The sequence below is a fragment of the Brevibacillus borstelensis genome, from assembly GCF_037834415.1.
GTDB classification, from domain to species: Bacteria; Bacillota; Bacilli; order Brevibacillales; family Brevibacillaceae; genus Brevibacillus; species Brevibacillus borstelensis_A.
The window spans coordinates 57,672-115,342 of the sequence record NZ_JAUMSJ010000006.1; the positions used below are offsets into that span (position 1 = coordinate 57,672).

The 57,671-nt window shown below is 53.7% G+C and carries 44 protein-coding genes and 1 pseudogene (2 of these 45 cut by a window edge); 12 read left to right on the plus strand and 33 right to left on the minus strand.

The annotated features are described in order from the left end of the window. The 4 genes from Q3F21_RS07960 to Q3F21_RS07975 all read right to left on the minus strand — a co-directional run. A protein-coding gene (locus Q3F21_RS07960) for an ABC transporter ATP-binding protein (protein ID WP_340251100.1) crosses the window boundary here: on the minus strand, positions 1-482 show its 5' portion. The gene continues 292 nt to the left of window position 1, outside the view; only the first 482 of its 774 coding nucleotides appear in the window; the start codon lies at positions 480-482; the stop codon falls past the left edge of the window. 4 nt (positions 483-486) lie between these two features. Beyond that, positions 487-1,545, minus strand: coding sequence for an ABC transporter substrate-binding protein (locus tag Q3F21_RS07965; RefSeq protein WP_340251102.1), 1,059 nt, complete (start codon positions 1,543-1,545; stop codon positions 487-489). Positions 1,546-1,631: 86 nt separating this feature from the next. Continuing rightward, positions 1,632-2,132: a DinB family protein gene (locus Q3F21_RS07970; RefSeq protein WP_340251104.1), complete on the minus strand. Its 501-nt coding sequence runs from the start codon at positions 2,130-2,132 to the stop codon at positions 1,632-1,634. A gap of 226 nt (positions 2,133-2,358) precedes the next feature. After that, complete coding sequence (locus tag Q3F21_RS07975) at positions 2,359-4,926, minus strand: TPM domain-containing protein (RefSeq protein WP_340251106.1); 2,568 nt, start codon at positions 4,924-4,926, stop codon at positions 2,359-2,361. A 196-nt stretch (positions 4,927-5,122) separates the two neighbouring features. On the opposite strand from Q3F21_RS07975, the gene Q3F21_RS07980 reads away from it, so the two are divergent. Further along, positions 5,123-5,893, plus strand: coding sequence for a glucose 1-dehydrogenase (locus Q3F21_RS07980; RefSeq protein ID WP_340251108.1), 771 nt, complete (start codon positions 5,123-5,125; stop codon positions 5,891-5,893). A 15-nt stretch (positions 5,894-5,908) separates the two neighbouring features. Then, positions 5,909-6,898: a bile acid:sodium symporter family protein gene (locus tag Q3F21_RS07985; protein ID WP_340251110.1), complete on the plus strand. Its 990-nt coding sequence runs from the start codon at positions 5,909-5,911 to the stop codon at positions 6,896-6,898. Positions 6,899-7,019: 121 nt separating this feature from the next. On the opposite strand, the gene lpdA is transcribed toward Q3F21_RS07985, so the two are convergent. From lpdA to Q3F21_RS08025, 8 genes are all read right to left on the minus strand, one after another. Next, positions 7,020-8,390: a dihydrolipoyl dehydrogenase gene (gene lpdA / locus Q3F21_RS07990; RefSeq protein ID WP_340251112.1), complete on the minus strand. Its 1,371-nt coding sequence runs from the start codon at positions 8,388-8,390 to the stop codon at positions 7,020-7,022. Between the two features lies 1 nt (position 8,391). Further along, entirely contained in the window at positions 8,392-9,759 is a 1,368-nt protein-coding gene (locus tag Q3F21_RS07995) for a dihydrolipoamide acetyltransferase family protein (RefSeq protein WP_340251114.1), read from the minus strand. A 27-nt stretch (positions 9,760-9,786) separates the two neighbouring features. Further along, positions 9,787-10,764 carry a pyruvate dehydrogenase complex E1 component subunit beta gene (locus tag Q3F21_RS08000; RefSeq protein WP_340251116.1) on the minus strand — a complete coding sequence of 326 codons (978 nt, stop codon included), beginning with the start codon at positions 10,762-10,764 and terminating at the stop codon, positions 9,787-9,789. Further along, positions 10,757-11,698: a thiamine pyrophosphate-dependent dehydrogenase E1 component subunit alpha gene (locus tag Q3F21_RS08005; protein ID WP_340251293.1), complete on the minus strand. Its 942-nt coding sequence runs from the start codon at positions 11,696-11,698 to the stop codon at positions 10,757-10,759. The genes Q3F21_RS08000 and Q3F21_RS08005 overlap by 8 nt, the downstream gene beginning before the upstream one ends. Positions 11,699-11,842: 144 nt before the next feature. Then, a complete protein-coding gene (locus Q3F21_RS08010; RefSeq protein WP_340251118.1) occupies positions 11,843-13,300 on the minus strand; it encodes a PLP-dependent aminotransferase family protein in 1,458 nt (485 codons plus the stop codon). Positions 13,301-13,312: 12 nt separating this feature from the next. Further along, positions 13,313-14,599: a TRAP transporter large permease subunit gene (locus Q3F21_RS08015; protein WP_340251120.1), complete on the minus strand. Its 1,287-nt coding sequence runs from the start codon at positions 14,597-14,599 to the stop codon at positions 13,313-13,315. Continuing rightward, positions 14,596-15,075 carry a TRAP transporter small permease gene (locus Q3F21_RS08020; RefSeq protein ID WP_340251122.1) on the minus strand — a complete coding sequence of 160 codons (480 nt, stop codon included), beginning with the start codon at positions 15,073-15,075 and terminating at the stop codon, positions 14,596-14,598. The genes Q3F21_RS08015 and Q3F21_RS08020 overlap by 4 nt, the downstream gene beginning before the upstream one ends. A gap of 82 nt (positions 15,076-15,157) precedes the next feature. Beyond that, positions 15,158-16,186, minus strand: coding sequence for a DctP family TRAP transporter solute-binding subunit (locus Q3F21_RS08025; RefSeq protein WP_340251124.1), 1,029 nt, complete (start codon positions 16,184-16,186; stop codon positions 15,158-15,160). A gap of 326 nt (positions 16,187-16,512) precedes the next feature. Between Q3F21_RS08025 and Q3F21_RS08030 the strand changes: the two genes are divergently transcribed. From Q3F21_RS08030 to Q3F21_RS08045, 4 genes are read left to right on the plus strand one after another with little or no spacing between them, the layout of a single operon-like run. Continuing rightward, positions 16,513-17,427, plus strand: a complete 915-nt coding sequence (locus Q3F21_RS08030; protein ID WP_340251126.1) for a decaprenyl-phosphate phosphoribosyltransferase — start codon at positions 16,513-16,515, stop codon at positions 17,425-17,427. A gap of 25 nt (positions 17,428-17,452) precedes the next feature. Next, positions 17,453-17,809, plus strand: coding sequence for an SMR family transporter (locus Q3F21_RS08035; RefSeq protein ID WP_340251128.1), 357 nt, complete (start codon positions 17,453-17,455; stop codon positions 17,807-17,809). Positions 17,810-17,845: 36 nt separating this feature from the next. After that, on the plus strand, positions 17,846-18,325 hold the full coding sequence (locus tag Q3F21_RS08040) for a divergent PAP2 family protein (RefSeq protein ID WP_340251130.1): 480 nt from the start codon (positions 17,846-17,848) through the stop codon (positions 18,323-18,325). Positions 18,326-18,347: 22 nt separating this feature from the next. Continuing rightward, a complete protein-coding gene (locus tag Q3F21_RS08045) occupies positions 18,348-20,039 on the plus strand; it encodes a hypothetical protein (RefSeq protein ID WP_340251132.1) in 1,692 nt (563 codons plus the stop codon). 153 nt (positions 20,040-20,192) lie between these two features. Here the strand turns inward: Q3F21_RS08045 and Q3F21_RS08050 are convergent, their stop codons facing one another. The 9 genes from Q3F21_RS08050 to Q3F21_RS08090 form a co-directional block, all read right to left on the minus strand. Continuing rightward, a complete protein-coding gene (locus Q3F21_RS08050) occupies positions 20,193-20,924 on the minus strand; it encodes an MBL fold metallo-hydrolase (protein WP_425341230.1) in 732 nt (243 codons plus the stop codon). Between the two features lie 241 nt (positions 20,925-21,165). Next, positions 21,166-21,720 (minus strand): glycerol-3-phosphate responsive antiterminator, encoded by a 555-nt coding sequence (locus tag Q3F21_RS08055; RefSeq protein ID WP_340251298.1) that lies wholly within the window; start codon positions 21,718-21,720, stop codon positions 21,166-21,168. Between the two features lie 41 nt (positions 21,721-21,761). Beyond that, positions 21,762-22,571: a sugar phosphate isomerase/epimerase family protein gene (locus Q3F21_RS08060; protein WP_340251134.1), complete on the minus strand. Its 810-nt coding sequence runs from the start codon at positions 22,569-22,571 to the stop codon at positions 21,762-21,764. Between the two features lie 15 nt (positions 22,572-22,586). Further along, positions 22,587-23,390: a carbohydrate ABC transporter permease gene (locus Q3F21_RS08065; protein WP_340251137.1), complete on the minus strand. Its 804-nt coding sequence runs from the start codon at positions 23,388-23,390 to the stop codon at positions 22,587-22,589. A gap of 11 nt (positions 23,391-23,401) precedes the next feature. Then, positions 23,402-24,292, minus strand: coding sequence for a carbohydrate ABC transporter permease (locus Q3F21_RS08070; RefSeq protein WP_340251140.1), 891 nt, complete (start codon positions 24,290-24,292; stop codon positions 23,402-23,404). A 28-nt stretch (positions 24,293-24,320) separates the two neighbouring features. Next, positions 24,321-25,676, minus strand: coding sequence for an ABC transporter substrate-binding protein (locus Q3F21_RS08075; protein WP_340251142.1), 1,356 nt, complete (start codon positions 25,674-25,676; stop codon positions 24,321-24,323). A 27-nt stretch (positions 25,677-25,703) separates the two neighbouring features. Beyond that, entirely contained in the window at positions 25,704-26,891 is a 1,188-nt protein-coding gene (locus tag Q3F21_RS08080; RefSeq protein ID WP_340251144.1) for an ABC transporter ATP-binding protein, read from the minus strand. A 113-nt stretch (positions 26,892-27,004) separates the two neighbouring features. Then, on the minus strand, positions 27,005-27,817 hold the full coding sequence (locus Q3F21_RS08085; RefSeq protein ID WP_340251300.1) for an HAD-IIA family hydrolase: 813 nt from the start codon (positions 27,815-27,817) through the stop codon (positions 27,005-27,007). 334 nt (positions 27,818-28,151) lie between these two features. Then, complete coding sequence (locus Q3F21_RS08090) at positions 28,152-30,350, minus strand: DNA topoisomerase III (RefSeq protein WP_340251146.1); 2,199 nt, start codon at positions 30,348-30,350, stop codon at positions 28,152-28,154. A gap of 284 nt (positions 30,351-30,634) precedes the next feature. Here Q3F21_RS08090 and Q3F21_RS08095 point away from each other — a divergent pair, with 284 nt between their 5' ends. Next, entirely contained in the window at positions 30,635-33,601 is a 2,967-nt protein-coding gene (locus Q3F21_RS08095; RefSeq protein ID WP_340251148.1) for a hybrid sensor histidine kinase/response regulator, read from the plus strand. Positions 33,602-33,732: 131 nt separating this feature from the next. On the opposite strand, the gene Q3F21_RS08100 is transcribed toward Q3F21_RS08095, so the two are convergent. The 4 genes from Q3F21_RS08100 to Q3F21_RS08115 all read right to left on the minus strand — a co-directional run bounded on the left by Q3F21_RS08100 (position 33,733) and on the right by Q3F21_RS08115 (position 41,982). Continuing rightward, positions 33,733-39,453 (minus strand): SdrD B-like domain-containing protein, encoded by a 5,721-nt coding sequence (locus Q3F21_RS08100; RefSeq protein ID WP_340251150.1) that lies wholly within the window; start codon positions 39,451-39,453, stop codon positions 33,733-33,735. A gap of 6 nt (positions 39,454-39,459) precedes the next feature. Beyond that, positions 39,460-40,086: a sortase gene (locus Q3F21_RS08105; protein WP_340251152.1), complete on the minus strand. Its 627-nt coding sequence runs from the start codon at positions 40,084-40,086 to the stop codon at positions 39,460-39,462. A 235-nt stretch (positions 40,087-40,321) separates the two neighbouring features. After that, positions 40,322-40,684: a response regulator gene (locus Q3F21_RS08110; RefSeq protein ID WP_340251154.1), complete on the minus strand. Its 363-nt coding sequence runs from the start codon at positions 40,682-40,684 to the stop codon at positions 40,322-40,324. Between the two features lie 179 nt (positions 40,685-40,863). Then, positions 40,864-41,982 carry a response regulator gene (locus tag Q3F21_RS08115; RefSeq protein WP_340251302.1) on the minus strand — a complete coding sequence of 373 codons (1,119 nt, stop codon included), beginning with the start codon at positions 41,980-41,982 and terminating at the stop codon, positions 40,864-40,866. A 491-nt stretch (positions 41,983-42,473) separates the two neighbouring features. Here Q3F21_RS08115 and Q3F21_RS08120 point away from each other — a divergent pair, with 491 nt between their 5' ends. From Q3F21_RS08120 to Q3F21_RS08140, 5 genes are read left to right on the plus strand one after another with little or no spacing between them, the layout of a single operon-like run. Beyond that, positions 42,474-43,928, plus strand: a complete 1,455-nt coding sequence (locus Q3F21_RS08120) for a polysaccharide deacetylase family protein (protein ID WP_340251156.1) — start codon at positions 42,474-42,476, stop codon at positions 43,926-43,928. Positions 43,929-43,949: 21 nt separating this feature from the next. Further along, on the plus strand, positions 43,950-45,278 hold the full coding sequence (locus Q3F21_RS08125) for a nucleotide sugar dehydrogenase (protein WP_340251158.1): 1,329 nt from the start codon (positions 43,950-43,952) through the stop codon (positions 45,276-45,278). A 23-nt stretch (positions 45,279-45,301) separates the two neighbouring features. Next, positions 45,302-47,164, plus strand: coding sequence for a glycosyltransferase family 2 protein (locus Q3F21_RS08130; RefSeq protein ID WP_340251160.1), 1,863 nt, complete (start codon positions 45,302-45,304; stop codon positions 47,162-47,164). A gap of 39 nt (positions 47,165-47,203) precedes the next feature. After that, positions 47,204-48,967: a polysaccharide deacetylase family protein gene (locus tag Q3F21_RS08135; RefSeq protein ID WP_340251162.1), complete on the plus strand. Its 1,764-nt coding sequence runs from the start codon at positions 47,204-47,206 to the stop codon at positions 48,965-48,967. A 39-nt stretch (positions 48,968-49,006) separates the two neighbouring features. Next, complete coding sequence (locus Q3F21_RS08140) at positions 49,007-50,059, plus strand: glycosyl hydrolase family 18 protein (protein WP_340251164.1); 1,053 nt, start codon at positions 49,007-49,009, stop codon at positions 50,057-50,059. A 114-nt stretch (positions 50,060-50,173) separates the two neighbouring features. Here Q3F21_RS08140 and Q3F21_RS27420 read toward each other — a convergent pair. The 8 genes and pseudogenes from Q3F21_RS27420 to Q3F21_RS08175 form a co-directional block, all read right to left on the minus strand. Further along, positions 50,174-50,280: pseudogene (locus Q3F21_RS27420) on the minus strand (SDR family oxidoreductase); the annotation flags it as partial. Then, positions 50,281-50,988: a sulfite exporter TauE/SafE family protein gene (locus Q3F21_RS08145; RefSeq protein ID WP_340251304.1), complete on the minus strand. Its 708-nt coding sequence runs from the start codon at positions 50,986-50,988 to the stop codon at positions 50,281-50,283. A gap of 48 nt (positions 50,989-51,036) precedes the next feature. Then, the gene (gene def, locus Q3F21_RS08150; protein WP_340251166.1) at positions 51,037-51,555 is read right to left on the minus strand and encodes a peptide deformylase; all 519 of its coding nucleotides are present in this window, start codon (positions 51,553-51,555) and stop codon (positions 51,037-51,039) included. A gap of 2 nt (positions 51,556-51,557) precedes the next feature. Then, positions 51,558-51,800 carry a helix-turn-helix domain-containing protein gene (locus Q3F21_RS08155; protein ID WP_340251168.1) on the minus strand — a complete coding sequence of 81 codons (243 nt, stop codon included), beginning with the start codon at positions 51,798-51,800 and terminating at the stop codon, positions 51,558-51,560. Positions 51,801-52,912: 1,112 nt separating this feature from the next. Next, a complete protein-coding gene (locus Q3F21_RS08160; protein ID WP_340251170.1) occupies positions 52,913-53,740 on the minus strand; it encodes an undecaprenyl-diphosphate phosphatase in 828 nt (275 codons plus the stop codon). 367 nt (positions 53,741-54,107) lie between these two features. Further along, positions 54,108-54,497 carry a BlaI/MecI/CopY family transcriptional regulator gene (locus tag Q3F21_RS08165; protein WP_340251173.1) on the minus strand — a complete coding sequence of 130 codons (390 nt, stop codon included), beginning with the start codon at positions 54,495-54,497 and terminating at the stop codon, positions 54,108-54,110. 174 nt (positions 54,498-54,671) lie between these two features. After that, positions 54,672-56,981 carry a M56 family metallopeptidase gene (locus tag Q3F21_RS08170; protein ID WP_340251175.1) on the minus strand — a complete coding sequence of 770 codons (2,310 nt, stop codon included), beginning with the start codon at positions 56,979-56,981 and terminating at the stop codon, positions 54,672-54,674. A gap of 194 nt (positions 56,982-57,175) precedes the next feature. Continuing rightward, positions 57,176-57,671: the 3' end of a M56 family metallopeptidase gene (locus tag Q3F21_RS08175; protein ID WP_340251177.1), read on the minus strand. The gene runs 1,802 nt beyond the window's last position; only the last 496 of its 2,298 coding nucleotides appear in the window; its start codon lies beyond the right edge, outside the window — the gene reads right to left on this strand; it ends in the stop codon at positions 57,176-57,178.

The window sequence follows — 57,671 nt, forward strand, 5'->3', positions numbered from 1 at the left end:
GAGAAAGGCTCGTCCATCAGCAGCAGGTCCGGCTCGACGGCAAGCGCTCTGGCGATCCCGGCCCGCTGCCTCATCCCGCCTGACAGCTGCTTCGGGTACGCTCCTTCAAAGCCTTGCAGGCCGACCATCTCGATATAGTGCTTGCCCTTCTCCTGCTGCTCCTGTTTGCTGGCGCCGCTCTCTTCCAGTCCGTAGATGACATTTTCATAGACGGTCCGCCACGGAAACAGGGCGATTTCCTGAAAGACAATGCCCAGCTTGGGCTTTTTCCCCTGGGTTCCTTCAAAATAGACCGTCCCGCTGCTGGGGGACATCAAGCCTCCGACGATGTTGAGCAGCGTCGACTTGCCACAGCCGCTCGGCCCCACCAGCACGACGAATTCCTGCTTCTCAATGGAAAAATGGATGTTCGTCAGCGCGGTCACTTCTCTTTTTTTCGAATCAAGAAACGTCTTGCCGACATCTTCGATGACAATTCTCATGCAATCACTTCCCTAACTTTTGCAAAGCGTCTTCCAACAGCTGCGTATTGACGATTTCGCTCGTATCGATTGCGTTGTCGATCAGCTTTTCCTTGGCGTACCACTCTACCTGGGTCTTGATGTCAGACTCCAGCAGCTTGCCGTCGCGGTCGATGTAAGGCAGTCCCTTTTTGATCAGCTCAGGCTCCTGATCGGTGTACTTGGCGATGATTTGGACGACCTCATCGTAGTGCTCGCCCGGGACGATCTGTCCGTCTTTCTTCGTGAGAACGGCGTCGTAGTAGTAACGGGTCGCTTTTGCATAAGCCTTCAGGAAGCGCTCAGCCACATCCTTGTTCCCGGCCAGCTTCGGAGAGAAGAAGATGCCTGAGGTCTGGTACTCGATCTCGTCGCCGACCTGGGCGATCACTTTGCCGTAGCCTTCTTCCACAACGGTCGAGATATTCGGCTCGTTCAAAAGCACGGCATCCACCTGCTTGCTCTTGAGCGCTTCCATCAGTCCTTTGATGCTGTTGAGCGGAACGAGTTCCACGTCACCAAGGGCAAGGCCGTGCTTCTCCAGCATTCTGCCGGCCATGTAATGGTAGGTCGACCCGGTCTGCGTAATGCCGATTTTCTTCCCCTTTAATTCTTCGATGCTTTTAAGCGGTGAATCGCCAGGCACTAATAAAGCAGAGGAGGAGTAGCCCTGCTGTTCCCTTCCCTTGTCGGCCACAATCACCAGTTTTTGTCCGCCCGACACCATATTGTACAGGCTCGCCGTAATTCCTGTCGCCCCGACATCGACGCTTCCTGCCGCTGTCGCTACCGCGATCGGCTGGGCGGCCTCGAACCACTTTGCCTGCGCATCAATGTTTTCCTCTTTGAAAAAGCCTTTCTCGATCCCGATAAACAAGGGAGCGGAGCTTGTCAGCTTGAGCATCCCGACTTGGACGGCAGCCGCTTCCGATTTCTGTTCCGCATTTGATCCGCCTGCGCTTTCCCCTTCCTGTTTCCCGCAGCCGGCAAGAGCCAGGGACAGGGTCAAGAGCGTACTTACAACTAGCATTGCTGATTTCTTCACGTAAACGCCCCTCCATGTCGTGATCATTTGATGGTCGTTAAAATTACCGCTATATTTCGACAAAGTAACACAAAAAATGACATAGATCAATGCTTCCAGCTCAATAAATGCTCGTCGCCGTCCTGTAAAAGCTTGGTCATGTAGACAATTTGACCCGTATGATACGAATAATGGGCGGTCGTATGGTACAGGATTTCCAGCAAAGAACGGGTGTACGAGGCAATTCCCGCGTCCGGCGGATAGACAATCGTCACTTCTCTTTCCAGATCCTCCGGCGAGAGCAATTCCAATATGGCCCGTGTCTGTTCGCGAACACCTGTCAGCTGCCTCAGAAGTTCGGCCGGACTGACGCCGCCTTCCGCAAGAAATTCGGCCGACCTTTCCCGGATAAATGGCCTTTGTCCAATCCCGCTGACGATGTTTTGATATTCGTTTCCGGCCAGATGCAAACAAAGATTGCCGACGCTGTTGGTACTCCCCCGCACTTTTTTCCACACCCGATCTTGCGGCAACCGGTCCAATGCTTTCTTGATCCGCTCAAGCTCCGTATCCAGCAGCTTGAGCGTTTGGCTGTAAAATCGATGCATGCCTTCTTCTCCCTCTCTTCCCTATGTAGCTTGATTCATGATTCCTAGGATACCACAGACCCGCTCCGAGCTGGGCCGATTGCCTGCATAACGGCAGCCTGGCATCCTCATTGGGCAAAATCAAGCTTCGATTGAAGTTCTCTTGAAGAGAAGGCGGTTCTTCGTTAGAGAGAGCTTTTGCACCCAAAGAAAAAACGGCCGGAAGCCAGCCGCTTTTTCTCTCGTGTTACCATTGTGACGACCCGGAGGATCTCCCGCCATTGGACGATCCGCCTCCCCAGCTGGAGCTTCCCGAGGATCGATTGCTGCCCGATCCGCCGCCGAAGCCGCCGCCGATTCCTCCTCCAAAGCCGCCTGAATTGTTATTGCGCCGGCGCTCTTCGTCCAAAGCGCGCTGGTATTCCCTCTCCATGTCCTTGAGGATGGTTCCCCCTCTGGAGATTTCCAGCATCGCTTCCGCAAAGGCGCCCTCGGCAATCGATCGCTCCACCTGTTCCTTTAACCGGTCATATTGGGAAGAATAGCGGGACAGGCGGATTCTTCGGCCGTACCGGTTGCGCCTGCTTGCATAGTCGTCCTCGAACTTCCGGAAAGCCCGCATCGTCTCTTCTTTTTCCCGCCTGACCAGCTCCACCCGATGCACCAGCTGATCGACAAGCATTTCCAGCGAAGACAGTCTTTCCTCGATCAGATGCACGTCGAGCAGCTGATCGTTCAACAGCCGCTCCAGTCCGTTGATCTCCTTGTCGATCTCGCCGATCATTCTCGCAATCTCCGGAATTCTTACATACAGCCGTTCAAAGGTAGACGCTGACTGATAGAACCTGCTCTGGCACTGCTGGAAACGGGCTCCTGCCGTCTGCACCCGCCCCTCCAGAGCCGCGCGATAACCGAGGGTCTGCTCGCGGACGTTCTTGACCTGTGACAGCAGGCGATGGGCTGTTTCGCCGCATTCGTGGGCCAGCCTGTACTTTTGCACGCGTTCGTCAAGCGCAGACTTCATCTCGATCAGGAGCCGTTCGAGCTCATCCTTGTCCGTCGCGATCTGTCCGCAGCGCTCTTCCTGCTCGCGGAGATGAACCTCCGCAAACCGCTCGCGCAGCCTCGCAAACTCCTGAGTGTACGCGGCATCGAATTCCCTTAGTTCAGCCAGAAGCTGTTCCGTGCCGCGCACTGTCGCTTTGGCGCTGTCGCGGTGCCGAATCATTTCCGCTACCGCGTCGCTCGCCTGTTGCAGGCAATCCTCCATGGCGTCGATACTGGCTTTTGCTTCCTTGTTGTCGCCGGCTTCAATCAGCTCTCCGAGACGAGGCACCTCTGCTTCCGCCGCTTTCAAAATGGCGAAGGGGTCGGCATCGACAAGCAGCAGCTGTTCGCGTCCTGCCGTTTGGCGAAGCTCCTCCTCTCTAGCCTTGATCCGGGGAGGAAACTCCCTGTGGGCTTCGATCTGGGCTTTGATCTCATCTACAGCAGCCTGCAAGCCGTCAAACAGCTGATGGACCTCTTTGGCTGGTCCTTCCGCTTGCAGGTAATCAAATTCGTCCATGCTGTCCGCTTTGTTCAAAATCGCTCCGGCCTGTTCCAATCGCTTCCTCATGACGGACAGGGAGAAGGACGTTTCCCGCGCGAGCGCTTCGACCTTTGCCGACGTCTCTTTTGCCCGTTCTTTGGCATCCTCGACGAGACGCCGCACCTCGACGGACAGCCTTTCGATCTCTGTCAGCTCCGCTTGATTTCGTTCAATCGCGGTACAATACGCCTGCACCGCATCCGAAAGGGCCTGTATGGCCTGTTCCGTTTTGGCCCCGGAGAAGAAGGAAATCTTTTGTCCCGCCAGCTGCTCCTGCAGCTGCTGCGACTCTTTATGCAGCTGAAGGGCGGCCTGTTCAAGCTGCGCAACCCGCTTTTTGGTCTCCCCCTCGATGAGGCCGACCTCCAGCTCGCGGAACAGCTCGGAGACGATCATCCGGTCGACGGCAGGGGTCGCTTCCGCATGGCTCTTTATCGCCTGGTCCAGCAGTTTCTTTAGACGGGCGCGATAAACAAGCTGTCGGATCGCCAAAAATAAAGCCGTCCCGATAAACAGAAAGAGCAGGAGCCAAATGATGGAGTTTTGGGGAGCAGCAGATGCTGGCGATTTCGCCTGCGCAGAAGACGAGCCAGATGGCGCAGACGATGACGGCGGGGTGGCGGCATGCTTCGATGTTGCCGGATGGCCGGATGGAGTCGCCGCTCCCGACGTCGCGGGCGCTGGGGACGGTGCCGCAGCCGCATTCGCAGGTAACGGCGCCGGTGTCGTCGCTCCGCCTCCCGCATTCCCCGCAGCCGCCGATTCGGAAAGCTCATTGACGTAGTCGCTGACCGCAATCACGCCCGCCGCCACATTTCCCTCGCGCGCCAGCGGTACGAATTGAAGATCGAGAATCCCCTTTACGTCCCCCGCATCACTTTGGGCCACTTGACTCGCCAGCTCCTTGTTTTCAAACACAAGATGCACGTGATTCGGATTCACCGTCACGACCAGGATCAGCTGATTTTTGCCGAGCTTCCAGCCGTCGTAGGCCTCGTTGGCCAAGCGCTCCCCTTCCTCCTCATCCAGACCGCTGGCGGTTAGGAGCAGCAGCTCGTACTTTTTGTCCTTCGTACTCTCTTTGATTTGCTCGGCTTCATCGGATGAAAACACCCCGACAGGATCGGTCACAACTCCTGTCCGCTCAGGGAGAGCGGCAGCAGATGCGATGGAGCCCGAGACAAGCAACAGGATCGCCAACATAAACAGACTGATTCTCTTCATTCTTTAATCCTTTCCCGAGAAGTTGTTCATTTCCAAATTATACAATAACGGGACCCGGCGCGCTTGCTTAAAACGTTTTCCGATCTCCTTCTTCTTCATCGGAAGGCCAATTGCGGAAGTGGCTCTAGACTCGCCCTTCGGCAGCAAGCAATACTGTGGGTATTGGCGCTGGACGATAACGTAGGAGGCGATATCCATGTGTTCGGAAAAAAAGCTGGCGGTCATTACAGGTGCGGCTCAGGGACTTGGCTACGCGATTGCAGAAGAGCTCGCCGCCTCCGGTCATCGGGTTGTTTTACTGGACCGCAATCAAGAAAAACTGCTTGCCGCCATCGACACGCTCCGCTCTATGGGTCATGCAGCAGTAGGGAAACAAATCGATCTCTCACAAACAGATGCGATACAGGGCCTGCTCTCCCAAATCGCTCAGGAACACGGCGTTTTTCACGTTTTGGTAAACAATGCAGGGGTCAATGTCGTAAAGCCGATGGACCAGGTGACTGGCTCTGACTGGGATCTGGTGATGAATATCAACCTGAAAGCCGTCTTTTTCATGATGCAAGCCGCGGCTCCCTTCCTGCATGACGGCGGCTCCATTGTCAATATCGCCTCTGTTGCGGCAAACAGCCCTCGTCCGCTCTCCGCAGCCTATGCGGCCTCGAAAGCAGGAGTTTTGAGCGTGACAAAAACAGCATCGATTGTCCTCGCTCCAAGACGCATCCGCGTAAACGCCGTTTGTCCCGGAGCCATGGAAACGGAGCTGTTGGCGAAAATGGCGGACGACATGAGCGCGCTCTCCGGCCAAAGCAGCGAGAAATCCCTGCACAATTACATCGGAGACATCCCTCTCGGGCGAATCAGCTCCGCGCATGATGTAGCAAAAACCGTTGTGTTCCTGGCATCCGATGCCGCTGGCTATATAACGGGCCAATCCGTAAACGTCTGCGGCGGGTGGACAGTTACGTAGCCGGGAGGATCGCCTATGCTTCGCTTTTTACAAGCAGCAGTCACAAAATTGCTACCATTGTGGATCGTCTGCTGCGCGCTGCTCGCCTACCACTTCCCCGGCCACTTCCTTTTCTTGAAAAGCTGGACCGCACCGGCACTCGCTTTTATTTTGTTTACCATGGGGCTTACCTTGTCACGGGAAAGCTTGCGACGCGTCATTTGGCAGCCAAAGCATGCCTTGCTTGGCGTAGCCGGAAAATGGACGATTACGCTGGGGATTTCTATCGCGCTCGCGTTTCTGTTCTTCCCAAATCAGCCTGATCTGCTGGCGGGGACCATCCTCGCGGGCGCGGTGCCAAGCGGAACATCAGCCAACCTCTACACCTTTATGGCGGGAGGAACGCTGGCCCTGAGCATCATGATGTCCGCCGTTGATACGCTGGTGGGCCCCGTTTTGACGCCGCTGATCATGAAAGGGACGGTCGGCAGCGTCGTCCCCGTCGCTTTTCTGCCGCTGTTTTTGCAGATGGTGTGCGTCGTCCTCCTGCCGATTCTGGCAGGCCTGGCGATTCAGTGGAAATGGGAATCGCGACTGGCCAATGTCAAAAAAGTCATTCCCCTGCTCTCTGCTGCCGCGCTCATCGTCGTTGATCTCGCTGTGGTATCCGGCTCTCAGGCCATGCTCAAGGAAAATCTGGCTCTGCTCCCTTGGCTGTTTCTCTGCGTACTTCTGCAAATAACGGTTCCCATGGTGCTCGGGTACTTCTTCAGTGCCGGCCTTCGGATGCCGGAAGCGGATCGGCGGTCCATCGTCTATGAATTCGGGATTTGCAATACGGCGCTGGCGGCTCTCCTCGCCATGGAGCACATCAGTCCGATCGCAGCGGTCCCGGCCGTCGCCAATATGATTGCCAATACGTCTCTCGGCGCTTCGGTCGCCGTTTTGTGGGAACCGGCCCGTACCCGTTGGCAGCGATACAAGTCGAACTCTGACTCCGCTGCGCAGCATCATTCAACAAAGTAAGGCCCCTTTGTCCAAGCGACGAAGGAGCCTTTTTTGTCCGTCTATGAACCATTGCTTTTTTGGAGTGTAGAGTGTACTGCAGCGCCCCTTAGTTGGCGTTCAGGCTTCATCCTGTCCGAGACTAGGGGAGGTGGATCGCTTGCCCCATGATGCTCATCGCGGCTTCCTGGATTCCTTCCGCGACCGTGGGATGGGGATGGATTGTTTTGACCAGCTCATCGAGCGTGGCCTCAAGCGTCAGACCGAGCGAGGCTTCGGCAATCATTTCTGTCGCGTGCGGAGCCAGCAGATGGATGCCGAGAAGCCGCCCGTACTTTCTGTCTGCTACCACCTTTAAAAACCCGTCCGTCTCTCCCCCAACGAGGGCTCTGCCGCTTGCCATCAGCGGAAAGACCCCTTCCTGGACGTCGAATCCCCTGTTTCTCGCCTCTTCCGCCGTAAGACCTGCCATAGCCGCTTCCGGATGAGAGTAGACGCAGTGAGGGACGAGGTCAAAGTTGACCGGCTGCGTGGGGATGCCCAGGGCATGTTCGGCCGCTACCCTGCCTTCTGCCATCGCGACATGCGCCAGCATGATCGGACTTGCGCAATCCCCGACGGCGTAGAAGCCCGGCTGATTCGTCTGTTGATACGCATCTGCCTTTATTTTGCCGTTCACTACCCGAATCCTCGCCTTATCCAGCCCGAGCGGTTCCAGAACGGCTGCTCTGCCCACCGCCGCGAGCACCAGGTCGGCCTGTACCGATTTGCCTGCCGACAATTGCAGCTCCAGCCCTTCCGTTTCCTTTTTGATGATTTTTACGACCTTTTGGCCAAGGGAAAAGGCAATGCCTTGTCTTTCCAGCAGCTCTTTCAACTGCCGGGACAGTTGCGCGTCCATATTCGGCAGGATGCGCTCTGCCGCTTCGATGACATGCACATCCACGCCCAGCTCGGAAAAAGCGGTCGCGAATTCCACGCCGATGACCCCGCCTCCGATGATGGCAAGGCGCTTGGGCAGCTCGGCAACAGAGAGCAGCTCATCGCTTGTGACTACTCCCGGCAGGTCAATGCCTTCAATCGGCGGAACGACCGGACGGCTGCCTGTCGCCAGGATGATGGCATCCGCTTCAAGCAAAAGCTGCTCTTCTCCCGCTACAGCCACCTTTTTGTCACTGGCAAGCGAAGCTGTCCCTTTTACGACCCTGATCTGCCCTTTCCGCAGCAACCCCTCTACGCCTTTCCGAAGCTGCATGACCGCTTTTTCTTTCCGCTCCAGAATGGACGTCCATGGAACTTCACCAGCTTTGTTCTCCGGGAACCACTGAATGCTTTTGGCCCATATCTGGGAGGACTCCAGCAAGCTTTTTGTCGGGATGCAGCCGACATTCAGGCAAGTGCCGCCGAGCTGCCCTTTTTCAATCAGGGTGACGTCCGCCCCCAGCTGGCTCCCCCGCAAAGCTGCCGTATATCCCCCCGGCCCTCCTCCGATGACGATCAGTCTTTTCTTCATTCTACCGTCTCCCCTTTACAAGCAGACGCAGCGGCTGCTGGATGTAGTCATGCACCGTCTGGAGGAACCCGGCTGCCTCCGCCCCGTCGAGTGCCCGATGGTCAAACGAGAGGGACAGCGTCAGCATGGTACGTCGAGCGAGGTCATCACCGATCCATACAGGCTTTTCGACGATCCTGCCGATCCCAAGTATCCCAGTTTCCGGCGGATTGATGATCGGCGTAAAGCCATCCACACCCATCATGCCGAGATTGCTGATCGTAAACGTGCCTCCGCGCATTTCATCGACCGCCAGGCGCTGCTCCCGGGCGCGCGTCGTCAGATCATGCAAGGCTTCCGCTATCTCGCCCACATCTTTTTTGCACGCATGAGGAATGACCGGAACGAGCAGCCCGTCCTCGACAGAGACAGCCACGCCGAGATGGACGTCCGGGTGGATAGTAATCGCCTGATTTTGGCACCATGCATTCAGACTGGGATGCTTTTGCAGAGCCATGGCAACGGTTTTGACCAGAAAATGGGTAACGGTCAGCTTGGTCCCCGTTTTCGCCAAATCTGCGGAAAGAATGGCATGTGCGGCCAGCAGCGGAGTTACATCGACTTCCCTGGTGAGTGTAACGTGAGGGATCTGCTGCCAGCTTCGGGTCATCCGCTCCGCGATCACCTTGCGCGCTCCTGTCATCGGGTAGGTTACGGCTGCCGACCCCGCTTCCTGCGGCGGATGCGTCCACTGACCTCCCGCTTGCTTCAGCTGTTCGGCAATCACGTCAGGCAGCATGATCCGCCCCCGCTGGTCGATCCTCTCCCAAGCTACGCCTTGCTCCTCTGCATATTTTTTGGCTGCTGGCGAGATAGTCGGCTGCTTCGACCCAGTCTCCTCGACATCGCGGGAGACAACGATGCTTCTCGGGCCGGATGCACTGACTTGGCCCAAATCGATTCCCTTCTCCCTGGCGAGCTTGCGAGCGAGCGGAGTCGCGAGGCGAAACCCCTCAGAAAGGGTGTGATCGCCTGATTCGAGACTGGAAGCATCGTTCGAATCACGGCTAACAGCATCGTTGGATGTGTGATGTGGACTTTCGCTTGCCCCCTGCTGGCCGGCTGCTCCCAGCAACCCGCTAATATCCTCAGTCTCTTCCGCCACGATTGCAAGCGCTGCCCCGACCTGTGCCGCAGCGCCTGCAGGCGTGAAAATGTGGCGCAAAACCCCGGGCCCTGGCGCCGTCACTTCATTGGTGATCTTGTCTGTCTCCACCTCGAACAGAACTTCGCCGCTCTCGACACGCTCGCCCACGGCTTTGCACCAGACGGAAACGGTCCCCTCCGTCATCGTCAGACCGAATTTGGGCATGGTGATTACGAATGCCATGTCATTTCCCCCCTTCCCTCAATTGGTTTACCAGCACGCCCGCAGGACAGCTTCTACGATTGACTCCACTTGTGGAATCACCCGCTTTTCCAGAGGCGGGCTAAACGGAATCGGGGTAAAGGCGGCACCTACGCGGATGATGGGAGCGTCCAGGTACTCGAGGATGTTCTCGCTGACCGAAGCGGCAATTTCTCCCCCGACACCGCCTGTTTTGACAGCCTCATGGGCCACGACCAGACGATGCGTCTTTTTGACAGATTCGTAGATCGTCTCCATGTCCATCGGAACAATCGTCCGCAGATCGATCACCTCCGTTTCGATTCCGTGCAGGCTGCCAAGCTGATCGGCGGCCTCCAGACATTTCCCCAGCATGGCCGAGTACGACACGATGGTCACGTCCTTCCCTTCGCGCACGACCGCCGCTTTGCCGATCGGGGTGAGGTAGTCGCCGTCCGGAACAGGCCCTTTTTTGCTGAACAAGTCTTTGTGTTCAAAATAGATCACCGGGTTTTGGTCGCGAATCGCCGCTTTCAGAAGCCCCTTGGCATCCGCAGGATTGGACGGAATAACGACCTTGAGGCCCGGAATATGCAAAAACCATGCTTCCAGCGATTGCGAGTGCTGGGCCGCCGCAGAGCGTGTCACGCCGTCAGGTGCCCGCAGCACGAGCGGCAGGGTCGCCTGGCCCCCAAACATGTAGCGTATTTTGGCCATCTGGTTGAGCACCTCGTCCATCGTCACCCCGATAAAATCGGCAAAGTGCATATCGACGACCGGCACAGCTCCCGCGAGAGCGGCTCCAATTCCCGCTCCCACCAGCGCGGTTTCCGAAATCGGCGTATCGCGTACACGCTCCAGGCCGAATTCCTTTGGCAAGCCCTTGAACTGTCCAAAAATGCCGCCCTGGCTTGCGATGTCCTCTCCCATGATGAAAACTCGCTCGTCCCGGCGCATTTCTTCCTGCATCGCTTCCAATGTTGCCTGAGAAAAGGATATGTTACGCATGGCTGGCCTCCTCCTCAACGTACAGATCATCGAATGCTTCCTCCGGATCAGGGTAAGGGCTCTCCTCTGCAAAGCGGATGGCCTCTTCGATTTCTTCTGCGACCCGCTGCTCGATTGCCTGGAGCTGTTCTTCGCTCAGCAGCTTTTCTCGGAGAACCCGCTCGAAGAATTTCTTGATCGGGTCGTTGTTCTCCATCTGGTTCATCACTTCTTCCCGCGTCCGGTACTGTTCCGGGTCTCCTACAAAGTGGCCTTTGACCCGGTACGTTTTGCACTCCACGAGCGTAGGGCCCTCGCCTCGCCTGGCTCGCTCTACGGCTTCTACGGCGGCCTCATACACGGCAAAAATATCATTGCCGTCCACCATCGCGCTCGGTATGGCATAGGACGCCGCTCTTGCGGAAATATCCGTGACGGCGGTCGCTTCGTGAATCGGCGTCGTCGATGCCCACTGGTTGTTTTCGCAGACAAATACGACGGGCAGCTTCCAGACGGCTGCCATATTCAGCCCCTCGTGAAAGGTACCCCGGTTGCTCGCCCCGTCGCCGAAAAAGCAGACGGCTACCTCCGAGCCTTTGCGCAATTGGACTGCCAGCGCGGCTCCGACGGCCAAATTAAAGCCGCCGCCCACGACGCCGTTTGCCCCGAGCATGCCAATGCCAAAGTCAGCAATATGCATCGATCCGCCCTTTCCCTTGCAGTAGCCTGTTTTTCGTCCGTACAATTCGGCCATGCACCGCTTTGCTTCAGCGCCTTTTGCCAAGGTGTGGCCGTGCCCGCGATGTGTGCTGGTAATGTAATCGGTGCGGTTCAAGGCGGAGCAAACGCCGACTCCGGTCGCTTCCTCGCCAATGTACAAGTGAACAAAACCCGGAATGTCCCCGGCTAAAAACTTCTCGTTGATTGTCTCTTCAAAGCGTCGGATCAAGAGCATGCGGTAATACCAATCCTGCAAGAGGTCCGTCGATATCGCTTTATTGCCCACCAAAAAACACCCCTTCTGGTAAGATGTGAGAATTCCCACCATCAGCATAAGGGGTGTGCAAGCGTTTTCATATAACCATTCCCGTGATTGGTCTTACTGATATTCGGAAATGGCCTCACGAATCATTTCGAATCCGGTTTTCAATAAGTCCAGCGAGGGCTGTGTGTATGCCAGGCGAAGATAATTTTCCCCCAGTCCCACGCCGCTCATCCAGTTTCCCGGCACAAACGATACGCCTTTGCGCAGAGCTGTCTGCAGCAGTCTCTCCGCCCGGACCTGGCTGGGGATCCTGCACCACAGAAAGACGCCGCCCTCCGGCATGCTGCAGCGGATTTCAGGCATGTCCTTTACAATTTCCTTGATGAGGGACAGACGCGCGCTGTAGGCCTGACGGAGCCTGGCGGCATGGACCGACAGGCGCCCTTCCGTCAAATAGGCATGCACGGCAATTTGCGTCAGGTTGTTGCTGTGCAGGTCGATCCGCTGCTTGATCGTCGATAAATTGGAGATGATTCCTTCCGGGGCTACCAGGAGAGCTACCCGCAGGCTCGGAAACAAATACTTCGAGAACGACTGGAGGTGGATGACATAATTGTCCTGATCCAGCGCTTTCAGCGGCGGCACCGGTTTTTTCCCGAAATAAACCAAGCTGAACGGATCGTCCTCGACGATGGGGACCCTGTATTTTTTCGCGAGGACAAGCAGGTCCTTTCTCCGTTTCAGGGACATGGTCACGCCGGTCGGATTGTGAAACGTCGGGTTTACGTAAATAAACTTGACCGGAAATTGCATCAGGAGATTCTCCAGATTGTCGATGCGAATCCCTTCCTGATCCAAGGTGATGCGCAATATTTTGGCACCGGTCGCCGTAAACGCGTCAGAGGCGGCGAGAAATCCGGGGTCCTCCATGATGACGTAATCGCCCGGAGCCAGGAACAGCCTGCTGATGAGGTCCAGTCCCTGCATCGCTCCGGAGACGATCATGATCTCTTTCGGGTCGGTGTGAATGCCGCTCTCCTCCAGCCATTTGCAAGCGTCTATCCGCAGAGGCTCATAGCCCTGCGTCGGTGCGGGCAGCTGGAGCAGGATCGGGTTTTTGCGCAAATGCTCGGCAAAGCATTGGCTCAGCTCGATTCCCGGGTGAACCTCGGGGGCCGTGCCGACACCCGCGAAGTTGATCAGGCGCGGATCTCGGCCAAAACGCATAATCTCTTCCATCGCATGATTGACATTCCCCGTCTGGTAGGCGAAATCGGCATGCCAGGTGACGACCTGCTCTGTTCTCTCCATCCGCGGCCCGCGCATGATGTACGTGCCGCTCCCCTGCTGGCTGCGGACGATCCCTCTTGCTTTCATATCCTCATTGGCAAGCGTGATCGTCATCCTGCTCACCTTCAACAGCTCAGCCATCCGCCGCTCGGAAGGCAGCCGCGTCCCGGGCTTCAACTTCCCTTCGTGCACCATTTGTTCTATCTGCCGCGAGATTTGCTTGTACAAGGGCTCTTTTTCCACCGCATCCAGAACAATTTGATCCCAATGGGTCGCTGACAAAGAGATCACTCCTTATTTCATGTTCAACAGCTCAGGAAGCCACAGCGTAATAGACGGAATGTAAGTGATCACGAGCAACGCGAGTATGGATGCGACAATAAACGGAATAACCCCTTTCGATATCTCCTTCAACGAAATTTTCGCCAGTCCGCAAGCAACGTAAAGATCGAGGCCAACGGGCGGCGTGACCAGGCCAATGGCGAGGTTCATCGTCATCATGACGCCAAAATGGACAGGGTCAATGTCCATCATCATGAGAATCGGCAAAAAGATCGGCAAGAAAATATAAAATGCGGATATGGCATCCACAAACATCCCTGCGATCAGCAGAACCAGGTTGATCATCAGCAGCATCGTAATCTTGTTGGGGGCGATGCTCATCAAGGAATTGGCCAAATCCTCCGCAATCCCCTCAACCGTGATCAGCCAGGCAAAGGTGGAAGCCGAGGCGACGATGAGCATGATCATCGCTGTCGTTTTTGCAGATTCTACCAAGAGACTGGGCAAATGTTTGAATTTGATTTCCTTGTAGATGAAAATCCCGACAAATAAACCGTAGAATACTGCCACAACGGCAGACTCGGTCGGCGTGAAAATCCCCGTGTAGATTCCCCCCAGAATGATCACGGGGGCCATCAAGCCCCACGAGGCATCCTTCAGGGCAGCCACAATGTCCCTGGCGCTCGCTTTCGGAAGCGTTGGGATCTTTTCTTTCCTGGCGATCATGTAACCCGTCAGCGCCAGTATGGCACCCATCAAGAGGCCAGGAACAATCCCCGCCATAAAGATTTTACCAATGGAAACCTCCGCGATTACACCGTAGATGATATAGGCGATACTGGGCGGAATGATGATACCGATGCCGCCTGCCGTCGCGAGAAGCCCTGCCGACATGTCTTTGCGATAGCCTTGCTTGACCATGGCCGGAATAATAATCGCGCCCACGGCAGCCATCGTAGCGGGACCGGAACCGGAAATCGCCGCGAAGAAGCACGCTGCGACGACAGACACAATGGCAAGTCCGCCTGTGAAGTGGCCTGTTAGCGTCTGAGCCAGCTGGATCAGCCTTTTGGAGATCCCCGCCCTCTCCATGATCAGCCCGGCGAGGAAAAAGAACGGAATCGCGAGCAACGTAAATTTGGTCAAGGACGAATACAAGGTCGGAGGCAGCGACTGGATGGGCAGATCAAACAACAGCAGCGTGATGGCGGTAGAGAGGCCGAGCGCAACGGCGATGGGCATGTTTAAAAACAGCAGCAAGAAAAAGGAACCGAATAGACAAATCGCTGTTGCGCTCATTGGTTTGTCTCCTCTCCTTTACACCTGCGTATCTCCAGGACGTACCCTTCCCAGAAGCGAAACATGCACAGCAGCGCACCGAGCGGCACCGACAGACCCATCAGCCACTCCGGCAGGCCCATGGCCGGCGTCTTCTGGTTGTACTGATACTGCTGCATGACCATTTCCCACCCGTACCAAAGCAGAATGACGAAAAACACCGTCGTCAAACAACCGACAATCACGGTACAAACAATCCGGAAGCGAGCGGGAAGCTGATCGGTCAAAAGCGCAAAGCCGAGGTGTCCGTTTTCCCTGGCAAGCAAAGCAGCTCCAATAAAAATGATGAACGCAAAAAGGTTGGTGGTCAGCTCTTCCGTCATGGAAAGCGAGCTGTTGAAAAAATATCTCGATAATACGTTGACCATCGTCAAAACGCAGATGATGCCCATTAAAACTGCCAGAATCCACTCTTCCAGCCGAACCCAGATTTTCATGACGATCCCCCTCTAAAAAGCAACTGCCCTGCGATTGGGATGAAAAAGGGGGCTTCATCGCCCCTTTTTCCACCTGTCGTGTTTACTTGCGGAATGCATCCAAAAGATCCTTGCCGATGATGCCCTCATATTTGTCGATAACTGGTTGGACTTTTTCCTGGAATGCCTTGATCTGCTCAGGTGTCAGCTCGACGACTTCCATCCCTTTTTCCTTGAGCTGCGCCAGTACTTCTTCGTTCTCTTTGCGATTCAGCTCGATCTGGTATTTGGCGGCTTCCTGGGCCGTTTCTCTCAGCAGCTTTTGCGTGTCAGCGTCCAGGCTGTCGTACAGCTTTTTATTGATACCGAAGACAATCGGATCGTACATGTAGTTCCATACAGTCAAGTATTTTTGCACCTCGTACAGCTTGGAGTTGAGAATGATCGGAAGCGGGTTTTCCTGTCCGTCGATCACTCCTTGCTGCAGGGAGGTAAATACTTCAGAGAAGTTCATGACCGTCGGATCTCCGCCAAACTCCTTGTAAGTGGCCACCATCGCTTCCATGGAAGGAGTCCTGATCTTCAGCCCGTTCAAATCTTCCGGAGCGACAATCGGTCTTTTGCTGTTGGTGATTTGACGGTACCCGCTTTCTCCGAACGCCAAAGGCTCGATCCCTTTGCTGCGAACGAGCTCCATCAACTTTTGCCCGGCTTCTCCGCTCATCGCTTTGTCTGCCTGTTCGTAGCTTGGTATGAGCCAGGGAAGAGAAGGCGCGGCAAACTTCGGATCGAGGACGTTGTAAATAATCGTGGAGTGGAGGGAGATATCTGTCGCCCCGTTTTGGACTGCCTCCAGACCTTTTGGCTGGTTGCCGTTGGAGAGCGATTCGTTTGCATACATCTTCATTTTGATCCGGCCATTTGACTTTTGGTCGACATCCTCCATCCACTTTTTCACGGCCACGCCCCAGGTGTCTTTCTCTGAAACCGTAATGCTTACTTTCAGCTTTAATTCCTGCTGCGACGAGCCTGCCCCCTGGCCTTGCGGGCTTCCGTTCGATTGCTGGGAACCGCAGGCTGCCAGCGTTGCAGCCATCAATACAGAGAGCCCAACACTTACGAGCTTTCTCATATGTCCTCCCCCCGCGCTGTATACGCTTTCAATTTTTAATATTTAGAATAGTGACAATTAAACCAGAGGTATATAACCAATAAACAAATTGGCCTTATGTTTTGGGCGATATTTGTACAAATCCCTTCATTTGGATCGGAAGCTTTCCGTACAATCGCTTGATTTATATATCCACTTTCACAAATTGCCTTTTTCGCTCTCCCCGCTTTTGGCGATGAGATTCGGAATAACTCTGCAAAACTCGATTGATTATGTTACTATTTGTTGAGAATTGTCGTCTTATCTATGGTTACGAGTTAGATAAGCAAACAGATTAGGAGAATCATATGGGATTACCGAATTCAGTGAAAGTAAAAGCACAAACAGCCCCTGTTCAAAATGTTGGGGTTTTGTTGATACGTCAGCTGCGGCCGCAACAATGGACGAAAAACCTGCTTGTTTTTGCCGCTCTTTTGTTTTCTTTCCGCCATGTGGACATGGATGTTGGCGGCAAGGCGATTCTCGCTTTTTTTCTCTTTTGCTTCGTATCCGGCTGCGTCTACATTCTGAATGATTTTGTGGACATCAAAAACGACCGGAACCATCCTGAGAAGCGGTTCCGGCCGATGGCTTCGGGAGCATTAAACCCGTTTTTGGCACTCTCGTTCGGTGTTGTTCTGTTAGTCGCTTCCCTGTTTGCCGCCTTTTCTGCCAACACGCTCCTCGGCTTCGTACTGCTGGTCTATTTTCTGCTCAACTGCGCGTATTCGCTCAAGCTTAAGCATGTGGTCATCCTCGACGTGATGATTATCTCCGCCGGTTTTGTCCTCCGCGCGATTGGCGGCGGCCTCGCGATCGGGACCCCGCTGACCCCGTGGTTTTTGCTCTGCACAATGCTGCTGGCCCTCTTTTTGGCCATCAGCAAGCGGCGTCACGAGCTCCAGCTGCTGCAGTCGGAAAAGGGTTCTCACCGAAAAGTGCTGGAAAACTACTCACCGGAATTGTTGAATCAATTCAACACCATCGTGACGACGGCGACGATCATCAGTTACTCGCTGTTCACGTTCACATCCGGGCGGACGATACAGCTGATGTGGACGATTCCGTTCGTGATCTTTGGCATTTTCCGCTATCTCTATTTGATAACGATGAGCGACAAGGGCGGCAGTCCGGAAAAAGTGCTGCTGGAGGACAAGCCGATTCTGATCACGGTTCTTTTGTATGTGATTACGGTGGCCGGCATCCTGTACTTTTTCGAATAACAGCACAGATAGGTGGATGAAGGTTATGCAGGCGCACGTCCTGATTTTTGTTTCTATTCTGCTCAGCGCATGCGGACAAGTCGCCATGAAGCTGGGAGCCTCGTCTCTGGCGGGGAAAAGCGATCTGTTTTTGCTGAAAATCGTCCAGTACATCACCAACGTCCCCATCGTCGTCGGACTTTCCCTGTACGGAATCTCCGCATTTGTCTGGATAGCGGCCATCGAAAAGGTTCAGCTCTCTTACGCCTATCCGATGGCCGCCTTGGGCTATGTCCTCGTAGCGATTTTGTCGGTTTTTCTGTTTCATGAACCGATGTCTGCCACGCGGATGATTGGCCTGGCGATCATCATTGTCGGCGTCGTTGTGCTGGCACAGTCCTGACAGATCCGGGCAATTTACCTTATCGGAGGAGTTCATATGTTGTACGCTTTGGCACCGTTTATCGGGTGGCTCGTCTCGGGCTCGGTCAAGTTTTTCATCAACTATCTTCGCTTTGGAAAGGAAGCCCGGTCGAAAATAGGAAACGGCGGGTTCCCCAGCACGCATACGACAGTGATGGTCACGAGCATTGCCCTGATCGGCCTGCGCGAAGGCTTTGACCATCCTGTGTTCGGGCTGGGCGTTGCGGTTACGTTTATCGTCGTCATCGACGCGATGGGATTGCGCAGGGCCGTCGGCAAGCACGCGGAGGCGCTGAACCGGATGTCCATAGGGCAGTACCACACGGCTGCTGCGGGACCGGGTGCCACAGCGGATTTGCCCGCTTCAGTGACAAAGCCTCTGCGCGAAAGCATGGGACATACCAAAAGCGAAATTGCGGGAGGGATTGTTCTCGGGGTGTTGCTTGCGAAGCTCCTGCACCTGCTTTCACAAGTGAGCCCGGGTTTACTCGGCTAGGAATGGGAGAGAAAGAGAAGGTATGAATGATTCAACAAATATGAACAAGCTGGGGAACTATTCCTTTGTCCTGGGGATTGCGTTGATCCTCTTTTTAGCCTTCATGGTATTCTTCGCTTCGGTCCTTTTGTTATGTGGAATACCGATTACCGGCATCAGCCTTTGGCTGTCGCTGGCACTCGGCCTTGTCTGCGTGTGGGGAATGACGCGCTCGTATTTTCCTGTTCGCACAGTGGCCGCGTTTCTCTCCATTCTCTTGGGGCTTGCGCTCGTTTTGGGGATCAGCTGGTATGTGAGCGCCCATACCTACGACCTGTCATGGGATGGGCAAACGTATCACCAGGAAGCGATTATCCTTCTGAAGGATGGATGGAATCCGGTCTATGAACAGCTTGATGCCCCCACAGAGGCAGAGCTTGCGAAGCTGCAGGGACGCGAGCTGCTGACGGTCTTCGAGCTGTGGATCAACCACTACAGCAAAGGCCCTTGGTTCCTCGATTCCCTGCTTTACAAAGTGACTGATCAAATTGAAGTGAGCAAAATCTTCAACTTCATCCTGCTGTTTGCGTCCTTTTTCCTGTCTGCAGCCGCCATGCTGACAGCTTTTCCAGCTAAGCCGAAAAGAGCGGTTGCTCTCTCGTTTCTGTTGGCCTGCAATCCTGTGGTGGTAACGCAGCTGATCACCTTTTACATTGACGGACAGCTGGCATCGCTCATTTTGTGCATCTGTGCGCTCGGTTATCTGGTGTACAAGCGGTATCACCCGTGGACGATTGCCGGGCTTTGTTCGGCGCTCATCCTGCTCGGCGAGGTGAAATTTACCGCGCTCGTGTACGCCGTCCTTCTCGGCTGCGGCCTGCTGCTGCTCTTTTTCCTCTACGACAGCGAGAGGCGGTGGAAAAGTCTGCTCGCCGCATTCACGGCCAGCCTGCTCATCTGCGTGGCGCTCGTCGGCTACAATCCGTACGTAACGAATACGCTGACGAAGGGACATCCGTTTTACCCGCTGGCTGGCGGGAATGCGGTCGACATCATGAAATCCAACAGCCCGCTTGATTTTCTGGACAAAAACCGGGTTGAAAAGTTCTTTGTGTCTCTGTTTGCGACGACAGCCAACGTCGGAAACGACGGGGAAAGCCAGCTGAAATGGCCGTTTTCGGTCACGCCGTATGAGATAACGGCGTTCATCTCTCCTGATGTTCGGGTGGCTGGTTTCGGTCCCATGTTCGGGGGAGCCGTGCTGCTCAGCTGCCTGGTCTTCCTTGGCCTGCTGCTGCAAAAGAGACGGGCGTATCGGCCTGTTTTCCTCGTCATCGCCATCCTGCTGTTTACGGTTTTGATCAATCCGGAGTCGTGGTGGGCGCGGTATGTCCCCCAGCTTTGGATCATTCCCGTCCTGATCGCCGTGATGGGACTGGAAAGCGGCAAGGCATGGATTCAAAACGGAAGCAGGCTTTTGCTTTGCGCGCTGTTGGCTAATGCGTTTATGGTAGGCTTCGGTCATTTTATCGGACAAAGCTATTCGCATCTGCTGCTGAAACAGCAGCTGCAGGCGATGAAAGAGAGCAGCCAGCCTGTGCTGGTCGACTTCCGCCATTTCAATTCCAACCGCGTCCGGCTGCAGGAGGAAGGCATCCCGTTTGTTGAGACCAAGATCGACGAAAAGCAGGCGAAGGGGCTGTCTTCTTCCCGGACGTTGTACATTATTCCGTAAGTAATAAGGGAATCTCAAAACAAAAGCGCCTTCCTGTCATCAGGAGGCGCTTCGTTTGTTCGATTGGCTGCTATTTTTCATATTGTCGAGGTTTCCACCCATCCCTGCGGTTAGGAAAGCCCGTTGCTCTACCCTTGTCTGCTAAGCAGGGTCTCACTTTGCAATCTGCTCCAGCTGCTCCTTCACCTTTTGGTCGCTGAACCCGCCGTGGTAGCAAATGACCGACTCGATCTCATAATCCAGAAGCTTTGCCAGCGAGCGCTGGGCTTCTTCCATGTCCAGCGTTGCCCGGGCTACAGGCCCTTGCAAAGTGCCGTTCACACAGATCAAGGCATCGCCTGCAACCAGCGTCTTGCTTTGGACGAGATAAAGGCTGATGTGCCCGTCGGTATGCCCCGGTGTGTGAATGACGCGAATCCCGCCGCCATACGGCAATTCGTCGCCGTCATCAAGAGTATGGTCCACCTTGGCCTTCGGCGGATTGCCAAACAGGTCTATCGCCTTCTGACGTTCTTCTTCCGGGAGCATCTCCAGCAAAGGAGCCATTGCTTCGGGACTCGTTTTTATGAGAGGCAGCGTCCCTTCGATGTAAGGCTGGTCGAGCTTGTGCGCATACACTTTTGCTTGCCCCGCTTCCGCGATGATCTCGGGCACGCTGCCGATGTGGTCAAAATCCTGATGCGTCAGAATTACTGCTTTCAATTTGGCAGGAGAAACGCCCGCTTCCAGCATGGCTGTGCGGATTCGCTCCCATGATCCGGGCATACCGGTATCGATCAGGACAGCTGCCTCGTCATCCCAGATCAGGGTCGGGTGCAATGCGGTACTGCCTCCGACAGAATTCTCATGCAAATGAAGCATGTTTACACCAGTCTGTTTGCTCAACAAAGATTCCCCCCAATGTAAAAGTGGATGCAGGAGATCGACAACGTATGCCTTCTCCCGTAAGCTACACATTATTATGTATCACATTTTTAAAGCTCTGGTCAATTGCATAAATAATAATCATAACATAAATAATTATTTTTGTCAACATATATTTTCTCAGAAATCATGCCAACATTCTGCTTTCATTCATCCATTTAAGATGCGGCGAGATTTGCATATTCGTCAGTGCCCATTGCAATCAATTCCACAGTTCCGACCGGCTAAGAGATACCGCATCCGCTCCGTGGGCAAGCGCTTCCTGCACCTGCTTCCGGGTCCAGATCAACCCGCCCAAAATAATCGGCTGGGAGAGCTGTTCTTTGATATACGGAATGATCGAAGGCGCGATGCCCGGCATAATTTCGATGGCATCGGGCTGGTTTTCCTGCACATTTCGGATCGTGTTCTGCAAAGAGCTGGAGTCGATCAAGAAGACGCGCTGAATCGTTAAAAGCCCCTCCTTTTTCGCCACGCGGATCATCGGTCCTTTGGTCGTGACAATGCCTGCCGGACGGATGTGCCGGGATAAAAAGCGGCAAGATTCCTTGTCGTTGGCCAGACCGTTCATCAGGTCCGTATGAACGAAAATCGGTTTGCTCGCTTGCGTGAAGGTCTCTGCCTCCTCCATCAGCCGGGTCAGCTTTGCGTACATCAGCAAAATGGCGCTGACCGAGGATGCCATCGCCGCTGCAAGCTGGTCCTGCTCCGTGGCGGCAATGACCGGATTTTCCTGTAGTATCGTCTTTATGTCCATGGATAGCCCCTCGCCTTTTGCCATTGTTCCTCCTCTACTCATCACTGCTGGCTCAACCGCGAGATACTCAGCTCGGCATCCGCGACGCATGTCGTCTCAATCACCCAGCTGCCGAAAAACCCTTTTTGCTTGAGTAGAGACAATATCGCGGCATAAGGGATCGTTCCTTCGCCTACAGCCAGATGATCGTCCTTGATCCCCTTGTTGTCGCTCAGGTGAAGAGCCTGCAAATACGGAAAGACTTCCCGGAGACCATCCAGAGCGTAGCCTTTGCGGATCAGATGGGCGTGACCGATATCGTAGACAATGCCCACCGACGGCGAAACCACCCGTTTGCAAATGGCGATCAGATCGGAGACAGTCCAGCCGAGCACCTTGGGGTAGGGAAGCACGTTTTCCAGAAGAAGCCGTGTTCGCGAATCCGCGATATGTGGCAGAAGCGGTTCGATAAACTGCCCAACCCGCTCCACTCCTCGCTCGCGCTCCGTCTCGTCCAGGCGATCCTCCACCTCTCCGGCGTGCATCACCACATGCGTGCAATCGAGGAATGCAGCCACCTCCAGACAGCGCTTCATCGTATCTGACGTTTGCTCCCTCAGCCCGCCTGCTGCTGCCGCCGGGTTGCATCTGTCGATAGGCGCGTGGATCGACCAGACGATCCCCTTTTCGCTGCCCAGCGCCCGCAGGTCGTTCATCTCGCCAGCCGACCACTCGAGAAGCTCCCTGTGTCCTGCTTCGCACATGATTTCGATCGACGTCCAGCCGCCGTCGACAAGCCGCTGGATCGCTTCCCTGAGCGGCTGGTCAAACAGCGCGTACGTTGAGATGGAATAAGAAGCTTTTGCACTCATCGCTTTTCCCCCTCGTCATTTCACACCGGAATGGATGAAGCTGTTGATAAACTGCCGCTGAAACAGCAAAAAGGCAAGCAGCAGCGGGAAAATGACCATCACCGTGGCGGCGCTCACCTCGGCCCACTGCGCTCCTGTCTCGAACGACTGGGCAAAAATGGCGAGTCCGACGGTCAACGGACGGTTTTCCACCGAATTGGTGACGATGAGCGGCCACATGAAATTGTTCCAGTGGTAGCTGACCGACACCAGTCCAAACGCGATGTAGGTCGGTCGGGCCAGCGGAACGTACACCCGCCACAAAATCTGCCACCACGAGCAGCCTTCCATACGAGCGGCTTCCTCAAGCTCATGCGGGATCGTCTTGAATGTCTGCCGCAAGAGAAAAACGCCGAACGCCGAGGCGAAATACGGCATCATGATGCCGAGCTTTGTATCCAGCAAGGACAAATCCCGCAGCACGTTGTAATTGGGAAAGATCAGGATGTCAGCCGGCACCATCAGCTGCACCAAAAACAGGATGAACAGCGCGTCCCGTCCCCAAAACCGGAGCTTCGAAAAGGCATAGGCAGCCAGCGTGGCGGTCACGATTTGCACTGCGAGCACGCCCGTTACGATCAGAAATGTGTTGAGATAATACTGGGCAAAGGGAGCCGCATTCCAGACTTTGATCACGTTATCCAGCGTGAAATCGGGACTGAGCGTCCAGGAGATCGCCAGCTCTCGCGGCCGGAATGCCGTCCAGAAGGCCCACACAAGCGGAAACAGCCAGAGGGCGGCCAGCCCGTACATCGCCACCCCCGTTATTTTGCGAAACATCTGACTCCCCCTTAGTTGTAATGAATCTTTTTATCCAGACCAAAAAATTGAATCGCGGCAACGAGCAGCAGGATGACCACCATGACGACCGTCAAAGCGGAAGCCATGCCCTGATCCCAGAAGGAAAACGCCGTCTCGTAAATGTAGTAGAGCAACAGGTTGCTGGCGTTGTCCGGTCCGCCCTTGGTCATGATGACGAGATGGTCGACCAGCTTGAACGAGTTGGTAAACGCGATGATCAGCACGAACATCGTGGTGGGCATCAACAGCGGAAACGTCACTCGCCTGAACACCGTCCACGGCTTCGCTCCGTCCATCGAGGCGGATTCGTACAGCTCCTTCGAAATATTTTGCAGACCCGCCAGATAAAAAATCATGAAGTAGCCCGCTTCCTTCCAGATCACCATGAAGATCATGGCAAACATAACGTTCGTCCTGTCGCCCAGCCAATTCATCCCGCCGTGGCCGAACCATTCCATGACATGGCTCAAAGCCCCATACTCCGGTGTGTAAATGAACAGCCATATATTCGCGACGGCAATCATCGGGACGACCGTCGGATAAAAGTAGGCGGTGCGGACAAAACCTTTGCCGCGCAGCGCCTTGTTGGCAAACAAAGCCATCGCAAGTCCCAGGGCAATGCTCGTCGGCACCGTCCCCAGGGCAAACCACAAGTTGTTGGTCAGCACCTTCCAGAATACGTCATCTTCCAGCATGATTCTGTAGTTGTCTCCCCCGTTAAAAAGCGGCTCCGGGGAACCCAGATCCGCTTGGTAAAAGCTCAGGATAACCGTTTGGAGAACGGGGTAGAAGGTAAACAGAACGAGGAAGATGAGGGAGGGAAGGAGCAGAAGCCAGGCGTAGATGTTGATCCTCCATTTTGCGCGTTGTTCCAACCCCATTGTCGCTCCCCCAATTCATCTGCTGCTTTTATTTGTTGAACGGCGCTAGGATTTTGTCCGCTTCCTCCTGCGCTTTTTTCAATGCCGCGGCCGGTTCCGCCTGACCGGTAATCACGGCTTGCAGGCTGTCGTTCAGCGCTTTGGTCACCTTTCCGTTGTTATGCGTAGACAGCTCAGCGTGTCCGTATGCCAGCTGGTCGCGGGCGACAGCCGCCACCGGGAATGTTTTGACGTACTCTTTCATGTTCTCGGTTTCGTAGGCCGATTTGCGTGTGGCTACGTACCCTGTGTCGATGCTCCACTGCGCGGCCCTCTCCGGCTCGGTCATGAAACGGATGAACTTCCACGCCGCTTCCTGCTTCTTCGCGTCGATTCCTTTGAACATGTAGAAGTTTCCTCCGCCTGTCGGGCTGCCAAAGGTTTTTTTCGCGGGCAAAAACGCTACCCCAAAGTCAAACTTGGCGTTGTTTTTCACGTTCGTCAGGTTTCCGGTCGTATGGTACATCATCGCTGTCTTGCCCTCCAGGAAATCGGACGGCACCGTCGCCCACTCGATCACGCCCTCCGGCATGACCTGATGCTTTTTCGCCAAATCGACCCACAGCTGCAGCGCTTCGACGTTTTCCGGCGTATCGAAGAAGACCTTTTTCCCGTCTTCGGTCATCAGCTTTTTGCCGTTTTGCAGGACAAAGGATTGGAACATCCAGTACGGAAACCCGGATGTCGGGATTTCGACGCCCCAGCGCCCGTCTTTCTTCAGCTTTGTCGCATACTCCACCAGCTCATCCCAGTTTTGCGGCGGCTTTTCCGGGTCAAGACCGACTTCTTTGAACGCTTCCTTGTTGTAGTAAAGCACGATGGTACTGCGCTGGAACGGGATGCTGTACGTCTTGCCATCTACCTGCGAGTTGGCCATGAAGCCCGGATAAAAGTCATTTACATACTCGCTGCCGCCATCCTTGGCGATAAAATCATCCAACGGAAGAATTGCATCCATGTCAAGCATCGTGTACAGCTCCGTCGAGAGCATGACCGCTACGTCAGGAGGCGTCTTCCCTTGGACGGCGGCCTGGATTTTTGTTGTCGTATCCTGGTAGCTTCCCGTGTAGACCGGTTTCACGGTAATATCGGGATTCGCCTTGTTGAACTCCTCCGCCATGCCGTCGACGATCTTCGTCAGCGGACCGCCGACCGCTACCGGATAGAAGAAGGTAAGCTCTGTTTTTTCCCCGCTTGCCTTGCCCGCTCCCGATCCGGCCGCAGCTTCCGATCCTGCTCCTGCTCCAGCCTGACCGCCCGTCGCCGGGGCATTCCCGCTCGAGCAGCCTGTGATCAATGCCATGCTCATCAGTACGGAAAACAACCCTTTCACAACTGTACGCATCGGTTACTCTCTCCCTTTTCGCGTCTTTTAGATGGCTTTTATTTGTAAAGCGTTTTTTTGAACTGTCTTTGTTTCCGAAGCAGTCAGATTTTTGCCCGACTGTGGGTCAAACAGGCAAACTTGGCCCGGGTGGAACCCGACTCGAACCATTTCTCCCCTCCGGCAAAGCCATTGCCCGTTCCATTTGGCCTTCCAGCGGGCGCCTGCCAGAGCGAACTCGACAATGGTTTCCGAGCCTAGAATTTCTACGCCCTCCACCCTGACGGGCATAGTGATGGCTCCCGTACTTGCATCCGAGCCCGCTGTATAGCCTGTATTCCCGACGATCGGTTCCGCTGCGAAGGGCTGCAGCGCCTCGGGACGGATGCCCAAGACCACCGGAGTTCCCTCCCTGATCCCCTCGCGATAGCCAATCGGGAGAAATGCTTTTTCATTGCCTGTCCCGATCACCACGCCCTGGCAAGAACCGTCGCTTGCCCACGTTCCGTTCACCGTGTTCATCGGAGGGGAGCCGGTGAATTCGGCGACGAACAAGTTGGCCGGCTGGTTGTACACATCCAAAGGCCCTCCAATTTGCTGGACTTGTCCGTCGCGTAGCACCATCATCCGGTCCCCCATCGTCATCGCCTCCACCTGATCGTGCGTGACGTAGATCATCGTGATGCCCAGCTCCTGCTGCAGCTGGCGGATTTCCGTGCGCATGTGGCCCCGCAGCTTGGCATCGAGATTGGACAAGGGCTCGTCCATCAGGCAGATCGGATGCTGGCTGACGATCGCCCTCCCGAGAGCTACACGCTGGCGCTGCCCGCCGGACAGCTCCCGCGGCTTTCGCTGCAGCAGCTGAGAGATTCCCAGCATTTCTGCCGCATGCGCAAGCCTTTTTGCCTGCTCCTGCTTCTCCACCTTACGCACCTTCAGGCCGAACAAAATATTTTCTTTCACCGTTAAATGCGGGTACAAAGCGTAGTTTTGAAACACCATCGAGATGCTCCGGCCGCTCGGCGGAACGTGATTCATCTGTTTTCCCCCGATCAGCAGCTCCCCAGCGCTGATATCCTCCAATCCGGCAATCATGCGCAGTGTGGTCGACTTGCCGCATCCCGAGGGGCCCACCAGGACGAAAAACTCGCCCGGCTCAATCAGCGCGCTCACCTCGTGGACGACCGTTTGCCGGTCAAACGTTTTGCAAATGCGCCGCAATTCTACTTCGGCCATGTCTCTCCCCCCTTATCTCTGCTCTTGTGCTCCATCGTTCCCTGCATGTCCTCCCATCATAGCAATCGCTTGCGAAGGAATAATTTGGTTTGTGTAAAGGTCGTGTTAAGCCGTCATGAAGCTGCTCCAGTTCCGGTTCCCGCAATCGAAAACAACTCTCCAATCGTCGGCAGGATGTAGTCAGGAACGATTTCTGTGGACTCCGCAACGGATCTGTCGGTTACCCCCGTCAAGACGAGGGCCGTTTTCATGCCGCTTTTTCGTCCGAGGAGGATGTCTGTCTCCAGCCGGTCTCCCACCATCAGGCACCGTTCCGCCGACAGGCCTGCTTTTGCCAGCACCTTCTCGGCGTAATAGGCTGAAGGCTTGCCGATCATCGCCCAGGCGCTCTTGCCGCTGGCTGTCTCAATCGCTTTTGCCAGCGCCCCTGTATCGGGAATGGCGCCGCCGGGTACGGGACAAACCGGGTCGGGATTGGTGACAATCAGCCGGGCGCCGCTGCTGACGGCTTCCATCGCGGCCTGCAGCTTCGCATATGTAAACGCACGGTCCATGCCGACCAGTACATGCGTCGCCTCGGCTGGATTTTGCACCTGCTCGATCGAAAAGCCGTCCACCTCCTCTTTCAACGCAGACTCGCCGATGATCAGCACGCGCGGCCGGGCTTCCTGTTCCCGCAAGTACAGGCCTGCGGCGTAGGCGGCCGTCATGATTTCCTCCAGCTCCGCGTCTACGCCCAGCTTGTGCAGGCGAGCCTGGCAGCTCTCCCGCGTCTGGACGGAGGTGTTGGTCAGAAACATCACTTTTTTGCCGCTGGCGCGCAGCTCCGCCAGTGTCTCCGCCGCTCCCGGAAGCAGCCGGTCTCCGAGAAAAACCGTGCCATCCAGGTCAAAGAAATACACATCAAACAACGTTGTGTCCAGCAAAACCTCTCGCTCGCCCCTTTCCGCGACAGATCGGCTGTACGCAAAATGCCCCCATGCAGCAATAGCACAGATAAACATCCCTGCAAAAGCAGGTCTGTCTTTGTCCACGCTATTCCTGTATGGGGGCTTTCTCCACGTCTCAACCCGCGTACAGTCGTATCAAATGATCGGTTACAAGATGATCCTACCAACAGATTGTTAAGCTGGTGTTGAAGAATTATCTAGGTTTTGTTAAGCCTCGTTGCAAACAGGAAAAGTGGCCTCCAGGATACAGGAGGCCACTTCATTGTTACCGATTGCATACGGTTACTGATCACGATTTTTTGCAGGCAGGTCATTTGTCCAGCTTGAGCTTGGCAAGCGCGTCTTTGAGAGCCGTATTCATCATGCCGTCGGCTTCTCTTTCCTGCTCCTTCAAATACTTCGCCACTTCCCGCTTGGACACCTTGGTGTTCTTTTCCTTGCTCCGCCTCTCGTGGAAGGTCGCCAGCTTCTCCCTGTGGCCGCAAACGCAGACAAAGGTCTGCCCTTCTCCCTCGCCCCTCAGCTCCAGCCTTTTGTGGCATTGCGGACATCTCGCGTTCGTCACCTTGGCGATGGTTTTGCGGTGGCCGCATTCCCGATCCTGGCAGACGAGCATCTTTCCTTTTTTCCCGTTTACCTCCAGCATAAACTTACCGCACTCCGGACATTTGCTGCGGGTCAGGTTGTCGTGCCGGAACCTCTTTTCGCTGTTCTTGATTTCCTGAACGACCGTCTTGGCATAGCTCTTCATTTCGCCGATAAACGCGTGCTTGTTGAGCTTGCCTTTGGCGATGGAGCCTAGCTTCAGCTCCCATTGGGCTGTCAGCGTCGGCGATTGCAGATCTTCCGGCACGAGCTCCAGCAGCTGCTTTCCTTTTGAGGTAATAAAGATGTGCTTGCCCTTTTTCTCGATCAGAAAGCTGTTGAACAGCTTCTCAATAATATCGGCGCGCGTCGCAACCGTTCCGAGCCCGCCCGTCTCGCCGATGGTCTGGATCAGCTCTTTCTTTTCGTGAGCCATGTATTTCGCCGGATTTTCCATCGCCGACAAAAGGCTCGCTTCGGTAAAGGGCTCAGGCGGCTTCGTCTCCCCCGTTGTCTGTGCGGCTGAACTGATGCGCAGCCGGTCTCCTTTGGAGATGCTCGGGAGCAGCTGCTCGGCTACACCGTCCTTTGACTCCTCTTCCTCGTAATCGTGATCGTACACTTCTTTCCAGCCCTGAGCCGTGACCCTTTTGCCTTTGGCCGTAAACGAATGACCGCCGATTTTCGCCTGAATCGTTGTCTGCTCGTATTCAAACGGCGGGAACAACACGGCCAAAAAACGTTTTACCACCAGGTCAAAAATCTTTCGCTCCCTGTCGCTCAAGTCTCCCAGAAACACCGTCTGTTCGGTCGGGATAATCGCGTGGTGGTCAGATACCTTGCTGTCATCGACAAAGGACTTGTTCACCTTGACCCCGGACCGCAGCACCTTCGCCGCAAGCTGCGCATACGGCTTGATCTGCACCGCTTTGATCCGGTCCGCCAGTGTCTCGACGATGTCAGAGGACAAATAACGGGAATCGGTGCGCGGATACGTCAGGACCTTGTGGTTTTCATACAGACCTTGCATGATGGAGAGCGTCTCTTTGGCCGAATAGCCGAACAGCTTGTTGGCATCCCGCTGCAATTCGGTCAAATCATAGAGTTGCGGGGCATAGCTCTTTTTCAGCGTTTTCGCAACCTCGACGATCTCCGCCTCCTTCCCCTTGATCTCCTTCAGGATCTTGTCGCACGCATCCTTGGAAAAGGTTCTGGTTTCCTTTGTTTTCAGGTCCTGCCAGACCAGCCGTAGGTTATTCTCGGCGACAGCGGAAATGCCGTAAAAAGGCTTTGGCACAAATCCGCGAATTTCTTCCTCCCGCTTGGCGATGATGGCGAGCGTTGGCGTCTGCACCCGTCCGCAGGAAAGCTGTGCGTTGTGCTTGCAGGTCAAAGCCCGCGTCGCGTTGATGCCTACTACCCAATCCGCTTCCGCACGGGCAGCCGCAGAGGCGTACAGATGCTCGAATTCCTTGCCGTCTTTTAACCGTTGGAAGCCCTCTTTGATCGCTTTATCGGTCACGGACGAAATCCAGAGGCGCTTGAGCGGCTTGCTTACCCTCACCATTTCAATAATCCATCTGGCCACAAGCTCTCCTTCGCGGCCCGCGTCTGTCGCGATTACGATGTCTTTCACGTCTTTGCGCAGCATTTGCTGTTTCACCGCATGAAATTGCTTGCTGCTCTCCCTGATCACGACCAGCCGGAAGGAAGGCGGCAGAATCGGCAAGTCTTCGATCTTCCACGAACTGAACTGCTCGCCGTACGCCTCCGGATCGGCCAGCGTAACGAGGTGGCCCAAGGCCCATGTCACAATGTGCCTGTCTCCCTCGAAAAAGCCGTTTCCTTTTTTATGGCAATGCAGCACTCTCGCTATATCCCGGCCGACGGATGGCTTTTCAGCCAATACCAGCGTTTTGCTCATATCTTGACATCCTTTCTTGAGAAGTAAAGCGGGCCTTCGGACATGCTTGTCGCGATGTTCTTTCCCGTTAGAAAACCCTTCCCCCATCTTAATCAATTTTCTGGCGCTTGAACAATGTTTGCGAGGGAAAAGGGATTGGCCGGATGAGAGAGAATTATTGAGCTATGATGACGAGAAGAAAACTTTTCCTGATTACCATTCTTTTTATTTTTATTCTGACAAATATTCGAATTCTTTGGATTTACCTAAACTTCCCCCCCGATCAGCCTCACGCTGTCCAAGGGGTGCTGGATTTACGTAATTGGGACTTCGCGTCTGCGCGTCCGATTTCTTTGAAGGGCGAGTGGGAGTTTTATCCCGGGCAATTTCTCGCTCGGCACTCCGGTCCGGATACAGCTTTGCAAGGCCAAACCGGGGCATCCAAGAAAATCGTCCAAGTCCCTGGTCACTGGAAGCCTTATCTCACTCCCGACCAGCATTCATCGTTCGGTTACGGGACGTACCGCCTGCGAGTTTTGGTCAATTCTGACCGCCATCAAACGTATGAGATCCGTGTCCAGCGCATCGTTTCCTCCTCCGAACTGTACGTCAACGGCCGCCTGCTTGGACATGCCGGCTACCCGGGCGCGGACGCGGAACAAACCAAAGCGATCAGCGTCCCTTATTCTGCTGTTTTTACGGCGGAAAGCGGCGAGATTGACATCGCCATTCACGCAGCCAATTACTTCAACGGCGTATCAGCGGGAATGGTCGAACCGGTCAAGTTCGGGTCCCAGCAAGCGGTCAATCGGGCCGTGGAGTTTTCCGTCGGAACCCAGGTCGTGGTCATCCTGATTTTGAGCCTGCACATTATTTATGCCTTGATCTTCTTTTTTCTCGGGGTACGGCAAAAGTCGCTCATCTATTTTGCCTTGTTGATGATGTCGGCCATTTTTACGATCGTGCTCGATGATGATCGGCTGCTCCTCCATTGGCTGCCGCTGGAATACGAATGGCACCGGAAGCTGGTTTCGCTTTCCTTTTTGGGAGCCTCTGTGTTTCTCTTTCAATATGTTAAGCACCTCTTTCCGGATTTTGTGGTCTTCCGATTTTCCCGATGGTACCTCGCCGCTGCATTTATCAGTTTGATCCTGAATTTATCAACGTCTACCTTGCACCCTGTGGTCGATTTGTTTAAGGTGCTTGTCGTGCTTATCCCTTTTTTAATCATCCCGGGGATCTTTTTCCAAAGGACCTTGAAGGATGACCCGGATGTCGTTTTTTTATGCCTCGGGGCCATCAGCATCATGCTCAACATAATATGGGGAATTATCAAAGGCAACAGTGCAATTGAGATGGGGTATTACCCGCTTGATATGATCGCAACGGTCATCGCTCTCGCATCCTACTGGTTCAGGCGCTATTTCAGAGCTTCCGCCCAGACGGCGTTGCTTGCCGAGAAGCTGAAAAAGACAGACAAGCTGAAAGACGACTTCCTGGTGAACACCTCGCATGAACTGCGGAATCCGCTGCACGGCATTTTGACGATCGCACAGTCGGTACTTGACAGCGGGAGCATTTCTGACAAGAGCAGCAGGGAAAACATGAAGCTGCTTATTTCTGTCGGCAGGCGAATGTCCTTGATGCTCAACGACTTGATTGATTTGAATCGTCTCAAAGAGGGGCGTATTCAGCTGCAGATTGCAAACGTTCAGGTGCAAGCCGTTGCCTCCGGCGTGCTGGATATGGTTCGTTTTCTCACGGAAGGCAAGCCTGTGCGGCTGGTCAATCAGATTCCCGACAACCTGCCCGGTGTCATGGCTGACGAACACCGGCTGATCCAAATTTTGTTCAACCTGCTGCACAATGCGGTGAAGTATACGCGCGAAGGGGACATCGTCGTCAAGGCGCAGGCAAAAGCGGGAAAAGCCTTCATTATGGTATCCGATACCGGAGACGGAATGGACAAAGAGGCGCAGCAGAGAATTTTCCAGCCTTACGAACAGGGAAGTGCCGGGATGGAAGGCGGCGGGTTCGGACTGGGCTTGAGCATCTGCAAGCAATTGGTTGAGCTGCATGGCGGCACTATTGAGGTAAGTTCGGCCCCCGGGAAAGGCTCTACGTTTACCTTTAGCTTGCCGCTGGCTGATCCATCTCGTCTTCCGGCCGGCACCGGTACGGAAATGACCGCATCTGCTTCCGTCACCCGCCTGGAAACAGCCGTATCCGTTTCCGAGCTGCCCGCGGTCCCGGTCGCGGTGAAGCCAAAGTCCGTCACGGCAACGGGAAGCGCCCGCATCTTGGCCGTCGACGATGATCCGGTAAACAGCAATGCACTCGTAAACATTTTGTCGTTCGATAACTACGAAATCGTCACGGCTGCCAGCGCCAAGGAAGCGTTGGCCATTTTGAACGAAAGCGAGTGGGACTTGGTTATCACGGACGTGATGATGCCGCAGATGTCCGGATATGAACTGACGGCAGCCATTCGCGAGCGGTTTTCCATTTCAGAGCTGCCCATCCTGGTCTTGACCGCACGCAATCGCCCCGAAGATATAGAAGCGGGATTCCTCTCCGGCGCGAACGATTACGTCACAAAACCAGTCGATGCGATGGAATTGAGATCCCGGGTAGGGGCCTTGACCGAGCTGAAAAACTCCGTTAGCGAACGATTGCGTCTGGAAGCGGCATGGCTCCAGGCACAGATTCAGCCCCACTTTTTGTTTAATACCCTGAACACCATTGCCGCCCTCAGCGATATCGATTCTGGGCGAATGACCGCACTGCTCGAAGAGCTCGGACAATATTTGCGGGCCAGCTTCGATTTCAACAATTCAAAGAAACTGGTGCCGCTTGAGCATGAGCTTGCTTTTGTCCGCTCGTACCTGTTTATCGAAAAGCAACGCCATGACGACAGGCTGCACGTCGTCTGGGAAGTGGACGACAACATCGAGGTGCAAATCCCGCCCCTTTCCATCCAGCCTCTTGTAGAAAATGCGATCAGACATGGCCTCATGAAGCGGGCAAGAGGAGGAAAAATCCACATCCGGGTTACCGACTGCATCGAGTACGTGGACATATCTGTCATCGATGATGGCGTAGGCATGGATGACCACACTCTGAAAAACGTGCTCGAAGGTCAATCAGAGGAAACAGGGGGCATCGGACTGATCAATACGAACCGGCGATTGAAACAAATTTACGGGAAAGGTCTGCATATCGAGAGCATTCCTGGTCGAGGCACCTCCATTACCTTTTCCGTTAAAAAGTAAGACATTGTTCTGCCTATAGGAACGGTTGCCGGGACAAAAAAAGGCTAGCCAGCGGTTCTGAGCCGCAGCTAGCCTTGCTTCATTTGTTTTCCACCCCGTCCGAATGATCCGGAAAGGGGCGGAAGCAACGTTTATAATTTTTGGCGCAACCGGTACAGTACTCCCGCTATCAGGAAGAAGGCGGCTCCTATGAACGGCAAGAACGACATCGACTCGCCTGTTTTCGGAAGCGTCTTTCCTGTGTCATCCTCAATTGGGGATGAAGGAGGCGTTTGCGTGTCGGGATTCAAGGCCCCAGCCCCTGATGGAATATCGCCGGGGTCAATTGTTTCCAGATCTTCGGTTGCCGGAGCATCCGGTGCTCCAGAGCCAGGCTGGCCGGTTCCTGGGGTCGGGGTGACGTTCCCTCCGCCGGGATTACCTGTTCCCGGTTGTCCCGGGGTACCTGGGTTGCCCGGGTTGCCTGGATTGCCGGGGTTGCCCGGATTGCCGGGGTTATCCGGTTTGTCTGGTTTTTCCGGTTTGTCAGGTTTTTCCGGTTTCTCCGGCTTATCTGGTTTAGACACCAGACCTGCGTCGATGCTCAAATTTTCCTCTTCCTGCCCCAGCTTGATCCGTTTTGTCCAGCCGTCCGTATCGGCATCTGAGTCGATATTCTCGTCAGATCCGACTCCCCTCTCGGTGAAGGAGTATCCGTCCGGCAAAATGAACCGGATCTGGTAGGTACCCGCATTCAGACGGTCAAACTCGTAATACCCTGTTTTGCCGTTGACGCTTGCTGTAACCGTATGATCGAGCTGCTTTCCGTTGTCGTCGTACAGCTCAACCTTGACGCCGTTTATCCCGGGCTCATCCTCATCCTGAAGGCCGTTTTTATTTTTGTCGATCCAGACCGTATCGCCCAGCTTCGCTTTCCTGCTGTTGCCTTCGGAAGCGTAGACTCCGGCGTCTATGGTCAGATTCGTCTCCCCGGCCCCAAGGATGATCGGCTTTGTCCAGCCTTCTTTGTTTGGGTTTGAATCTTTGCTCCGGTCTTCGCCTTCCTCCGTCAACGTAAACTCGTATCCGTCTGGAAGAAGGAAGCGAATCAGATAGGTGCCGCCCGTCAACTGGTTGAACTCATAGTAGCCGGATCGCCCGTTGACGGTCGCCGTTTGCGTGGTAGCGATCAGCTTCGCCTTTTCGTCAAAGAGCTGGACAGTCACACCGTCAAGGCCGCTTTCGGCTTCGTCCTGAAGGCCGTTTTTGTTTTTGTCGATCCAGACCGTATCGCCCAGCTTCGCTTTCTCGCCGCTGCCAGTGGAAGCGTAGACTCCGGCGTCTATGGTCAGATTCGTCTCCCCGGCCCCAAGGATGATCGGCTTTGTCCAGCCTTCTTCGTTTGCGTTTGAATCCTTGCTCCGGTCTTCGCCTTCCTCCGTCAACGTAAACTTGTATCCGTCTGGAAGAAGGAAGCGAATCAGATAGGTGCCGCCCGTCAGCTGGTTGAACTCATAGTAGCCGGATCGCCCGTTGACGGTCGCCGTTTGCGTAGTAGCGATCAGTGACGCTGTCTCGTCAAAGAGCTGGACGGTTACACCGTCAAGGCCGCTTTCGGCTTCGTCTTGAAGGCCGTTTTTGTTCTCGTCGATCCAGACTGTATCACCCAGCTTTGCTCGCAGAACGGGACCTACCGGAGCACGATAGACTCCCGCGTCAATCGTCAGGTTGGTCTCGCCCGGCTGAAGGGTAACCTCATCGGTCCAGCCCGTCGATTTCGCGTTGGAATCCGCAGCCCTGTCGGAACCTGCTCCAGCAGTGGTGAACACATAGTCTGAAAGCGGAACAAACCGGACTTTATACGTGCCCGCATCCAGTGAATCGAACAGGTAGTAGCCCTTTTTGCCGTCTTTGGTTTGCGTTTTTGTCGTTGCTATCCGTTCGTTTTTGCTGTTGTAGAGCTCGACGGTCATACCGTCCAGACCCGTTTCGCCTGCATCCTGAAGGCCGTTTCGATTGCTGTCGATCCATACGTAGTCGCCTAAAGCGGCAGGCGGCAGTTTCACCAGTCCGGCGTCTACCGTCAGGTTCAGCTCGCCTTGGCCGAGCTTGATCACTTTTGACCAGCCGTCTTTGTCCACGTCGGAATCTTTGCCGCGGTCAGAGCCCTGCTCCTGCTTGCCAAAGCCATAGGCGATCGACGGGGCGATTACCTTGACTTTGTAGTCGCCTGGCGGGAGCTGATCAAACAGGTAATATCCCGGCTTGCCGTCCTTCGTTCTCGTTTTCGCGTTGAACTGCAGCTTGTTTTCGCCGTTATACAGTTCGACAACAACTCCGTCGACTCCGGACTCGTCGTCATCCTGTATCCCGTTGTCGTTGGCATCGAACCAGACGTAGTCGCCGATCGCGCCTTTGTTGGGAATATATCCGGCGTCAATCGTGTGATTCTTTTCATTCTCTGTCAGGGTAATCGGATCGGTTCGGCCCGTAGCGGGATCGGCATCTGAATCCTTTGACGCATCCTGGCCCGCTTTTTTTACGGTCAGCTTCTCATGCTGGAGGGAACTTCCAAAACGAACCATGTACGTGCCCGGATTGAGATTGGGGAACAGGTAGTAGCCCGGGTTTCCATTGAAATCGTCCCCCGTCACCGTCTTCTCCAGCGTGGCTCCTTGCGCGTTCAAGAGTTCCACGACAATCCCGTTGATCCCCTCTTCGCCGTCGTCCTGAATGCCGTTCTCATTTTTGTCAGACCACACATAGTCGCCGATCTCCGCTTTGCCGCTATCATGAATCGTCATTCCAACCTTCGGCGGTTCTGCAGGCAAAAGCGGTTTCCCGGCGGTTGTCTCCGCCATGTATCCAAAGGAGTTCCAGGCTGCTTCCCCGTTCGTCGGAGCACCGACTGGCGCCCGCATCGGCCACTGGAATTCCAGATCATCCGTCGGTTCCAGGATATAGTCCGGGTCAAGAACGAATTTCAGCGCTGTCACCTTTGTAATGTCAGCGGGCGGATGTGGTTCCCAATGACCATTGTCAGCTCCTGTTACTGGATGCATCGTGATGTTGGGCGTGGTGGAATAGTATACCGTTATGTGGTCCGATACACTGACTTCCCCCATCAGAATGGGTCCCCACTGGCTGTTCCGCTTGCCGTTTGTGGAGACGACCCCCGTGTCGCCAATCCGCGGCAGTGTGTTGATCATGACCAGATTTTTTATCGACTCGTTTCCCACATTGGAAATCTTCAACCGGTAGTCGGCGGTGCCGCCCGGCGTTGTCTTCCCTTTGTCCGGATAGCGGGACCAGTCAGCGTCCAGCTCGCCTCGTATCCACATGATCGATTGAACCGTGGCACTGACCACGACCGTGACTTTCGCAGACCGCTCGATTACATATTGATTGTCTGACGGCTTGCAGTCCGGACATTTTTTGTACGTGAAGTTGACATCGTTGAGATAATCGTCATCCGAGGTAAGCTTTAGCTTGTTTTCAATCTCGCCTGGCTTCGTCCCTGCCTTGACATGCGTGCGCAGGACGATTTCGACCGTTTCCCCGGGCTTCAAGCTGCTGCTCTCCCAATGCCATACCAGCTGCTTGCTGCCGTCATCGAGGGTATCCTCGCGGAAAACGGGTTTCGGGAGGCCCTCGGGGGCTTTGGTCAGCTCCCATCCGTCAAGCTCCAGCTCGGCTGGCAACAAGTCTGTCAACCGTGGGTGAGTCAGGTCCGCACTGCCGTATTTCGTGTTTTGCAGCGTGAGGGTGAATACGGCTTCCTCGGTAGGCTGCAAGGATGTTCGGTTTACCTTCTTTTCCAGGTTGACCAATGGCCGAGGTTTGACGACATCAATGGTGGCCGAACTTGTTTCCTCTCTTTGCTTGCCTTCGAATTCATACTGGAGCACAGCCGTATTGGTGATTCTTTTGGCTTCCTCATCAGCTATGGGGAGATTTTCGGGAACGCGGTAGGTCATGACGAATGCTTTCGCCTGGACAAAATTGATCGGAAGGTTGGCGAAACGGTACTGAACCCCCTTGATGACTTTGCCAGGTACCACCTCACCCGCTACCAGCTTCTCCGATTTGGAGGCCGAAACTCCCAGCTTCAGAGGCACCCAGTCAGCGTCTTCTGCCGGGGTTTCCTTCTCCGTGTAGTAGATGTCATACTTTTCAATGCCGGAGAAGGTGGCGGTTTCCAGTTCTTCCAAAACAAACTCAATGTCGATATCTTCTTTCCCGGCAATCGAAGAGCTGGCCTTTGTCGGGGTCATATCGGTGATGACCGCTTTGGGAATGGTCTTGTTTGACCTGTTATCAAGGCCTTCGATCGTAAAGGAAACGGTTTGGTTGGGCGATACTTCTTTGTTGTACCAAAAATGATTTTTGCGAATGGAAGCTCCAAAGTCATCCGGATTGGTGTGGAATCCGTGCTCGACGGTGGCCTCAAGGGTGAGCTCATCCTGCTCCAAAGGCGTAAACGTCGCGGTTACTGTGTTCTTGACCGTGTCTTCTTTCAGGTCTTCCGGATATTTCACCTTCACTTTAAACTTCTTGATCCCTCTGGCTCCGTCATCGAGCTTCCAGCTTATCGTATGCTTTTCGGCATTGTACTCTCCCTTAGGCGAGGATGCCGAAGGATCAGAATCGTCATACACAGCTCCCGGCGGCAGCGTATCTACGATCGTAATGTTTTTGATATCGAGCCTGCCGGTGGAAGAAGAACCCTTCTCGGAGAACACGATTTCATACTCGACTTCCGACCCTTTCAGCGGATCAGGCAGTGGGCGGATCTTCTTTTTGGTCAGCTCCCACTCGGCTTTTGCGTTGGCAGTAACCGTAACTTCGTTGGAAGGCAGTTCTTTCGGAACATCCTCAACCGTCGTTTCAAACGTGCATTGCGCTGTTGTAGATGTCCCGTTCGGCGTAGTGTAGTTGGGGTATTTGGCCTGAACGGTCAGCAAGCCGGAGGAGCCTGCCGGGAGCGTGTCATTGAGAAAGGTGAAGGTCACTGTGTTTTTCTCTTTGTCAAAGCTTCCTTCCGAAATTTCGTTATCGACCAGATCGACAAACTGGACGCCCTCTGGCAGCGGAAACACGATTTTGGGAGATTCAAACTCGAGCTTTGACGTACTCGACACGCTGTATCTGATCGTATACTCAAACGTCTCTCCGGAATCCACATTTTCCTTGCTGGCCTCAAGATCGAGTACAATCAGTTCGTCAATTTCTCCAGGGGGTGGTGGTGTGACGGGTGGTGTGACTGGCGGTGTGACGGGTGGCGTAACAGGCGGAGTGCCGGGCGTTCCTCCATTCGTTGGCGGAGTGCCGGGCGTTTCCCCATTCGTTGGCGGAGTGCCGGGCGTTTCTCCGTTCGCTGGCGGAGTGCCGGGCGTTTCCCCATTTGTTGGCGGAGTGCCGGGCGTTTCTCCGTTCGCTGGCGGAGTGCCGGGCGTTTCCCCGTTTGTTGGCGGAGTGCCGGGCGTTTCTCCGTTCGCTGGCGGAGTGCCGGGCGTTTCCCCATTCGCTGGCGGAGTGCCGGGCGTTTCCCCATTCGCTGGCGGAGTGCCGGGCGTTTCTCCGTTCGTTGGCGGAGTGCCAGGCGTTTCCCCATTCGTTGGCGGAGTGCCGGGCGTTTCCCCATTCGTTGGCGGAGTGCCGGGCGTTTCCCCATTCGCCGGCGGGGTCTCGGGCGTTTCGCCATTCGCTGGCGGAGTATCGAGGCTGACTCCATCCCCTGCTGCTGACGGGTCACCTGTATCCGCCTGCAATACTCTCACCGTTTCTGCGTGGACAATCGCGTGTGGCAGGGTCATTTGCACGAGAAGCAAAAAAACGAACAGAATCACGTGCAGCCTCTTCCCGATCTTCATGTACTGCTAATTCCCTCCATTCTTCAACGTTCCTTTTACAATCAATCGATGGGTCGGATTGCGAGGAGGATCACAAGTGATTAAGGTGATTTCCGACTTTTTCCGGCTATTGTCAAGCACCTCGATGTCCTCGGGTTTTACCAGAAAAGTATCGGTGACAGTATACTCGTAGCTGCCATTGCCGGATTCGATGCGGATGAGATCGCCCTCTTTGAGCTCATTCAGCCGGCTGAACTGCTTCCCGTACGTCCAGCTCCTGTGGCCGGCAAGCACATAGTTGTTCGCTCCACCTGGTTTGCGGTCCGGCTCCACCACACCGATGCCAAGCCGAAGCTGCTTATCTTCGGAACCTGGCAGGATGGGCTCTTCCAAACCGATTTTGTCAATGCTGATCAAGCCCAGCACCCCGTTGTCACTTTTTTTCTCAGCAGAGACAGAAGCTTGGGCGATGGAGGGATTCGAGCCAGACTGGGTCGCGAGCTGGTTCTTATAAAGCTTCCATTCATTCAGCAGCCGCGTCTGTTCTTTCTCCTGCAACCACCTGTCCACGTAGGGATAGAGAATCAACACGATGCCCGAACACAACAGCAACCAAATCAAAACTGTCACTACGGCTTTTGTTGCAACCGGCAATCCAATAGCACTGCCCTCCTTTCCTGCTTTCTCGAGGTTGTTTCACCGCGGCATTCGACTGGCAAATCGGCCGTTTGTTCAGTCGAAATTCGCGTAGATTTGAGTATAAAAAAACGATCTGAACAATTTCTGAACCTATTTCTACCATAAATGTATGCTATTGTAATTCCAAAAAAGAACCCCTCTCGAATTTAAGAGGGATTCTCTGTCTCCTTTCCGGAGCTCTCATTCTCGCTTACATTCCCATCACTTTGCGGACAGACCATTCCATCCGTTCTCTCTGCACTGGCTTTGCGATGAAATCGCTGGCTCCTGCCTGGATGGCCTTCAAGACAATTTCTCGCTGCACGAACGCTGAACAAATTATGATCTTGGCATCGCGGTCGATCTCCATGATCTTTTTTACTGCGCTTAGCCCATCCATCTCAGGCATGGAAATGTCCATCACCACCAGCGATGGCCGAAACATGCGATACTTTTTCACGGCTTCTTGCCCCGTCTCCGCTTCGGCCACTACTTGAAAGCCCAGCGATTCAAATATATTCCACATCATAAACCGCATTAACACAACATCATCGACAATCATAATGCTTTTCATTCCATACCTGTTTCTCCTATCGTATTTACACGCCTCTTTCTCCTCTGGCGACAAAAGCCCGTTCCTTTGTCTTTCGTCCCTACTGGATACTACAGAACCGACCTAAACAAATTCTGAACAAATGCGGCTCCCGGAAAAAAAGAAGCCGAGACAGGCACCTGGCCTTCCCGACTTGCTGCTTACTTTCGACTCTTCCATTGTCGATACCATTCTTTTATATGCGGGGGCGCCGCCGCTTCAAATTCATCGCGCAGCATCTCTGTCAAACTGTTGTACTGTCCTGCCACCGCTTCACGGTCTCCCAGCATATCGTAAAGCTTCATTAAAGAAAAGTATAGCTCCTCTACGTGGGGATAGAATTGTTGAATGCGAAGATAGAGGACGATCGCTTTGGAATACTCGCCGTTCATGACGAGAAAGCTACCGACCTGGGTAGCGAGGTTGTACCAGTCCATTCGCAGCCGCTGACGTTCACTTTCCGCCCACAAGTAATCGTATTCCGCAAAATAGTCGCCTCTGTAAAGCTCAAGCAGCCGCATATATTCTCCTACGCTCTTGTCGGTGAGCGGAGGCAAATGGCGCAGCCCGTTTTCCCATTCATCGACATCGAGGCTGACGTTGTTCATCTCCAATAAATATCCATCATCACAGTTGATAATCTTGATACCGATCCGGAGCTGATCCAACGTTTTCCGTATTTGATACACCGTTGTGTACAGCTGCGCGTAGCCCTTCTTCCAGTCCACCTCTTCCCAGAACAAGTCCAACAGCAGGTCTTTTCGGACTGGCTGGCCGCGGCGATGAAGAAAGTAAGCAAACAATTCCTGCGCCTTGGTCGTCCGCCAGCGAATGGTCTGAAGACCACGGTTTTCCGACAGCTCGACTTGAAGAGTTTGAAAACAGCGTATATACTGCATGGAGCTTGCCGGACCGCGGTCATCCTTGACCTCTTTTTCCTTTTGTATCCGCATCAATGTTTTTTGCAATCGCTCTTTCTGAACAGGCTTCAACAAGTAATCGAGCGCATTCAATTCAAATGCTTTGACGGCATAATCCCCGAAAGCAGTGACAAAGACAATATCGATTTCAGGCAGAAGACGCAGAATTTGCTCTGCCGTCTCGATACCGTTCATCTCCGGCATCTCTACATCCAGAAACACAAGGTCTGGCCTTGCTTCCTGAATCACCTCAAGAGCTTCCCTGGGGTTTTGAAATTTCCCGACAAGCTGCAGGCCTTCTATATTTTGAAGCATGTTTTCCAAGTACCGGAGCGCCATCCGTTCATCATCGACCAACATCACCCTCACGTTCTCCACTCCTACTCCTATTCTTCTCCTGTCATTTTTAGGAAAGCGCAATTCTAGGGAAGTTCCCATATGTGGATCGCTTTGAATGGACATCCCCCGTCCGTAAAGCTGCTTCATTCGACGCTCTACATTTTTTAGGCCAACTCTATCGGTTGCCTTTGTCTGAGAAAATAGCCTGTCCTTCAGGCGTAAAACCTGCATCCTCATCCGGCGCAGCGCCGGTGCTTCTCTTCATGATACCGTGTTATTGAGCATTTTCAATGATCGGTTGGATGGCAACGGACAGAAATCAAGAAGTTTTCTTTGTTGTATTCTCCTCTTTTTCACCAATTCCCTTCATTTAGCGCACTCCTACCAAGGCATCTGCTGCCCATGTATAGAATTTGTACAGAACCACTCGTTAGAATGTATCGTTGTCCCTCAAAACCAATGCATCGTAACCCGACATTATAGACAGTAGCGCTTACGAAAGGAGCAGAAATATGGGAAAACATCGCAAGTCAGCGGGACCAAAACTGTTTACCCGTACACTCGTTATGCTGATGGCACTTGTTTTGATGACCGGCTGCCAATTTTCCAATGGCGATTCCGCGGAAAATGTTCCAGAGACAAGCTCCCCCAAGGAGAAGATTGTTCCCTATACAGGCGAAAAAAGCAAGGCCATTTCCTTTGTGTACACTGCCAGAAAGGAACTGTCCCTGACTTTTAACGGAATGGGTGACGCCAAAACGATGCGCCGCCTCCTGGACGAATTGGACAGGTTCCAGATCAAGGCCACGTTTTTTCTTCCGGGCATGAGGGTGGCAGAAGAGCCTGACATCGCCAGGGACATTTTGGCCAGAGGCCATGAGATCGAGAATAACACATTGAACCGATTGGACGTGACCAAGCTCGGCTACGAACAGATCTACAAAGAAATTCAGTTGGCCAATGAGGTCATCGAGAAGGAAACGGGCGTGAAACCCCGCTACGTAAGAACGAAATCCGGCGATTACAATGACGATGTTCGGCTGGCGGCCGCTCACCTGGGCATGGATGCCGTCATCCAATACAACATCAACCCGAAGGACTGGGACATGAAGGATGCCCAGGCGATCGGCCACTATGTGGAACGGTACATATCCCGAGGCGGCATTATTTCATTAAATACCGACAAAAATCCGGAAGTGATTCCCGCTATTGCTCTGATTGCCAAAGCGGCCAAGGAAATCGATTACAAGCTGATCCCGCTGAACGAACTGATAAAAAATGGCGGGCAGCGAAAGCCGCTGGAACAAATACCGGGGTATGACAAAGCCCAGATCAACGTGAATGCGAAAAACCCGGTCTACAAGCTCGTTTACAACGTCGACACAAACAAAAAGCAGGTGGCTTTGACCTTCGATGATTGGGGCAGCGACAAGACCGTCTCCAAAATTCTCGACATCCTGGAGGAACATCAGGTTTCCGCGACGTTTTTCCTGCGGGCCAACGGTGTCAAGAACAATCCGAATTTGGCAAGGGCGATCCTCGAGGGCGGACACGATGTAGCCAATCACACCTACAGCCATCCCGTCATCACCGAAATGCCTCCGGACAAGCTTCAGTGGGAAGTCGTGGAAGCCCACAGGGTCATCACGGAAGCGATTCAGCAGCAGCCGACCATGCTGTTCCGGCCCCCGACGGGAGAAATCAACGAACAGGCGGGCAAGGCGGTGGCCTCGGCCGGGTATCCGATCATCGCCATGTACGACGTCACAACGCTGGACTGGGATGTCAAAAACAGCGCCCAAGATATCGTGAACGGGATCATGACCAAGACCAAACCCGGAAGCGTCATCCTGCTCCACATGCTGGACGACATCCATACGATCGAGGCCTTGCCGACCGCGATCGAAGGCCTGAAGAAAAAAGGGTATACCTTTGTCAAAATGGCTGACCTGATTGGCATGAAATGAACGTAAATGGAGATGGGAGACATGGGAGAAGACTTCGGAGTATATGAGCAAATCGCCGACCGGCAGAAAAAAATCGCCGTCGTCGGCCTTGGTTATGTAGGCTTGCCGATCGCAGTCGCTTTTTCCAAACGGGCAGACGTCATCGGTTTTGATATCAATGAACAAAAAATTGCCAGCTACCGCAAGGGCATCGATGTGACCGGAGATTTAGGGGATGCGGCTATTCACACCTGCAGCGTCGAATTTACGTCCGACCCGGACAAGCTGAACGGGATTCCTTTCTTTATTGTAGCGGTTCCTACTCCGATCAAAAGCGGAAATGTCCCGGATCTCGCCTATGTGAAAAGCGCCAGCCGCCTGATCGCGAAAAAGCTTTCGCGGGGGGCCATTGTCGTATTCGAATCGACAGTCTATCCGGGAGTGACGGAAGACGTGTGCATTCCCATCCTGGAAGCGGAATCGGGCTTGCGCTGCGGCCCGGACTTCAAGGTCGGGTATTCCCCGGAACGGATCAATCCCGGAGACAAGGTCAACCGGCTCGAAAACATCGTCAAGATCGTGTCCGGCATCGATGAGGAAACCACAGAGACTGTCGCCAAAGTCTACGAGCTGATTATCGAGGCAGGGGTGTACAAAGCCGAGAGCATCAAGGTTGCCGAGGCGGCCAAAGTAATCGAGAACGCCCAGAGGGATGTGAACATTGCGTTTATGAACGAGCTGTCCATGCTGTTCAACCAGATGGGCATCGATACAAAAGCCGTTCTGCAGGCCGCCGGAACGAAGTGGAACTTTTTGAAGTTTACCCCCGGACTGGTGGGCGGACACTGTATCGGCATTGACCCGTACTATTTAACCTACAAGGCCGAGGATACCGGGTACCATTCCAAAATTATTTTGGCGGCGCGGCACATCAACGACGGGATGGGGACATACGTCGCGCAGCAGATTATCAAAATCCTGGTGCGGATGAAGCTGGATTTCAAACATGCAAGGATCGGCCTGCTGGGCTTGACCTACAAGGAAAACTGCCCGGATATCCGCAACAGCAAGGTTACCGACATCATCGATGAGCTGGGCGAATACGGAATCACGCCGCTCGTGATCGATCCATGGGCAGACCCTGAGCAGGTGTACGAGGAGTACGGTATCGAACTGTCCGACGTTTCCGCTCTCACAGACTTGAACATGGTGATCGTCGCGGTGCCGCATCGTGAATTTGTTAATATGAACAGAAGCGATTTTGAGAACCTGTACACTCCCGGCCAGGAAACGAAAATCATGGTCGACATCAAGGGTGTGTACAACCGGTCAGACTTCGAAAACAGCGGATTTTATTACTGGAGCTTGTAATCAAAGGATTGGAGACGGCAACAGTGAGGATAAGAAAGAAAAAAGAAATTGTCGAAAAACTTTCCGTGCCGAAAGCGGATCGGCGGACGCTGAACCATGTGCCGGACCCGGATCAGATCCGCGTCACTGCCGATCGCAGAGGGCTCGCGGAATCGCCTGGCGCAAGCGAAAACAGGGACCAGGATTATCTGGACAAGCTGCGGGTGCTGGGCTTGCGCTATCTTGCCGATTTTGACGTGTTCATCGAAGCTCGCGGCGGCGCCGGGAAAACCACGGTCAAAGCCCGGGCTGTCGACATCTCCGCCACAGGTTTGCTGGTGGAGCTGGATGCTGGCGCAAACAGCAGCGTAAAGGTCGGGGATACGGTCAGGATGCGCTTCGAAATTCCGGCGGGCACGATGCCGGAAGGCTTTGAATCTACGGTCAAAATCGAAGCGGCAGCGGTCCGATCGGAGACAGGAGAGCAGGAAGGCCAAAAACAGATGGTGGCCTTTCAATTTGCGAAGCCGCTGACAGAGTACTTTCAGAGAAAAAGGTGGGGGTATTCCGTTTACATGGGCAGCAGCATGCTGTTTGTCACAGTCGCCTTCATCATGCTCATGCGCGCGGAAAGCTTCATTTACTTCAAATACAACATGTTCCTGTATCTGTACAGTCTTGCCGCAGCCGTGTTTTTGCTGACCCGTTATCTTTTCGGCGCGCTCTACCGGGATGTGCCCATCAATCCTGACTATACGCCAGGCGTATCCATCATCATTCCCTGCTTCAACGAGGAACAGTGGATTCGCCGAACGATCATCAGCTGCATGAACCAGGACTATCCGATCGACAAGCTTGAGGTGATCGTCGTCGATGACCGGTCGACGGACAGATCGGTCGAGGAGATTCAAAAAGCGATCGATATGATCCACAGTATGGCCGAACGTTTCGCCACCCGCGAGCGGCTGAAAATGGTCGTTTTGCCCGAAAACGGAGGCAAACGGGAGGCCCTGGTAAAAGGCGTGCAAATGGCCAAGCACGATCTGGTCGTCTTTGTCGATTCCGACAGCTTCCTCGAGCCTACGGCGATCAAGCATCTGGTGCAGCCCTTCCAGGATCCGCAAATGGGCGGCGTTGCCGGCCGTACCGATGTCGAAAACAAGTTCACTAACTCCATCACCAAACTCCAGAGTGTCCGGTACTACATTGCTTTTCGCGTCATCAAAGCGGCCGAGTCCTGGTTTGACAGCGTGACCTGCTTGTCTGGCCCGTTGTCCTGCTACCGAAAGGAATTGGTGCTCGAGCATGCCGACGCGTGGCTGAACCAGAAATTTCTCGGTCAGCCGGCTACCTTCGGCGACGACCGGAGCATGACGAATTTTATTTTGAAAACCCATCGTACCGGCTATCAGGATTCAGCCATCTGCTCGACCATCGTTCCATCGAAAATGGACGTTTTCCTGAAGCAGCAGATGCGCTGGAAGCGCTCATGGCTGCGTGAATCGCTCAGGGCCGCGACGTTTATTTGGCGAAAGGAACCGTTCATGTCGCTGTTCTTTTACATTGGCCTGATCGTTCCCATCGCCGCTCCGATTGTCGTGCTGTACAACCTGGTCTACGTCCCTCTCGTTTATCAGATCTTCCCGGGAACCTTCTTGATGGGGCTTTTGCTGATGGCCATGCTGATGAGTCTGGCCCATCTGATGTTCCGCAAGAGCAAGCTGTGGGTATTCGGATTTGTCTTCTGCCTGTTCTACGAGTTTGTGCTGCTCTGGCAAATGCCTGTCGCTTGGGTAACCTTCTGGAAGTCGACTTGGGGCACAAGGGAAACGCCCCAGGATGTCGAGGCCAGAGCGAAAAAAGAAATGCGGAAAAAGAATAAAAAGAGAATCGGGTTGCCGTTCTGATGCAATCGCCGAATGATTCTTGGAGTGAGGATAGCTGAAATGACGCAAGGAAAACAGAGCGCAGTCCTTGATTATCGCAAGAAAAACCGCGTGAAAATGACGAAAACGATCGTGCAGCTCGTCCTGTTGCTGGCCGTGGCCCTTTTGCTTTACCAGACCATCTTTGACGTCCGAAAATACGCCGAACCGGACAAGTCCACATGGAACAACAAGAGCGGCTTTATCGCCCTGTCTTACTTCGGCGTCGGCCGCTCGGGCACGCCCAAGCTCGTCGCCAAAAAGCAGCTGGACGAGCACCTGAAGGCACTCTACGATCAGGGATATGTCACCATTTCGCAGCAGGATATTCTCGATTTCTATACGAAAGGGAAGCCGTTGCCACAGAAAGCGCTGTTCCTCTCTTTCGAGGACGGACGGAACGACTCCAGCCTGTTTGCCCAGCCGCTCCTCGAAAAGTACAATTACAAGGCAACCTTTCTCTCCTATGCGAACAAGATGGGCAACAGCGATCATAAATTCCTGCAGCCCAAGGACATGCTGAAAATGAGGAAAACCGGCTATTGGGAGCTGGGCACAAATGGCTACCGGCTGACCTACATCAACATTTTTGACAAACAGGGCCGCTATATCGGAATGAAAGACGAGAATGAGCTCCCAAGCAAGGAAAACGTTGAGTTTTACAACCACTACCTGATGGACTTTATCCGGGATGAAAACATGATCCCGGTGGAAAACCGCACCGAAATGGAAAAGCGGATCAATCATGACTACAAGGCGATGAAGGATATTTACAATAGCAGCCTCGGCTTTGTCCCGCAGGTCTACATGATCATGCACGCGAATGTTTTGTACGAGGGAATGAATCCGCTCGTGTCCAATGCGAACTCGGAAAATATCAAGCAGCTTTTCAAGATGCATTTCAACCGGGAAGGAATTGCGTTCAATGATAGTAAAAGAAGCTTGTACGACCTGACGAGAGTGCAGCCCGCACCTTTTTGGTACACGAATCATTTGTTGATGAAAATTCAGAAGGACACCGGGCAGAAAATGAAGTTCGTCTCCGGTGACGAGGAGCATCTCGATAAGTGGCGTCGAATCAGCGGAGCGGCTGAATTTATCGGCAACCGGATTGCCCTTACCTCGCCGCCTGCCGGGACCGGCATGCTCTACCTGGAAGGCAGCGACGGCCTGGGGGATGTCGGGGTTGCCGCCAGGGTAGCGGGGAATGTGGTCGGCAAGCAGATGTTCTACATTCGCTATGACCGTGTGAAGGATTCGTTTATCCGTGTTACGATAGAGAATAACGAGGTTCATGTCGACCAGAAGAAACCGGGCCATGACGTTCAACAAGTTTTTACCCAGGAGTTGAGCGAAATCGAGTGGAAACCGGAGGACCTGTCCTTTGACAAAGCTACCGTCTACTCCAAGGAGCAAACGGCAGCCGGCGCACCGGATGAACCAAAGTATCCAGTCAACATCAAACATACAAGAGACGTCGAGATTTTGGTGCAGGAAAACAAATGGAAGCTCGCCATTGATGGCCAAACGCTGTTGGACAACCAGGAAATTGACAGCGCCATCGGAAACGGCGGAGTGGCGCTGGCTTCTGAATACAGCAAGCAGAATAAAAAGGACGACATTTACGACGGCGTGTTCGATGACGTTCACATCGTTTCCCCCGGGAAGAAAGGCAGCTCTTCCGCTGTCTTGTTCAGCAACAAGTATACCGGTTTCCAAGGAGTCGTTCACTATGTTGAAAAAGCGATTAACTCTTCTATCGATTGGGCCATCGAGACCTTCTGAATTCGCTGGGGCGGGGACGAGCGCCGAGGGGGAGCACAAGTGAATCTGACAAGCAAGCATGCAGCCGCGATCATCGCATTGATCATTGTCCTTTTGGCAGTCCTCGTCTTTGTGATGAAATGCACCGGTTCAAAGCAGCCTGACCCAAATCAGCATCATGTCGAGCTGTCGGCCTGGATCGCCGACTGGCAATGGAGAGACGGCCTGGAGGATTTCAGGCAAATCACAGAGGGCCTCACCAGCGTGCAGGCATTCGCGGTTTACTTTGACCACAAGGACAAGCTTCACTTTACGGAGGAAATTCGCAAGGCGCTGCCGAAAATCATGGAAGCGTCCAAGCAAAGCAGCCTGGTGCATGTAGACCTGACAATCGTAAACGACGTGCTCTCCGGGGATGGCTCATCGGTTCAGAAAGACCCTGAATTGCTGACCAGGCTGATGGCCACAAAGGAGAGCCGCCAACAGCATATCGACGACATCCTCGCTGCCGTTGCCGAGTACGATGTTCACGGAGTGGAGATCGATTACGAGAATATCCGGAGCGAGGATTGGGACAATGTGCTCTCGTTTTATACAGAGCTCTATGGGCGGCTCCGCGCTTTGGAAAAGCCGCTGCGGATCGTACTGGAGCCGCGGGCTCCTATCGACAAGCTCAAGCTGCCGGAAGGCCCCGTCTACGTCATGATGGCGTACAACCTTTTCGGCAATCACAGCGGGCCCGGCCCGAAAGCCGACCACGCCTTTATCGCCGATCTGGCCCGCCGGATGGACAAGCTTCCCGGCGAGCCCTTTATCGCCCTGGCTGCCGGAGGATTTGACTGGGCGGAAACAGGCGAGGTTACTTCGGTTACCGAAAAACAGGCAGCAGAGCTGTCGCAATTGAGCAGAGAAGCCCCCCAGCGCGACTCTGGAAGCGGCAGTCTCTCCTTCCACTATACCGACGATCAGAACGTCAAGCATACAGTCTGGTATGCCGACCATGTCACCCTCACCCAGTGGATCGACGATGCGCGTCAGGCCGGATATGAGAAAATCGCCCTGTGGCGGCTCGGCGGCCTGGAGCTGGAAACGTTGAAGGAACTGAATCGATAGCGGCTCGTGCTGTTGCCGCTTACGTACGGACGCCCCAAAACAAAACCAGACGGCCCTGGTGCTCCAGCCGTCTGGTTTTGTTTTTTGTATGGCAACAGTCGTCTCGACCGCGTTCTATCTGGCCATCCAGCCGCCATCGACCACAAGCACATGGCCGCTGACATAATCGGACGCTTTGGATGCGAGGAACAGAGCCCTCCGACGAGATCGTCCGGCTTTCCTCAGTGACCTGCCATGATACTGCTCCACCCTTCAAACAGCATATAGACCCCGGTGAATAGCAAGATGACATATGTAAAAATACGAAAGAGCTTTTGGTTAATCCTCTTGAACAAAATCTGGCCCAGAAATAGGCCCAAAAATACGAGCGGCAGCGCATAACCGCTGGAAATCCAGATTGTTTTCGTCGTTCCGGCAAAGATGATTTGGACGAGCAAACTAATCGAATAGATGAACAAATAGAAAGCTAACGTCGTGCCTCTCAGTTTTTCTTTTTGCGTGTCTGTTCCTGAAAAGTATAGAAGCAGCGGCGGTCCAGGCATACCTATACTTGTCGTGAGTATCCCCGATAATCCTCCAACCACGTAATCCCTGGCCTCGGTTTGGTTCATGCGAAATTTTAGAAGCAACAAGACGGTTAGCAGCAGGATGACGATGCTGATACCAAGCTTTAACATATCGATGTCTGCCGTTAAGAAGATGATGATCCCTACCGGCAATCCGACCGCGCTGCCAACTACAAATCTTTTTAAAATCCCTGCATCAATGTCCTTTTTTATTTTCGTGATGAGTGCTCCGGAGATAATAAGCGACAAGAGCAGATTTATTTGAACGGCTTCTTTTGGTTCAAATAACAAGAGCAGAAACGGAGTCGCCATAAGCGAAAAGCCAAAGCCTGTGCTGGTTTGCAAGACAGAGGCGACCAACATGATCGCGGTAAATAGCAGTACCGTAACCGTGACAGACACACCTCCCCGCTAACTTCCTTGGTTGGTCAAACGAATAACGTCCATGACAGAAACTTTCCGGTTTGTGGACTCATGGTAAAGCCACTGGTCCCGCACATGGTCCACAAACAAGATTCCGTCCAGGTGGTCCACTTCATGCTGGATACAGCGGGCCAGATACCCCTCGCCCTCCAGGATGAATTCCTCTCCCTGCCTGTTTAGGCTCTTTACGGTCACTCGATCTGCCCTCTTCACATTGCCAAAATAGCCAGGGAAGGACAGGCAAGCTTCAGGGCCAAGCTGCTCGCCGCTCATCGAGACGATTTCGGGATTGATCAGCTCAATCAATCCGTCTCCGCAATCCATGACGACCACTCTTCTCAATATCCCGATCTGCGGCGCCGCCAGACCGGCACGGCCGTCTGTGGCGTACAAGGTTTCAACCATATCATCGAGAAGCTTGAGCGTTGCGGGCGTTATCGGATCGACGGGCTTTGCCTTTTTGCGCAAAACGGGCTCGCCGAACGGCAAAATACGTTTAACGGCCATGGTTACGCTCCTTCCTCCTGCTTGGGCGGTGTATGCACCCAGAGATCGCTTGGCGTGCATTCCAAAGCTGTGCACAATGCGTCCAGCGTGTCCGCTTTCATCTGTTTTGGCTGACCGGTCAGCAAGGCGCTGATAGAGGCCGCCGACAGACTGTACCCCGCTTTTTCCTTCAAGAGCCGAGCCAGAGCAGCCCCCGTCCAGATTCCTCTTTCCGCCATGACTTTGCGCAGCATCCATACTAGCATTGTGATCGCTCCTTCACGGAAATTCCAGCATCAACCGGCAGCTAAAAATATAAGGTGGTGCCTATTTTATTTAGGTGTAACCTACTATATCATATAGAAATGCCCAGTCAAGCCGTTTTGCCCTTTGTAGAACAAAATCGACAGTCGCCACTTTCGCCGAAAGAGAGACGTTCCCATCTCCAGTAACCTCCTTTATCTATGAAAACGGCTTACATGATCAGGATGCTAGTTTACCCCCCGCGCAGACTCTCGAAATGGCGGAACGGGTTGATAAATGGACTTGGGTATAGCAAATCTCTTCATTCGCGTTTGACCATTCCGCCAACACGCCTTTTGGATACCGGAGGTAGTCATTGTCGTTTTAAGAATGGGCGTTATTCGGGCTTTGGGTGGAGGAGATGAAACAGGAGAAAAACGCTCCAGGTTCGGTGGGACACTTGCCGGGGGCATCTTTTGTCCGGCTTCATTCCAAAAGTGGAACCGCGTCCAAAAGCAGCGGATTCTGGAGGCTTCTCAGAGGTTGGACGCTAAAAGCGTGTTCCACTTTTGGAATGAAGCCTGGGTATGTGTCCCAAAGACCTTCGCGTTTTTCTCCTGTTTCATCTCTACCGCTTTTGTTTCGTTCGATCATTCTTTAAAAGAATGAAATGCCTTGTATACTGCAAGACAAGAGGTTGTCCTGTTATGAGAATCTTTACAACAAATGAAAAATACGATCAAAAGATGAACGCTTTTCTTCCCGGGATTTCTTAAAAAGAAACCGCGACGACAGAGAAGCATATTTCCAGGCGGAGCGACTAGCGGAGTCCAGCCCAGCGGAACAACGATTCGCGGGAAACAGGAGCGTAACTCTGAATAGGCTTCGGAGCGGCTGCTGCTTTTACGCTCCCCCGCGAATCGTTGTGGAGCGGACAGTCTCAGCTTCCCCTGCGGGACGCAGACCGGAGCGCAGCCTGGAAATATGCTTCTCTCACTGCAGCCACTTTCCTAATCACCAAAAAACAAAGAGGTAAGGACTTAACCCTCCCCAGAACTTATACTTTCTTATACGTGAAAAAAAACGTCTCCTGGTGAAGAGAGACGTTTCCACATGCATTCTCTATAGAACCGCTTTACAGAAACACGAAATAAATGACAGCCGCGAGCACCAGACGGTAGATCGCGAACGGAACCAGCTTGACGCGGTTAATCAGCTTGAGGAAGAAACGGATCGAGATAAGCGCAAAGACGAACGCGCTGATAAATCCCACGATGAAAAACGGAACGGCATCGAAGGTGATGTATTCCCATCTTTTCAAAAGCGACAGGAAGCTCGCTCCTGCCATGATCGGCACTGCCATGATAAACGTAAAATCGGCAGCCGCCCGGTGGCTCATGCCGAGAAGGACACCCCCGGAGATCGTGGACCCGGAACGGGAAAATCCCGGCCACAGCGACAAGCATTGGATCAGCCCGACCATCAGCGCCTGTTTGTAGGTGATCTGGTCGACGGTCACGACCTTCGGACGGCCTGGACGGAACCAGTCCGCCGCAATCATCAGCAGCGCGCCGATGACGAGGCCGATGACGACCGTCTTCGTGGAAAACAGGTATTCATCGATGTAATCGTCAAACAGAACGCCAAAAATCCCGGCAGGAATAAGCCCGATCAAAACTGTCAACAAATTCAGCCGCGGTCCTTGAGCCAACTGTCCGGGCAGCTTTTTGAGCCCGAGCAGGTTCATGAAACGGTCCCACATCAGGACGACGACAGCGAGGATCGAGCCCAATTGAATGACGATTTTGAACGTATTGGCGACTTCCGGGGAAAACAGTTCTTTGGTCTGGAACAAAAAATCGTCGACGATAATCATGTGGCCGGTAGAAGAGACAGGCGCAAACTCGGTGAGTCCCTCAACCAGCCCGAGGATCAGGGCGACAAACGCTTCCCATAAGCTCAATGGATTCACACTCCTGCATGATGAAAACTAGCAGACCCTGCTTCTCTGTATCTCGGGACATAATCGCTGCCTCAATGAATAGCCACTTTATTAAGGTACACGATCGCGGCTGTGAATCCAAGGACAAAAGTTAGTAAAATCATTTGGTGGAGCTATTTTCAAGCGTGTATTTTCTATAAAAATACTGATTTTTCTCTACCAAGCTGTTTGATCTTGGGGAGAGCTTTGGACGGTGTCTGTTCAAACTCCGGCATTGTCGGCTCCGGCCTTTACACGAAAAAAGAAGCCGTACGCGTGCGGTACAGCTTCTTTTTGGTCTGCTCCCTTCTTGAAATCGGTGAGGTCTTCCCGCTGGAAGCAGCGGAGGTCATGATTTTTTGGCAGCGTCCTGCTTTTCCATCAAAATCTTCTGCAGCTGCTCGATCTCCTTTTCGGATAGATGGGCGTCTTCCAGAAAATTGCTTACCATGAGATGAGCAGCCCCGCCGAACACTCTTTTGAGAAAGGACTGGCTTTCGGCTCTGACACATTCTTTTTCCGACACCAAGGGGTAATACTTGTAGCTTCTTCCTTCTTTCTCAAACCCGATAGCTTTTTTCTTCAACAGCCGGTTAATAAACGTGCGGACGGTCTGGTCGCTCCACTCGATCTCGTCCGGCAATTGCAGAGTAATTTGTTCCGCGGTTATCGGGTTGTCCTTCCAGATGATCTTCATGATTTCCCACTCGGATTCCGATATTTTCGGTGTGTTGGCCATATGGTCACCTTGCTTTCTGTTTCATTTACGTTCGTAAGGGGGAATGATCGAATCTGATATTACGTTTGTAAATGAAAATTGTCAAGACGATTTCCCGTGTCCGTTCTTTGGGCAATTTTTCGGGGTAGGCAAGCACCCCGCAGCCGTTCCTTATGTGCACAGTTTTTTATCCCGTCACTTCATGAAATTGGCCAAATCGATAGGCTTTTCATTCATCAGGAACTGAAGGATTTTGTTTCGCTCAGGGCCATCATCCCCCGGGCCATCATTCCAAAACGTTACCTGGAAGCACACATCGTTTTCTTTCCAGAAATAGGAGACCATTCCGACGTTTGATGGGTGATTTGATTCGTCATCTTTATATGGGGCCGTCTTCAGCAGCTCCTTTCCTGCTATTTTTATCACCTCTGCTTTCACTGCATATTTTTCGCCGTTGATCCGGGAAAAGGCGACATTCCCGTTCTTCTTGAACGTTTCGTACATGTTGTTATTCTTGATTTGCTGAAGCTTTACCCTTTTGATTCCCTCTCTCCTCTCATCCTTCGGTTTCGGTTCATAATAGAAAATGTCGAAAGTTTTGTTCTTTTTGTCTGTCTCATTTTCGGGAAAACTGAAATCGAGCTTCGGGCCTACCCGCGCATGCTCGGCTGGAATCGCTCCCGGAAGCTGCAAGGGAAGCTTGGGCGCAAAGCCAATCGCTTCCGGTACCTGCTTCAAATCGTCGGTGTCATAAATATCTTCGCTGAACCGTTCTTCGCTGATGAAGCGCTTGTACAGCTCCTGATCGGGATCCTTCATCGAAGGGATGATGTTGCCGATCTCCTCATCCTTGACCTTGAGACTTGATGAAGAAGTTTCGATTTCATACTGAACGCCTTGGTCCTGCCAAAAATAACGCCGCTGCCATTCCTTGTTTGTTTCATGTTCAATCGTGATTTTTACTACCTTCTGCCCCTGGACGCTTAAAGTCTCTTTCTTCTTCGCCAATATTTCTTTTTTTTCTACATCGCCATCTACAACAGTCAGCTTAAAATCGCTATGATAAAAGTCGTTGGTCACGGCTTCCAGATCTGCTTCGGCAGGTCGTGCCGTTAACCGAAATCTTCCATCGCCAATCCCTTCCACGACTTTAATGAAATCCAGCCTCGCAAAACTTGTCCCTGCTTTTTCCTTCGGTGCAAAGTAGATATCTGTAAAACGGTAACCCTCGGGCAAGGCTGCCGGAACCTTGAACTTGAAATCGGACACCTGTACGACCTTTTCCAGACTCTTATAGGGCCGCATAAGCTCATAATCGAACAGGATCCGGGCTTTCCCCGCCGCTTCCGCGCTTGCAGACTGGCTGCCGGGAGCTTGAGGAGCGCTGGCGGGCACTGGACTGCTGGCGTTTGTCAAGGTTGCCGCACCCAGTACCCCTACGCATAAAACGGCAGCGACAGACAGTTTATACGATCCCTTTTTAAACGACTTGATCATGTGAATCCTCCTCTTCATTTCCATTTGGTAATTGGGTCCGAAAAAATACAGCAGCTCGGACTGGCGGCCAGCCGGAGAAAAGCGCTTCAGGCATTCGATGATTGTCATCCCGTACGGCACCGCCTCCGCTTCGCCGAGCGCCTCCAACACGCAGGCGTCACAGGCAAGCTCCCGGTCCGCTTTCATCCGCCTCATGCCAATCCACACCAGCGGATTCATCCAATGGACCGCCAGCGCCAAGCTCCCTATCGCATTCCACATGATGTCTTTTCTCTTGTGATGGGCGAGCTCGTGCAAAAGGATGTGGGTAAGCTGGGATGGGCTCAGCTCCCTGGCCATCGCTTCGGGCAGATAGATCCACGGGCGGAAAAATCCGGAGAGATACGGGCTGTTCGCGTGTTGTCCGGTATAGACGTGAAGAGGTTTCCCGATCTCCAGCCGCACTCGGCAAGCCTCTGCGATCGACAGGATTTCGGGGTCGGTCAGCGGCTCCATCTGTCTGCGCTGCCGACTCATCCTCACCGAAAATGCGGCCACATACAGCATCAGAGCCAAGGCTCCAGCCAGCCATACGACAGCGGCGACTTGCAAGCCGAGCGGATAGGCGGAGCTTGCTTGTTCCGGTGCCTCATCCGCTTGCCGGGCGGGAACATCCGCTGGCGGCGGCGGGACTTCCATCAGCGGCGGATTCGTCTGAGCCTCCGGAATTGGAGCATCGCGATGATCGCCAGACACCTCCGGACGGGAACGGTTCTCCGCCAGCGGGTCGAACAGGGAAGCCTGTTTGCTCTGGGTGGCCATCGGGAAGAGATGAAAGACGCTCACCGGGCTTTCCGGGAAAACAGGCACTAGCAGCCGCAACAGCACCAGCAGCCATAAAGCATGCGCAAGCCGGAGACTAAGGTGGCGGCGCAGCAGTCTTTGCACAGCCATCACCAGCAGCAGAACAACGCTCGCCGCTACGGTAGCATCCACAAACCAAAGAAAAGCGCGAATCAAAATATCCATGTTTCCCTCTCTTTACTGATACAGGTTGAAGGTTTACTCATGACTGCGATCCGTTCTAGTTGTCCCTGCTTTTCCGACAGTATTTTTTGATAACGGAAGCTTGATTTTTTAGCGCGGCAACCGGACCGCCGCTCTTGTTCCCCTCACGACTTTCCAACGCGGCGGCTGTCGGCTCCCTCTCTAGCAAATAAGCTTTATTTGAAAGTAGCCAGATCGACAGGCTTCTCATTCATCAGGAACTCCAGAATCTTGTTTCGATTCGGGTCGTCATTTCCCTGGCCATCATTCCAAAAGGTAACTTTCAAGCACACATCGTTTTCTTTCCAGAAATAGGAGACCATCCCGACGTTTGATGGGTGATTTGATTCGTCATATTTATACGTGGCCGTCTTCAGCAGCTCCTTTCCAGCTATTTTTATCACCTCTGCTTTCACTGCATCTTTTTCGCCGTTGATCCGGGAAAAGGCGACATTCCCGTTCTTCTTGAACGTTTCGTACATGTTGTTATTCTTGATTTGCTGAAGCTTCACCCGTTTGATACCCGGGTTGCTCTTATCGGCTGATTTATAGAAGATAGAAAGGACCCTGCTCTTTTCGTCTGCCTTATTTTCGGGATAGCTGAAATCGAGCTTCGCGGTAATCGTAGCCTTCACCGCTGGAAGCGATCCCGGAAGCTGCAAAGGAAGCTTG

Excerpts from the sequence above, each read along its gene's own strand:
- Q3F21_RS08015 (WP_340251120.1), bottom strand. The coding sequence starts at position 14,599 with ATGAGCGCAACAGCGATTTGTCTATTCGGTTCCTTTTTCTTGCTGCTG.
- Q3F21_RS08120 (WP_340251156.1), top strand. The coding sequence starts at position 42,474 with ATGGGAAAACATCGCAAGTCAGCGGGACCAAAACTGTTTACCCGTACA.
- lpdA (WP_340251112.1), bottom strand. The coding sequence starts at position 8,390 with ATGAAGAAAAGACTGATCGTCATCGGAGGAGGGCCGGGGGGATATACG.
- Q3F21_RS08075 (WP_340251142.1), bottom strand. The coding sequence starts at position 25,676 with ATGCGTACAGTTGTGAAAGGGTTGTTTTCCGTACTGATGAGCATGGCA.
- Q3F21_RS07970 (WP_340251104.1), bottom strand. The coding sequence starts at position 2,132 with ATGCATCGATTTTACAGCCAAACGCTCAAGCTGCTGGATACGGAGCTT.
- Q3F21_RS08070 (WP_340251140.1), bottom strand. The coding sequence starts at position 24,292 with ATGGGGTTGGAACAACGCGCAAAATGGAGGATCAACATCTACGCCTGG.
- Q3F21_RS08065 (WP_340251137.1), bottom strand. The coding sequence starts at position 23,390 with ATGTTTCGCAAAATAACGGGGGTGGCGATGTACGGGCTGGCCGCCCTC.
- Q3F21_RS08025 (WP_340251124.1), bottom strand. The coding sequence starts at position 16,186 with ATGAGAAAGCTCGTAAGTGTTGGGCTCTCTGTATTGATGGCTGCAACG.
- Q3F21_RS08060 (WP_340251134.1), bottom strand. The coding sequence starts at position 22,571 with ATGAGTGCAAAAGCTTCTTATTCCATCTCAACGTACGCGCTGTTTGAC.
- Q3F21_RS08000 (WP_340251116.1), bottom strand. The coding sequence starts at position 10,764 with ATGCGTAACATATCCTTTTCTCAGGCAACATTGGAAGCGATGCAGGAA.
- Q3F21_RS08115 (WP_340251302.1), bottom strand. The coding sequence starts at position 41,982 with ATGTTGGTCGATGATGAACGGATGGCGCTCCGGTACTTGGAAAACATG.
- Q3F21_RS08155 (WP_340251168.1), bottom strand. The coding sequence starts at position 51,800 with ATGCTAGTATGGATGCTGCGCAAAGTCATGGCGGAAAGAGGAATCTGG.
- Q3F21_RS08045 (WP_340251132.1), top strand. The coding sequence starts at position 18,348 with ATGAATGATTCAACAAATATGAACAAGCTGGGGAACTATTCCTTTGTC.
- Q3F21_RS08090 (WP_340251146.1), bottom strand. The coding sequence starts at position 30,350 with ATGAGCAAAACGCTGGTATTGGCTGAAAAGCCATCCGTCGGCCGGGAT.
- Q3F21_RS08035 (WP_340251128.1), top strand. The coding sequence starts at position 17,453 with ATGCAGGCGCACGTCCTGATTTTTGTTTCTATTCTGCTCAGCGCATGC.
- Q3F21_RS08110 (WP_340251154.1), bottom strand. The coding sequence starts at position 40,684 with ATGAAAAGCATTATGATTGTCGATGATGTTGTGTTAATGCGGTTTATG.
- Q3F21_RS08005 (WP_340251293.1), bottom strand. The coding sequence starts at position 11,698 with ATGCTCTTGATCCGACGCTTTGAAGAGACAATCAACGAGAAGTTTTTA.
- Q3F21_RS08135 (WP_340251162.1), top strand. The coding sequence starts at position 47,204 with ATGACGCAAGGAAAACAGAGCGCAGTCCTTGATTATCGCAAGAAAAAC.
- Q3F21_RS07975 (WP_340251106.1), bottom strand. The coding sequence starts at position 4,926 with ATGAAGAGAATCAGTCTGTTTATGTTGGCGATCCTGTTGCTTGTCTCG.
- Q3F21_RS08100 (WP_340251150.1), bottom strand. The coding sequence starts at position 39,453 with ATGAAGATCGGGAAGAGGCTGCACGTGATTCTGTTCGTTTTTTTGCTT.
- def (WP_340251166.1), bottom strand. The coding sequence starts at position 51,555 with ATGGCCGTTAAACGTATTTTGCCGTTCGGCGAGCCCGTTTTGCGCAAA.
- Q3F21_RS08165 (WP_340251173.1), bottom strand. The coding sequence starts at position 54,497 with ATGGCCAACACACCGAAAATATCGGAATCCGAGTGGGAAATCATGAAG.
- Q3F21_RS08020 (WP_340251122.1), bottom strand. The coding sequence starts at position 15,075 with ATGAAAATCTGGGTTCGGCTGGAAGAGTGGATTCTGGCAGTTTTAATG.
- Q3F21_RS08040 (WP_340251130.1), top strand. The coding sequence starts at position 17,846 with ATGTTGTACGCTTTGGCACCGTTTATCGGGTGGCTCGTCTCGGGCTCG.
- Q3F21_RS07985 (WP_340251110.1), top strand. The coding sequence starts at position 5,909 with ATGCTTCGCTTTTTACAAGCAGCAGTCACAAAATTGCTACCATTGTGG.
- Q3F21_RS08125 (WP_340251158.1), top strand. The coding sequence starts at position 43,950 with ATGGGAGAAGACTTCGGAGTATATGAGCAAATCGCCGACCGGCAGAAA.
- Q3F21_RS07980 (WP_340251108.1), top strand. The coding sequence starts at position 5,123 with ATGTGTTCGGAAAAAAAGCTGGCGGTCATTACAGGTGCGGCTCAGGGA.
- Q3F21_RS08030 (WP_340251126.1), top strand. The coding sequence starts at position 16,513 with ATGGGATTACCGAATTCAGTGAAAGTAAAAGCACAAACAGCCCCTGTT.
- Q3F21_RS08055 (WP_340251298.1), bottom strand. The coding sequence starts at position 21,720 with ATGGACATAAAGACGATACTACAGGAAAATCCGGTCATTGCCGCCACG.
- Q3F21_RS08145 (WP_340251304.1), bottom strand. The coding sequence starts at position 50,988 with ATGTTGGTCGCCTCTGTCTTGCAAACCAGCACAGGCTTTGGCTTTTCG.
- Q3F21_RS08080 (WP_340251144.1), bottom strand. The coding sequence starts at position 26,891 with ATGGCCGAAGTAGAATTGCGGCGCATTTGCAAAACGTTTGACCGGCAA.
- Q3F21_RS07995 (WP_340251114.1), bottom strand. The coding sequence starts at position 9,759 with ATGGCATTCGTAATCACCATGCCCAAATTCGGTCTGACGATGACGGAG.
- Q3F21_RS08170 (WP_340251175.1), bottom strand. The coding sequence starts at position 56,981 with ATGGATATTTTGATTCGCGCTTTTCTTTGGTTTGTGGATGCTACCGTA.